The sequence below is a fragment of the Plantimonas leprariae genome, assembly GCF_008802405.1.
GTDB classification, from domain to species: Bacteria; Pseudomonadota; Alphaproteobacteria; order Rhizobiales; family Rhizobiaceae; genus Plantimonas; species Plantimonas leprariae.
Genome location: NZ_VZDO01000013.1, coordinates 1 through 57671, shown reverse-complemented (window position 1 = coordinate 57671; position 57671 = coordinate 1). Strand labels below are relative to the sequence as shown.

The window sequence follows — 57671 nt, the reverse complement described above, 5'->3', positions numbered from 1 at the left end:
CCGACGGTCGTCCGCCTCGTCGCGAAGCTCGGCTTCGAGGGGTTCGCCGACTTCCAGGCGAGGCTGCTCGCCGAGGTCGAATCGCGCCTCCAGTCGCCGCTGACGATGCTGGCGGCCAAGCGTCGCGAGCTCGGCGGCGAGACCGGCGTGGCGCGCTACCTGCATTCCGTCGGCGCGGCGCTGGAGCGGACCGAAAGTCTCGTACCGCTGCAGCTTTACGACCGCGCCTGCAAACTCCTGCTGGAGGCGAAGGGCGAAGTCCTGGTGCTGGGCGGCCGGTTCAGTCGCAACGTCGCCGGCATGCTCGCCAGCTACCTCGTGCAGTTGCGGCCGCGCGTCGTCGATCTCGGCCGCCTCTCCCCGGACGAGTTCGATCGCCTGATCGATCTCGACCGTCGCGATCTCCTGATCGTCTTCGACTACCGCCGTTACCAGTCCGACGTCGTCGCCTTCGCCCGGCAGGCCAACGCCCGGAAGGTGCCGGTGATCCTCTTCACCGATCCCTGGCGCTCGCCGATCGCGGAGTTCGCGGACGTCGCGCTGATCGCGGAGGGCGAGGCCGGCTCGCCCTTCGACACGCTGGCGCCCGCCGTCGCGCAGATGGAGGCGCTTGTCGCGCACGCGCTCGGCCGGACGCGCGGGCAGGAGCGGCGACGCATGGAAGCGCTGGAGCGGGTGCGCGGCTCGAACGGCGTGACGATCGGCGCCGGGCCGCAGAACGAAGGAGCGGAAACGGGCGATGACGGCTGAGACCATGCGGCGCGACGCGCCTTTCGGCCGGGGCGCGACGGCGCTCCTCCTCGTCGACATGCAGCGGATCTAGCTGGAGCCGGGCCTCGACCCCGACCATGCCGACTGGGGGCCGGACCATTACTTTTACCGCGAAACGCGCGAGCGCGCCGTGCCGAACGCGAAGCGCCTCCTGAATGCCGCCCGCGCGAGCGGCGTCGAGGTGCTGCACACGATCATCCGCAGCCTGACGCAGGACGGCCGCGACCGCTCGCTCGACCACAAGCTGACGCCGATCCACCTGTCTCCCGGTGCGCCGGAAGCGCTGCCGGTCGCGGAACTGGCGCCGCGGGGCGACGAGATCCTGCTGCCGAAGACGTCCTCCGGCGTCTTCAACTCGACCAACATCGACTACCTCTTGAAGAACCTCGGCATCCGCCAGCTGGTGATCGCCGGCATTCTCACCGACCAGTGCGTCGACATGGCGGTGCGCGACGGCGCAGACCGGGGCTACCTCGTGACCTGCGTCGCCGACGCCTGCGCCGCGCCGACGCCCGAGCGCCACGACGGCGCGCTGCGCGCTTTCGGCGGCTATTGCTGGCGGGCTTCCACGGACGAGGTCGAGCGGCGCTTCCTCGAACTCGCCGGGGCGGCTGCATGACCGGCGTTCCGCATCTTCCGACCCTCGTCACCACCGATCTCGCGGCGATCACGCGCGGGCGGCCGTTCCCGGAGGAGCGGCTGCGGTCCGGCGGCACGAGCGGCATCGGCTGGGTGCCGGCCAATCTCTGCCTCACCGCCTTCAACACCATCGCGGATCCGAACCCCTTCGGCTCGGTCGGCGACCTGCGCATCCTGCCGGACCCGTCCGCCCGATTCACCACCGGCGGGACGCTGAAGGAAACGCCTTTCGACCTCGTGATGGGCGACATCGTCACGCTCGACGGCGCGCCCTGGGATTGCTGCCCGCGGCATTTCCTGCGCGAGGCGCTGGCGATGCTCAAGGCGGAAACCGGCCTGTCAATCCTCGCCGCCTTCGAGCACGAGTTCCAACTCGCCGGCGCGGGTCCGGCCGGCCACGCCTTCTCCTTCGAGGCGCTGCGTCAGGCGGACCCGTTCGTGCCGCGCCTCCTCGCCTGCCTGGAGGAAGCCGGCGCCGAGCCTGAACTCGCCTTCGCTGAATACGGCGCGAACCAGTTCGAGGCGACGCTCGCGCCCGCGGACGGGCTCGCCGCGGCGGATCGGGCGGTGGCCCTGCGCGAGATCGTGCGCGAACTTGCCAAGGGTCTCGGCTGGCGCGCCAGCTTCGCGCCGAAGCCCTCGCTGGAAGGCGTCGGCAACGGCGTCCATATCCACCTCAGCCTCGTCGCCGAGGACGGCGCGCCGGCGACCTACGATGCGGCCGGCCCGGGCCGGCTGTCGGCGAGGGCGGGCAGCTTCTTCGCGGGGATCCTTCGCCATATGCAGGCGCTGACCGCTGTGGCCGCGCCGGCCGCGCCGTCCTACTTCCGCCTGAAGCCGCACAACTGGAGCGCCTCCTATACCTGGCTCGGCGACCGCGACCGGGAGGCGAGCCTGCGCATCTGCCCCACCGTCTCAATCGGCGGGCGGGATCCCGCCGCGCAGTTCAACGTCGAGTACCGGGCGGCCGACGCGCTCGCCAATCCCCATCTCGCGCTCGGCGTGCTCGTGCGGGCGGGACTGGAAGGCCTGCGTGCAGGCCTCGCCGCCCCGCCGATCGTTTCCGGCGATCCCGGCACGATGAGCGAGGCGGAGCGTGCGGAGCTGGGCCTTCGCCGCCTGCCCGAAAGCTGCGAGGCGGCGCTCGCCGCGCTGGAAGGCGACGAGGTCGCGCGCGGCTGGTTCCCGCCCGACCTTTTCGCGAGCTTCCTGGCCGTCCGGCGGACGGAACTCGCCGCCGTGACCGGAAGGGAACCGGCGGAGGTCTGCGAGATCTACCGGATGCTCTACTGATGCCCGAGGCCGCATCCGTCGAGGTCGAACCCTCGCCGGTCGAGGTCGCGAACGAAGGCGGCCGAAGCGAGGTCGTGCTCGTTTGCGAGCATGCGGCGAACCGGCTGCCGGCCTCCTACGGCGGACTCGGCCTGCCGCCCGCCGACCTCGCGCGCCACATCGCCTACGACATCGGCGCGGCGGCGCTGACGCGACGACTGTCGACACGCCTCGACGCGCCCGCCTTCTTCGGCACCCTGTCCCGCCTGCTGGTCGACCTCAACCGTCCGTTCGGCGTACCCTCCTCGATGCCGGTCCTGTCGGAGGCGACGGAAATCCCCGGCAACCGCGACCTCTCGGAGGGCGAGCGCGAGCGGCGGAGGCGCATCGTCTTCGAGCCCTTCCACGCGACCCTCGCCGACTTCCTCGACCGGCGGGACGCCGCCGGCCGCCCGACGCGGCTCGTCGCCGTCCACTCGTTCACGCCCGTGTTCCTGGGGAAGGCTCGTCCCTGGCACGCCGGCATCCTGTTCGAGCCGCCCGAGGCCTACGGCCGCGCGGTTCTCCAGGCCCTTCGGGCGGAAGGCGGCCTCGAGGTCGGCGAGAACGAGCCCTACCGGATCGACCGGACGGAGGATTACGCCGTTCCCGTCCACGGCACCGACCGCGGCTATCCTGCCGTGCTGGTCGAGGTGCGCAACGATCTCCTCGGCACGCCCGCCGAGGTCGAGCGCTGGGCCGACCGCCTCGCTCGGGCTCTCACCGCTCCCCTGCCAGCCGACGAGGTGATCCATGTCCATGCCTGAAGTTTCCCCCGACGTCCTCGCCGCGGTGATCGCCGAGATCGACCGGGAGCCGGACTTCGTCACCGGCCTGACCGCCGATCTCGTCCGCATCCCAACGGTGAAGCCGAAGCTTCAGCCCGACCCCGCGATCAATCGCGAGGCCGACCTTCAGGCGCATCTCGCCGGCGTGCTCAAGGCGGAGGGCTTCGCGACGGCGCGCTCCGAGGCCCTGCCCGGCCGTCCGAACCTCTCCGGCGACTGGAGCGGCTCGGAGAACCGCAGCCTGATCCTCATGAAGGGCGAGCTCGCGGCCTGCGTCGCCGCTTCGCGCCATTCGCCGGGCGGGCGTCCGGCTGGAGGGCAGCCTGTCGATCCATGCCGTGGTGGACGAGGAGGCCAGCGGTTTCGGCGCGATGATGTCGCGCGTCTGCCGCAAGGTGGCGGCGAGGACATAGGGCATCTCCGCATCTGCCATGTTCTCGATCTCGAAGTTGGTCAGCTCGCATAGCCGGTCAGCGTGAAATGCACGTCCGGGTCGCCGAGAAGGCGCTCGACGGCGCTCGTGACGTTGCCTGCCGACTGATCCTTGACGTCGCCGACCGCGAGCTCGAACGTGTTGCCGTCAAGCCCGCCAGCCTTGTTCATCTCGTCGATGGCGAGCTGCGCGCCCCGCTGGAATTCCTGCCCGTCGGCGCTGGCCGGCCCCGTGAGCGGTGCGAGCAGCCCGATCTTCACGACCGCCGCGGTCGCGGGGAACGCCATGGCGGCGAGGTTGGAAGTCGTGGCGAGCAGGCTGGTGGCGAAGCGAGGCATGACGATCTCTTCTCCTTCGGGATGGAACGCCGCGCTTCGTCGGCTTATCGACAGGATAGACCTATCGAGCGATATCTGAAAAGATCATTTCACGATCATGCCTGCGGAACCGGCAGCGATCCCGGCAACCGCGGCGAAGGAGTGCCAGGTGAACGGGATCCGGATGCTGGACACGAGCCACGGTTCCCTGGCCGTGCGCGACACGGGACCCGGCGGCTTTCCCGTCCTGATGATCCACGGCAACTCGTCCTCCGGGGCGATCTTCCGCAATCAGATGTCGGGAGCCCTCGGACGGAAGTTCCGTCTCGTCGCCGTCGATCTGCCCGGGCATGGCGATTCCGCGAACGCGCTGGTCCCGGAGCGCAGCTACCGCATGGAAGGCTATGCCGAGGCGATGACCGAGGCTTTGGGCCTCCTCGGGATCGAGCGAGCCGGCGTCTTCGGCTGGTCGCTCGGCGGCCATATCGGGCTGGAGATGATTTCCCGCTACGAGGGCCTCGCCGGCCTGATGATCACCGGGACGCCGCCGGTGAACGGCGGGACGGTCGGCGAAGGCTTCGTTCCGAGCCCGCACATGGCTCTTGCGGGAAAGGAGACCTGCACTCCCGAAGAAATCGAGAGCTATGCCCGCCACACCTGCGGCGAGCCGTTCGAGCCGTTTCTGCGCGACGTCGTCGCCCGCACCGACGGCCGCGCGCGGCGCCTGATGTTCGAAGCCTTTGTCGCGGGAACGGGCGACGATCAAGAGGCGATCGTCGCCCGTTCACGCGTTCCCCTCGCCGTCGTCAACGGAGCGGACGAGCCCTTCGTGAACCTCGCCCATGTGAGGCGTCTCCCCTACGCCAACCTTTGGGAGGGGCGGTCGATCGAGATTGCCGGGTCCGGTCACGCGCCGTTCTGGGATGCGCCATCCGCCTTCGATCCGATCTTCGAGCGGTTCTTCTCGGGATTGGCGCCGGAACGAGAAGGCGAAGGGAAGTCGGCCGCAGCCTGAGCGGCGCGCGCCTGCCGCGCTGTCCGGCGCTATCCGCCCGACAACATGCGCGCGCCCGCTTCGGCCAGTTCAGCGACGGCAGCGATCGGCGTCGCACGCGGTCATATCAGAACTTCACGGCCCGCCACCCGCAGGCAGGCGTCCAGGGCCAGTACCTCCGCAGGGGCCGCGCGCGAGCCGTTCGTCTTCCGGTTGCCGGCCAACAGCTTCCCGCGCGTTGCGGTCACCAGCAGCAGAAGCCGCCGTCGACAAGGAGGTCGACGCCGGTCACGAAGGAAGCGGCATCCGAAAGCAGGAAGATCGCCGGGCCGACCATCTCGTCGACGGTTCCCATCCGCCCCATCGGCGTCTGCTCCTCGAACAGCTTCGTCTGGTGCACCATCTCGGGCCGGGTGTTCATCGGCGTCGCGGTATAGCCCGGGCTGATCGTGTTGACGCGGATGCCGCGGCCGACCCACTCCATCGCCATCGACTTCGACATGTGGATGACGCCCGCCTTGGAGGCGTTGTAATGGCATTGCGACAGGCCACGGTTGACGATCGCGCCGGACATCGAGGCGATGTTGACGATCGAGCCGCGCCCATGCCGCAGCATCGCGCGCGCCTCGGCCTGGGCCGACAGGAAGACGCCCTTCAGGTTGACGTCCAGCATGGTCTGGAACTGGCTTTCCTCCATTTCCTCCGCCGGATTGGCGTTGGCGATGCCCGCCGCGTTGACGGCGAAGTGGAGGGCCCCGAGTTCGTTTTCCGTCCGCTCGACGGCGTCGGCCAGCGCTTCGGCGCTGGTGACGTCGGCGGCGATCGGGATGCTTCGCCGTCCGAGGGCCGCGATGGCGGCGGCCGTCTTCGCCAACCCGTCGTCCGAACGGCGGTCGAGAAGGGCGACGTCGGCGCCGGCCTCGCCGAGCCCCACCGCGATGCGCTGGCCGATGCCGCTGCCGGCGCCGGTCACGAGCGCGACGCTGCCGGAAAGATCGAAGAGTTTCATGGTGCTTCCGTTCCGCGAAGGGTCGATCAGGTGGTTGCGCGTTCCATGATGGCGACGTGTGTCGCGTCCCCGCGCGCGAGGATGCCGCGGTTCCGCCCGCGCGACAGCACCATCACGCGGTGCGACAGGCCGATCACCTCGTCGAGGTCCGACGAGACGACGATCACGGCCATGCCGGATTTCGCGAGGCTGGCGATCGCTTCGTAGATCTGGGCCCTGGCGCCGACGTCGACGCCGCGCGTCGGCTCGTCCATGATGAAGAGCTTCGGGTCGCGGGCCAGCCACTTGGCGATCACCACCTTCTGCTGGTTGCCGCCCGACAGGCGCCCGGCAAGCTGCTCCGGCCGGCCCTTGACGCCCATGGAGGCGATCGCTTTCTCCGCGAAGGCCCGCTTGTCTTTCGGACGGATCCACGAACCTCGGCCGATCAGGTCGAAGTTGCCGACGGCGATGTTGTTCTCGATCGTCTGCTTCAAGAGCAGCCCCTGCGCCTTCCGGTCCTCGGGAACGAGAACGATGCCGGCGTTCATCGCGTCCTGCGGCTGCGTCAGTTTCAACGGACGGCCGTCGAGGCTCACCTCGCCGGACGACAGGGCATCCACCCCGGCGATGATCCGCGCGGCCGGCGGCAAGGCGGCAAGCTTCGTCGCCGACGTGACCGACAAGGCGCAGGTCGCAGCCCTCTACGAGGCGACCGAACGTGAATTCGGCGCGGTCGACGTCTCGATCCAGAACGCCGGCGTCATCACCATCGCCAAGGTCGAGGATCTGACGGCCGAGGAGTGGCGCAAGGTGCTCGAAGTCAACACGACAGGCGTGTTCCTGTGCTGCCAGGAGGCGATCCGGCGAATGCGCGGACACGGACGCGGCGGTCGCCTGATCAACACGGCGTCCGGCCAGGCTCGCCAGGGGTTCATCTTCACGCCGCACTACGCGGCCTCGAAGTTCGGCGTCGTCGGCATCACGCAGAGCCTCGCCAAGGAGGTCGCCAAGGAGGGCATCACGGTCAACGCCTTCTGTCCCGGCATCATCGAGACCGACATGTGGGCCTACAACGACGAGGCTTGGGGCAAGCTGCTCGGCGACTACAAGCCGGGCGAGCTGATGGCCGAATGGGTACGGAACATCCCGATGGCCCGCGCCGGAAGCGGCGAGGACGTGGCCGGGCTCGTCACGTTCCTAGCGTCCGACGACGCCGCCTACATCACCGGCCAGACGATCAACGTCGATGGCGGCTTGATCATGTCGTGAGCCGCGACGAGGACGACGGATGCGCTGGCGTCCGTCGTCGGTTGCCGCTCGACATTCCATCGGAAGGTCCGCCTCCGGACGACCGACTGTCCGTCGCTGAGCGTTCGCGTTCAGACGTCGAGATGAGCCCGCCGATCGTCCGATACGGGCGCAGATCGGACCTGCAGGCCAAGCCTCCTCAACGAGCGACGTATCGTTCGGCCAATCGATCTGCGGCCGGGCTAACCATCCACGCCGCTGAAAATCACGTCCGAAGCGGTGGCCCGACTGTTTCAGGCAGGGTGCAGTTGCAAACTCCAGTCCAGGCCTTCATCGCCTTGACAAGGGCGAGCATGGCCTCGACGCGCGGGATCGCGGCGCGGCTATCCTCGTTCGACAGGTGGTTCGGACCGTCACCAGAGGGCACGTCGCCGAGCACGGCGGTGAGGCCCCCGTATCGAGTAGCTGCGCTCCGTCATCGATCGCGTTGAAGTCGACGACCCGCCGCCCGCATCGTCGGCGACACCGCAGTTCTCGAACAGGTTATCGCCGAGCAGGCCAACGCCGCAACGGGCGACCCGGCAGGCGCCCTCTATATTCGCCAATCTGGATCGAAATGGCGCGCCGGTCAGAACAAAACTGCGAACACGTATACTATTGAGATTATTCGCTAATTTCCAACGCTCCACATGTGGGTTGCGTTCGCCAATCCTGTCTACGTGCTTGAGCGGTGGCCACGTTCTCGGTCTATATCGGTCGAAGCAGTTTCACAGCGGTATGGGCCATTCACGCCAGCAGCGTTGATATGTACGTCACTGTGGCGTACATTGTGTCTGGTGTAGGTCCGACAGGAGGCTCCCGTGCGAGCATTCCACGATGAAACGCAGGACATTGCCGAGCGCAGCACGGAGCGGATGAACTTTCGCACCAAGCCGCGCATCAAGGAGACGATCCAGCGCGCGGCAGCTCTGTCGGGCGTTGACGACTCGGTCTTCACGATGAGCGCAGCGTATCGCTCCGCCTTGGAAACAATCGCTGCTCACGAACGCACCGTGTTGCAGTCAGTGGACCATGCCGCCTTTTTCGAGGCCATCGACAATCCACCGGAGCCGACCGACAAGCTACGTGCAGCCTTCGCGCGTCATCGCGAGGCAGTTCAGTCCAAGTGAGTCCACCGAACGTTATCGAGCCGCTCGATCCAGACAAGCATGATCGGGCGGCTTTCGCGTGCGGCGTCGCCCAGGTCGACAACTTCTTTCGCAACACTGCGAACAAGCTCACCAAGGCGGACAATCTCCGCACCTGGGTGATGACCGATCCGGATGGTATGGTCGTCGGCTTCTATGCGATGAACGCCCACGCCGTCGACTACGCGGATCTGCCAAAGAAGTTCGCTCGCAGCCGCCCCGGCCACGGCAACATTCCTGCCGCCTACATCTCGATGATCGGGGTGTCAAACGGCGTTGGATCGGGACCCCTGTGGAGGACCGAAGTGCCGGGGAAGAAGCGGTCGGCATAGCGCTGGTGGACTAGGAGGAACCCGACCTCGTCGCGGACGCCTGCGCTGCCGCCGAGCATGGCGCGCTCCGCTTGCCGCAGCGCCGCCCGCGACAGAAAGGTGAGGCCGAAGGAAGACAAGCGTCCGCCTAGGTCCTATGAACACCGTATTCCAATGAAGGTCGCCGCCAATCTCGCGCCTGCCCGATCGCCTTCACCCCAGTGTCACCCCGTTCCAGTGGTTTCCAAGGCAATCTCATTGAGAGGTCGTCCCGAATCAAGCGGCGCGTTGCTTCGTGTTCTATTTGAGGCGTCCGGTTTGCAACAGTCAGATATGCCGCGCCTCTTCAGTCATGGCTACTCGTCCAGCCGGCTTGGGGGAGCAGAGCGACCCTCGTCGCGCCGTCGGATGATGAGGGCGGCAGCGGCGGCCTGAAGGAGCGCTTCCTGCATCGGCCGGTGACCGCCGCCGGTCGACGCACGTAAAGCCGCCCTGCATTGCGACTTGCCAAATGGCATAGAAAGAATATATTGCGGCCACAAGGGAACTTAATATGACCGTTGCTGTTCTGCTCGACACCCAGCCTCGTGACTTTGTGCCCGAGCCAATTAGTGCCGACGAGGCTGCGGCGATGTTCCGCGCCGGGGTCAACCTGTTTAGGCGCTGGGAGCTGACCGACGATCAGGCGGCAATGCTGCTCGACCTGCCGATCCGCACCTATGCCCGCTGGAAGGCGGGCGAGCAGGGCCGCATCGATCGGGACACCCGGGCTCGACTGTCCAACATCATGGGTATCCACAAGGCGCTCCGGATCATCTTCACTGAGGCTGAGCGCGGCTTTCGCTGGATAAGGGCAGCCAACGACAGCTTCGGCGGTCGATCGGCGCTCGACGTTATGCTGGGCGGCGAACTGACCGATCTCATGCGCGTGCGGCGCCTGCTCGACGCTGAGCGCGGCGGCTGGTGATCGACCGTGCAGCGATCCCCGCTACGCCGGTTGCATGGACTGGAGCTCGGCGGATTATCCGCAGCCTCTATCCGCCGATCGATTTGTTCGAGGACATCGCCGCCCCCGAAGATTGGCCACTGCTTATCTCGGCCGAGCAAAAAACGAACCCGCGACTGATGGAGACGATCGGCAACCTCGACCTCGTTCCAGCTGCGCGCCGCGTGGGCGGAGCCGGCGCGAGTTATCTGATGGCACCGTTCACGCACGTCAGCCCCGACCGTCCAAGCCGCTTCACCAACGGCGGCTACGGCGTGCTCTACGCGGCGGACCGCTTGGAGACAGCGCTCGCCGAGACCATTCACCACCACGAGCGCTTCATGGCCCGCACGGCCGAGCCGGAGGGCTGGACATCGCAGTTCCGTGAGATCGTCCTCGACGTGAATTTGTGGGCGCACGATCTGCGCGGCGATCCGGCTCGCTTCGGCGAGGCGCTCACGCCGGACAGTTACGTTGAAAGCCAAGCCGTGGCAGCTGACCTACACGCGGCTGGTTCGGACGGCATCGCCTATCCAAGTTGCCGACAGCCGGACGGCGAATGCGTAGCGCTCTTCTACCCCGACTTGGCGGCGAACCCCGTTCAGGGGCGGCACCTCGACTATCATTGGAACGGCGCGCGGGTCGATCTCTACCGCGAGCCGGGTAGCGGCGCCGTGTACCGCATCAAGGTTATAGCATGAGAGATGCGCTCCGCCTCGTGCTGCGAGAGAGCGCGCTGAAGCACGCTCCGGAACGCCGTGTTGCGCGTCCAAATGGTTGCAGTGTGGTTGCAGTAGCAGCTCGGTACGCTCCCCTTGAGAGACGCCAACTTGCTAAGCCCATGTTTTCACTTGGGGAAGTTGGCGCGCCGGTCAGAACAAAACTGCGAACACGTATGCCATTGAGATTGCCCGCTAATTACGGACGCTCTACCCGCTGGTTGTGCTCGCAAATCGTGTTCATGTGTTCAAGCGGTGGTCGCGTTCTCCGCAGTTATTGGCCGACGCAGTTTCACAGCGACATGGGTCACTCATTCCCACAACGTTGATATGTACGTCACTGTGGCGTACATTGCGTTTGGTGCAGATCCGACAGGAGGCTCTATTGCGAGCGTTCCATGATGAAACGCAGGACATTGCCGAGCGCAGCACGGAGCGGATGAACTTTCGCACCAAGCCGCGCATCAAGGAGACGATCCAGCGCGCGGCAGCTCTGTCGGGCGTCGACGATTCGGTCTTCACGATGAGCGCAGCGTATCGCTCCGCCTTGGAAACGATCGCTGTCCACGAGCGCACCGTGTTGCAGACGGTGGACCATGCAGCCTTTTTCGAGGCCATCGACAATCCGCCGGAGCCGACCGACAGGCTGCGTGCAGCCTTCGCGCGTCATCGCGAGACAGTTCAGTCCAAGTGAGTCCGCCAAACGTTATCGAACTGCTCGATCCAGACAAGCATGATCGTGCGGCTTTCGCGTGCGGCGTTGCCCAGGTCGACAACTTCTTTCGCAACACTGCGAACAAGCTCACCAAGGCGGACAATCTCCGCACCTGGGTGATGACCGATCCGGATGGTATGGTCATCGGTTTCTATGCGATGAACGCCCACGCCGTGGACTATACGGATCTACCGAAGAAGTTCGCCCGCACCCGTCCTGGCCACGGCAGCATTCCTGCCGCCTATATCTCGATGATTGGGGTGCACAAAAATCTGCAGGGCAAAGGGTACGGCGGCGACCTGCTTGCAGATTGTTTGAAACGCATCACGCGGGCGGCTGACCAGATTGGGATCGCGGTCGTCATGCTCGACGTGCTCGACTGCGGTGATCCCGCCTCGGTAGCACGCCGCCAGCGTGCCTACGCGAGCTACGGCTTCGAGCCTTTGCCCTCAGATCCCCTACGCATGTTTCTGCCGTTGGCTACGGTCCGCAACCTGCTTGCTCAGGACACTTGAACTGCAACATCTTCCGAGTGAGCGGACCACCGCGTAGGGTGCGGTCGTACATCCACCGTGTAGATCGCACGCCCGGGCAAGAGTTTTCGCCCCAGTGATCGTCAATCCGGCGCAACCAGAAAATTATCAATCGCCAGCATCGCCGCGCCCAACTGCGCTCGTAGACTCACCAATTGGTCGACGATGATAAGATCATGCTGTGTCAGCAACAGGAAGACGCGATATACACGATCGGAATGACGCGCCAGCGCAACGAGATGTTCTCCACTTGGACCGTGCGTGCCGGCGAACCAGTTCTTGACAGTCCGGTCGCTGGCTTCAGTCCATGTCATTACGGTCTTCACCGCGTGCGGCTCAGACGCGAAATGTTCGTGCAAAGCTTCAGCGACCAAGCTCGCCAACCGTGCCGACCCACCATCGCCAGTTTCGCCGGGTGGAAACAAACTTCCCTTTTTTGGAAATCTCTTTCCCTTCTTCGTTCGCATCGTTGTGCGCTCCGCATGGTAGTAGCCCGATGCGGAAGACGTAAAGTTTGGGAGCCGAACCTTCTCGGACCTCAAGCAAAGACGCACCGACCTTCGCTGCCGCAGGCGACGGCCGATCGGAACACGTGTCGTGTTGGACGGAAGCGGTAGATCGGATGAAGAACGATCGCGACCTGATTTGGTGCGTGCGGCTGAGTACGTGCGCATGTCGACCGAGCATCAGCGGTACTCGACCGAGAACCAGGCGGATGTCATCCGGATCTATGCGGAGACCCGCGGCTTCACAGTCGTGCGCACCTATGCCGACGCTGGAAAGAGCGGCCTTCGCATCGATGGCCGCGAGGCGCTGAAAGCGCTGATCAGCGACGTCCAAAGCGGGACAGCCGACTTCGAGGCGATCCTTGTCTACGACGTCAGCCGTTGGGGACGCTTCCAGGACGCCGACGAGAGCGCCTTCTACGAGCACACCTGCAAGCGCGCCGGCATCTCCGTTCACTACTGCGCCGAAGAGTTCGACAACGACGGCAGTCCCGTTTCCACGATCATCAAAAGCGTCAAACGCGCTATGGCCGGCGAGTACAGCCGTGAGCTGTCAGCGAAGGTGTTCAAGGGCCAGTGCCGCCTGATCGAACTCGGCTTCCGACAAGGCGGCGCCCCAGGCTTCGGGCTCCGCCGCCTGCTTCTTGATGGGGCCGGCAACAGCAAGGGTGAGCTGGCGCGGGGTGAGCAGAAGAGCCTCCAAACCGACCGCGTGGTGCTGACGCTCGGCCCAGATCACGAGATCGAAACCGTGCGGCGCATCTATCGCGCCTTCGTGGTCGACGGGCGCTCGGAGACCGAGATCGCCGCCACGCTGAACATGGAAGGATGCCGCACCGACTTCGACCGTCCGTGGACGCGCGGCACCGTCCACCAAGTGCTGATCAACGAGAAGTACGCCGGTGACAACGTTTGGAACCGCACGTCCTTCAAGTTGAAGAAGCAACACGTCCGCAATAGTCCGGAAACCTGGGTACGGGCCAACGATGCGTTTCCCGCCATCGTCGAGCGCGCGATGGCCGAAGCAGCCCAGACGATCATTTCCGCTCGGTCCTTCCGGTTGTCGGATGACGAGATGCTGGTCGCATTGCGGACTCTCCTACAGCAGGAAGGTGCGCTTTCCGGGATTGTCATCGACGAAGCCGACGGTTTGCCGTCGAGCAGCGCCTATCGCTCGCGTTTCGGTAGCCTGCTGCGCGCCTACAAGCTCGTCGGTTACACGCCGCGCCGCGACTACGCCTATGTCGAAGTCAACCGCGCCCTGCGCGCGATGCACCCGGAAGTGGTCAGCGAAGTGCTGGCTGGTCTGCGAGCAACCGGCTGTCACGTAATCCAAGATCCTGACACCGAGCTCGTATCCATCAACGGCGAGTTCACGGTCTCGGTCGTCATTGCGCGCTGTCGAAAGACCGCCGCGGGTTCGCTGCGCTGGCAACTTCGTTTCGATACCGGTTTGCTTGCTGACATCACCGTCGCTGTTCGAATGGACTCGGCCAACCGAGTGCCGCTCGACTACTACCTCCTGCCGGCGATCGATCTCGCGTCTTCCAAACTGCGGCTTGCCGAGGAAAACGGCTTCGCGCTCGATGCTTATCGCTTCGAAACACTCGACCTTCTTTACGACATCGCAGAGCCCATTCACGTTGCGGAGGCTGCATGATGACAAAGAGGCAAGGTCACCGGATCGCGATGATTCCGATCGCGCGCATCACCGTCCTGAACACCCGGGCGCGCAACAAGCGCCAGCACAAGGAGATCGTCGACAACATCGAGGCGATTGGACTGAAGCGCCCGATCAAGGTCAGTCGCTACATCGAGGACGGCGTCGAGCGCTATGGTTTGATCTGCGGCGAGGGACGGCTGGATGCACTGCGCATGTTGGGGGAAACGGAGGCACCAGCCTTCGTCGTCAATTCATCGGAAACCGAATGTCTGGTGATGAGCCTCGTCGAGAACATTGCACGGCGCCAACATCGACCGATCGATCTGATGGGGGAGATCGGGAGCCTCCACAAGCGGGGCTACACCGACGTCGAGATCGGCCGCAAGATCGGCGTTTCGGCGAGTTGGGTCAACATGATCACCGTGTTGCTCGATCGTGGCGAGGAAAAGCTGGTGGCGGCCGTCGAAACCGGCCTCATCCCGGTGAGCTTTGCGATCGATATCGCGCGGGCTGAGTCATCGGAAGCGCAGGACATCCTGACGGAGGCCTGTGCCGCCGGTAAGATCAAGGGCAAGAAGGTCGGCATTCTCCGACGTCTGCTCGATCGTCGGATGCGAACGACGGCTGTACGCGACAACCGACTCGGAGGGAAACGGGGCAAGTCGCGCCGCCTGACGATCACCGACCTCATGCAGATCTACCAACGCGAAGCTGATAAGCAGCGCCTCATCGCCAAGAAGTCCGACTTCACGCACGCTAAGCTCCTGTTCCTCGTCGAGGCGCTGAAGGACGTTCTGTCGGACGAAGGTTTCGTCACGCTGCTGCGAGCCGAGCACCTGGAGACGATGCCGCGGGCTTTGGCCAAACGCATCGCGGGAGAAGCAGCATGAGCCGTGATAATAACGGAGACGAGCCAGACAGCGATGACGACAGTGGTGTTCGGCTCGGGTTCGAACGCGAAACGATCATCGTTCCTCTCGATAACTTGGTGCCGTTGCGGACCTTCCGTGTGGGCATGAAGGAAAGCCGCAAGTATGCACAGATCCTCGCCTCCGTGAGGCTGATCGGCCTCGTCGAACCGCCAGCGGTCTCCCCCGATCCTGGTCGTCCTGGTACATACTTCCTGCTCGATGGCCACGTTCGCATCGAAGCACTGAAAGATCTCGGTCAGACGGAAGTCGAGTGCCTCGTATCGACCGACGACGAGGCCTACACCTACAACAAGCGGATCAATCGCCTCGCGGCCGTCCAGGAACACAACATGATCGCGCTCGCGGTCGAGCGCGGCGTGCCGGACGAAGTGATAGCCGAAGCGCTGGACATTGAGGTCGGATCCGTTCGTCGCAAGTTCCGCATGCTGAACGGCATCTGCGCGTCTGCCATCGAGCTGTTGAAGGATTCGGTCTGTCCCGGTGCAGTGTTCGACCAACTCCGGCGAATGGTGCCGGCCCGTCAGATCGAGGCGGCCGAACTGATGATCGGGCAGAACAACTTCAGTGTGGTGTTCGCGAAGGCGCTTTTGGTTGCAACACCGGAACGGCAACTTGTCCAGCTTCGCAAGCCAAAGCTGGGCGGCACATCCGCAGTCGCTGTCGGGCAAATTGCGCGGATGGAGCGGGAACTGGCCAGCCTGCAAATGCAGGTGAAGTCGGTCGAGGAAACCTACAGCGTCGACAACCTGCACCTGACCGTCGCCAAAGGCTACGTCGCGAAGCTACTCAGCAACGCTCGGATCGTTCGGTGGCTGAGCACTCATCGCCAGGAGTACTTGGGCGAGCTTCAGTCCATTGCGGAGATCAGCTCGCTCGCGATCCTGCCGATCGCGGCGGAGTAAGTGATGCGCATGAAGGGGACCCGGACCCGATAAGCGCGGGGACCGCGGGAGACGCCGCACGCTGGGGCGGATCGATCGCGGCGGTGGGGATGGCGGCGACCCCGTCCGGAGCCCACAAGGTCGGTTGAGGTTTCGCCGACCGCGCGGATTAGCGAGTGCGCTATCCGTGAGCTACCAAGGACGTGCCGGTCGAGCGCTCAAAGCGATCCCGGCACGTCCAGCTTACCCCCTTGCATTAATGTAACGGTTCGCAGTTTTGTACTAGAGTGGTGTGATTTTAGCGCGCCGGTCAGAACAAAACTGGGAGCACGTATGTCATTGCAATGGAAAGATAATTGCGAAGGCCTGAGACGCTGATTTGCCGGCTTTCCCGCTATCATTCGGCGATCGAAGGCATTCTGGATTTCCCATTTTGAATTAGGCCGAGGCTCATCCGCCGCCGCTAGCGGAAGCTTCAACCCCGGACGACGCGAGCAATTTGATGAGATGCTGGGGCGGTGGCCCATAACTGACGACAGCGATGTCGAGGTCACGGTCGCCCATGATCCGCACGGCGCGCATCAGTGCGCCATCGATCCATTCATCATCGTTGCCAAAGGCTCCGCCGCCAAGCCGGGTGAGCAGTACGCGGCTGGAAGTCCCATGATCGGCATTCAGCAGTCCAGCGAGTAATGTCGCCTCGTAGGCAGCCTCGAGCACCAGGCGCGCGAACGGCGCCCAGTCGGCTTTCCGCTGGCGCGAGTAGGCAACCGGCAGGGCGGAGCAGAAGATCTGGCTGACAAGTTGTCCCGCGTCTGGATCGTCCGTCACGCCGACATCGCTATGCAGGCCGAACCGTAGCAGACCGCGCAGGTCGTCCCAGGCGTCCGCATCCGCTGCGTCGAGGTAGGTCGCGATGGCGGCCAAGCCGTCGCTGGAGGCGAGCGCGTAGCCGTTGCGCATCGTCCACAACGCCTCCGGCCGAGTGCCGAGACGCCGCGCCAATTCCGCACCGAGATCAGCCAGCCCGTCGAGCTGCCGATCCGCCGTCTGCCCGATCCCGCCAGCCACCGGGACGAGATAGTTGCGGTAGATCGTGGCCGCACCGGCCGCCATCGCGCAGGCCGGTCCCTGCGTTCGATCGTACTGGTAGCCGGCGATCCCATCCTCAGGCGTAACGTCCGGTCCGACCATCTCCAGCATGTTGAACTGCGAGGCGACTTGGAACAGCGCCCCACGGTTTTCCAGCTGCCGGTGCATGGCGCGGACGTCGCCCTCCGCGATTGATAACCGCGACCGTCCGGACCGCTTTGTGCCGGCAGCCTGCGTTCGCAACTCCGCGAGCGAGGGAAGCGTCAGCTCTCCGACCGCAAAGCGGCGATCCGCGCCCCGGCATTGGAGCCGACCGTCGACAACGCTCAGTCGACTTTGCGTTTCCGCGTATGACGTCTCCCGAAACCCGGTCAGCCGTTCGAACCAGTCCATCTCGCCTCGCCAAGACCGTCTTCGCTTCGCCGGGCGCGGCCGCCGCGCCGCGGCGTTTGAGCTCCCACTTAGCCATCGATGGTACGACGGCGACCGCGGCGCAACCGTGGCGAGCGGGAAACGGTCTCAGTTTCTACGTGTGCGTTGTCAATTCACACAGGGAAGTCGCGAGCAGGCTCTTTGACGATGCGGCGCAGTTCCTCGGGGATTGGCGCTGAGCATCCATGCCACAGACGCACTCACATACTAGGATGTCCGCCCCAGAAGAAATCCATCTTGACATTGTCATGATTCATATACTTCCATGCTGACATGGAGTTCGCACCATGAGCGATGGCCCCCATAGAAGTCTTCCGCTACGTCCTCATTGGAGGACGCTGGCGCGCCGCGCTGCAAAAGCAGCCCACTCGCCAGCCGAGGTCAGTGAGGCGCTTCCGGTCGCCCTGAAGCGCGACATCCTCGGCGCCCCCATCAAAGCGATCCGCGCGATTATGGGCTCAGACACGCTTTTTCCCTCGCTACGCGTCGAACAGCTGGAAGCATTGCGTGGGAAGCACCCTGGTTCGGCGCCCGCAAACCTGGCCATCGATTGCGCCGTGGCCACGGTCGCAAGCGGCGTAACGGGCGACGCTGGCACGCACATGGCACTCAGCGCGGCGTTCGCTGACACCATGCACAGCGCTCTGCGCAGCATCGAAGAGCATTATCAGCGCGAGGCGAGTCCGCGCAGCAGCAGCTATGTCCGTCAGCGCCTCGATGCAGCGCGCCACGACGTTAATTGCGGCGCCCTTGCCCGCGAGGTGCTGACCGGCGGGACCCCACCGAGGCGGAACACCGTCAGCCTTCCAGCACGCAGCGGCGTCGACGAGGGGCCGCCGCTATGAAGGCACGTGCTTACAGTCCAAGGGTTATTGAACACCTCATCGATGTCGTCGAGGCCGGCGGGCGGGCGCGCAAAGGGCGCACGGTATTCGACTTGGGCCGCGATCTGAAATTCTCGACCGCCGCGCTGGAGTCCTACGCTTTCGCGCGATGGAAGCCACTCATCTACGACGCGATGATGCTCGCTGCGGCGATCGAGTATGCTGACCGCGTGACGAAGCGACCCGCGCTCGGGTGGACGCGCATCCTCAGTCTCCGCCTGCCCGTTCATGCACCGCAAAGATGGGCAGCGCCTGACGTCGCCCACAGCCTCCACGACGCCCTACGATTCCTGACCGGCGACGAGTGGACGATCGATTTCGTCCAGCGCCGCAGCGATGCGCTGTCTCCGACCCAGGAGTTCCTGCAACTGCCTGTGAAGACCCAGGCGGTCATCGCGTACAGCGAGGGCATGGATTCTCTCGCGGTCGCCGGACTGGTGGCGGCGGCTCTGGGCGAGCAGCTGGTGCGTGTCAGGGTCGGTCCGAAGGCGGCTGGCCTGCCGGGCAGGAGGGAGCGCGAGCCGTTCGCGACTGTTCCCTACACCGTCTCGGCGCGGGGTGAGGCGAGCGCCCGAAGCCGCGGGTTCAAGTTCGCTTTAATCAGCGGCCTTGCTGCGTATCTAACTGAAGCCGGCGAGATCGTCGTTCCGGAAAGCGGTCAGGGCGCCTTCGGACCGGCGCTGGTTACGGCTGCGCACGCCTATCCCGACTACCGCAATCACCCGCTCTTCACGCGGCGCATGGAGAAGTTTCTGTGTGCCTTATTCGGACGGCCCTTCAAATTCACATTTCCCGTCTGTGGCACACCAAAGGCGAGACGCTGCGTGCCTATTTGGCACTTCCCGGCAGCGAGACCTGGAGTGGTACGAAGTCATGCTGGCGCGGCGCGCGATGGAGCGCGCTGAACGGCAAGCTGATGCAGTGTGGCATATGCGCGGCCTGCCTGCTTCGCCGGATGAGCGTTCACGCGGCTGGCTTGGAGGAGCCAGACGGCGCGTATATCTGCGACGACCTCACCGCAAGCACCATCGAGGCCGCGGTGAGTAAGGAATTCCGGCGGATGAGCCGCGCGTTCCGAGAGTATGCGATCGCCGGCACGCTGCATCTTGATCACCTCGCCGATATGGCTGCCCCCTGCAATCGCGGCGGCGTCGAGCGGCATGCGACCGTAACTGCGCCTTCCCTCAATATGGCGCCCGGCGAAGTCGCGGCTCGGCTCGGGGGCGTTCTCGAACGGCATGCCTCGGAGTGGAGCGCATTCATTCAACAAAGAGGGACGCGTTCCTTCATGCGGCAATGGACGCGGGCAGATCGATGAGCGGCATCACTGATCGCCTGAGCGACTCGGAGATCGGCGAGCGGCTTCGTCTTGCGCGCGAGGCATCGAAGCTCACCCAGGCGCAGGCCGCCGACGTCATCGGAGCCGCGCGCACGACGATCGTTGCGGTCGAGCAGGGCAAACGGCGCGTTCAGACGGATGAGTTGCAGAAGCTGGCGACGGCCTACCGTACGTCGGCCAACGCGATCTTGCGGCGGGAGGCGATCCACCTCGACATGGTGCCGCGATTCCGCAAGCTGGAAGACAGTAAGGACGACGATGTGGAACGCGCGACGCGTCTCCTCAACACGCTTGTGCGCGCCGAAGTCGAACTGGAAAACGCGCTTGGCGTCTCGCGCGCAAGGAATTATCCGCCGGAGCGTCCCTTGCTGCCGGGCGATGTCCGGTCGCAGGCTGAGCAGGACGCTGACGAGCTGCGCGGCTGGCTCGGACTCGGCTCCGGTCCGGTTACCGATATCGTGTCCCTGCTGGACTTGCAGCTGGGCATCCGGGTCTACATCCGGCCGCTCGAAGGCAAGGTATCGGGCCTGTTTGCTTATGATGAGTCCGTTGGGGCGTGCATTCTCCTGAACGCCAATCATCCTCGCGAGAGGATCACCCAGACCGGTATCCACGAGCTTGCGCACGTAGTCTCGACCCGAAGACAGCCTGAGGTGTTGACGGAGGACGAACGGTTCGCATCGCGTGAGGAGCGCTACGCAAACGTCTTCCAGCGTGCCTTCATCACGCCCGGCCGGGCGGTGCGCCAGCGCTTTGCAGAAATCACCGCCGGCCAGTCCCATCTGACGCGTCGCCACATCATCCTGCTCGCGCATGTTTTCGGTGTTTCCCGCGAGGCCATGGTGCGCCGGCTGGAGGAGCTGAAGCTGACTCGTGAAGGAACCTGGGACTGGTTTCAAGAGCACGGCGGAATTACTGACGCGCAGGTGCGCGAAGTGCTCGGCGAATTGACGGGCCGGCCTGACAACTCGGTCTTCGCCAGAGGACACGTGCCGCCGCGCCTCGCCCTGCTTGCCCGTGAAGCCTGGAAAAAGGAGCTCTACAGCGAAGGACAACTGGCGAGGCTGCTGGACCTCGATCGGCATAGCATCAGGGCGCTGCTGGACGGGACGGAACGTGAAGAAAGCGAGGCTGATGAACGGATCAAGATTCTTCGCTAGTTCCCCGTCTCTTCTGATTGCCGATGCCAGCATAATCATCAATCTGAACGCCTCAGAGCGCGCGGCCGATATCGTGAAGGCGCTCCCCCATCGCTTCGCGGTGACGGGAAACGCTGTTGTCGAACTCGAAGCCGGAGAGGGCAACGGCCATGACGACGCCCGGCAACTCCAGAGGCTGATCCGGGCCGGACTTGTGGAACGCGTCGAAATCGGCGCTGCCGGAGCGCCCATTTACGAAACGCTGATCGACGGCTCGGCCCGATCGACCCTCGATGACGGCGAAGCGGCGACGATCGCCTGTGCGGTGGAACAGGGTGGATTTGCACTGCTCGATGAGCGTAAGGCCCGCAGCCTCTGCGCCGCCTCGTTCGCCGCCTTGCCAATGGCCTGCACAGCCGAACTCCTGATGCACCCAGCTGTTGCAGACATCCTCGGTCCCGAACACATCACTGCCGTCGTCCGCGCCCTGCAGATCGGCCGCATGCGTGTCCCGTCGGAGTTCCTGGCCGCGGTCACCAGACTTCTTGGACCGGATCACACGGCGGCCTGCAGCAGTTTGCCGAAGGCCGTCCGGCAGACTGCATAGAAGCCGCATTCCGGCGCACGCTCAGGGTGGCTGTCAAGAGATCTTCTGCATATCGGCGCGGGGTCTCCACGCGGATCGGCGTGACAAGCCGTTGAAAGTCTCTACTAAGATTAGCGTCAACACCCGCCGCTGAACGACATCCATGACGATCGAGGCGTTGCTGGTGTCCTGCGTGGTCCGCACGATCGCGAAGAGGCGGCGCTGACCAGAACCGCGGTCGATGAGGTCGCCGACGAAGACGAGATGCCAATCCCAGGGTGGCGACCATGCCGGAGTGCTTACGGTCGCCGAGCTTGGCGAGCAAAGTTTCCAATTCGGCGGCCCGACCGTGCACGTCTCCGACGACGTCGTCGTTCATTCAGCAGCGAGGCGGAAGTAGGTTCCCGCCGACTTCTCGTCCGGCGTCTCCTCGACGGTCATGGCACCCGGCTCTTCGTAGTCGCTGATGACGACTTGGCTGCCCATCGCATCCGCCGCGAGCCGAGAGAGCTTCTTCTTGCGATCTGTGATGAAGCCTTCGAAGTCGTCGGATCGCAGCAGGGACGGCTCGATCATGTGCGTTCGCAGGATGGCGTCGAGCGTTTCCGAACCAATTTTCTCCTGCTCTTCGATCCGCTTAAGGTAGACCGAAGGGGCGTCGCCGCGCGCGATATACCGGTTCGTGTTGGCGGAAAGCGGCGTCAGATTGAGAATGCAGTCGAAGTCATCCTTCGGTTTGCCGTTCTTGCCGCACCAGGATTGCGGGAAGACGTGATGAAGATCGATCGCGTCCTGCCAGATCGTGGCGGTGTCGAACGGTTTGCCTGTGACGAAGTCCTGGCATCCAAAAGCCATCAGGAGGGCGTGAAAGCCCTTATAGGCCGCGGAACGCCGCGTCCTCAGCGAATGCAGCCTTTCCGGATTGAAGGCCAGCATCGACAACATCGACGGTAGCGGATCGCCTTCTGCGAGCCATGCGACGAGCTGCGGTACGTCTCGCGCGATCTTCGTTTCGGTCGCGCTTCCATAGTGCTCGCAGATGACGCCGGTCCAATACCAGTGCGACAAGTTCTTCCGCCGCTCCGCGTTGTCCAGCTTGTTGCCGAGGATCGCGAAAACGCACGCGAGCGCGACGCTCTGGGGCGGGTAGGGAAGCTCGCGGGCGAGCACGATGCCCTGGGAAGTCAGGAATTTAGAAGTCTCGATGAAGCCATGCTCTATCGACGGAGCGTGTCTTTCGTAAGCCGCCAACGGCAATGAAAGCATGGCTTCCCGCCGGCAGGTGACCTGCGGCCGTTGATTCTCCGGCACTCCGCCGCTCGCCAACCGCTTTTCGCGCGTCTCCAGAAGGGTGCAGGCTTGCAGAAAATCCGTGCTGGCGATCTTTCCCGACACGTTGTCGAACTTGGTCCCAGCTTCGATCCTGCCCTTTCGACCGGTCGATGCCTTCGATCCGCTCCAGTCCTCGCGAAGGTCGAAGCCGGCGCGCTCCCCGGCGAAGACGGCCGTCAACAGTTCGAACGCGTCGAGTTTGACACCTCCGACGTTGACCTTCTCGAAGACGGTACAGACGGCTTCCCGACTGTTCTCCTTGGTCAGCCCGATGATCGGCATCTCGTAGGAGGTGATGACGTTGAGCGCGCCGAGCTCAAAATTCATGACGTTGTCGGTAACGTCTTCACGATCCTCCCAGTGTTTGCGGTAGGCCCACAACCACTTCGTTTTTTCCGGCCGGAACGCGAGGCGCAGCGGGAACATATGACTCTCGTATTCCTGCGGCGCGGAGGATAGGTCGAGGTCGATGTTCTGTCCGAAATTCACGGTTCGGATTCTGTTCTCCGGAACGGCGACGATCCAGTCCTCGACGTTCTGGTTCTCGCTACTGATCCGTGAAAGGTCGAGGTAGTAATAGCGTCCGGCCACCTTGTTCGGCGCGATCTTGACCAAGGAAGCCGTACTCGAACAAAGGACCTTGTAAAGCGAGGTGACCCTCTGCTGTCCGTCGAGCAGGAAATTGTCCGGAGTTGTTTCGGCTTTCAGTTCGATGCCTTCGAGCGGACGAGCCTTGAAGTTGATGTCGCCCCCGGTTTCAAGCGTGAGGAGCGCTCCCACAGGAAACCCCCTCAAGACGCTCGCGATGAGCGATATGACGGCGTCCTCGTCCCAGACGTAGCTCCGCTGAAAATCCGGGAGCTGAAGCTTACCCCTCTCGGCCTGCTCCAAGAGCTTCGGCAACTGGATCTTCGTGCTGTCGAACATCGGTTCTCCTGTTAAGGTCAGATTTCCATTCCGCATCAGGCGTCGCTCTCGCCTGCATCAGGGCGCTCGCCACCTTGTCGAGGCGGACGGCGTCGAGCACTCGCGTCGACCCACATGTCAAGCGACCTTGCCGTCAACTAGCCGCGCTCCGAATGCGAGCGTCCGCGTGACCTTCCCACGCACGAGGGCTGTCAGCTATTTGCGAGTTGAACGATACCACAGCCGCTTGAAACTGGACAACTTTAAGGAGAGATTTGCTCTTGGCTTGCGATGAGGCCGGCCTGGGAGCTATCTTCAAAAATGATGAGGCTGGAGGAGTACGAGGCGCTCATCGAGGGGGCGCGGAACGACGCGAAGGAGCTCAATCGACTCGTCGGGGTGCTGCAGGCTTCGAGCGAGCCGGGGCTGAACCGCTTGCACTTACGCGCAAAAAGCCTCCTGTTCATGTTAAGACGCACCGCCGCGCAACCCGCCGTTCCGACGCTCGCTGCTCCAGCTTCTTTACGACCGCATTGGCTCTCTGAGCTTGGTATCGTCGAGTTGGACGGGCGACCGTTGTACAGATACCACCTGTCCGACGATGCCTTCCGCCGTCTTCAGATAGGACTGCGCCAGAGCGCTCCGGCTTTCCTCGGCGAGCCGGAGCCCAAGCTCGCCGCGAAGTTTGCCCTGTGGGCCGCCGAGTGGTTCCGACGCTGCTACGACGGGTCGGGGCGCCGCTGGCAAGCCTTAGCCGAGCCGCTCGGCCTCGATCCGGACGCTGTCGGGTGGACGGAATGGGCCGACAAAGGGCTCCGGTGGTGGAACATCCGCCCCCTGATCATCAACCGCACGCATCACCGGCTTGCCGCCCTCGCGCGGCAGGGCGGCTTTCCGATCGCGGCGCTCGAGGGACAGGGCAGCGGTTGGGCGCCGCGCTTCCTCGAACGCCTGGTCGGAACGCTCCTGTCCCGCCCCGCAGAGGACGGTGACGCCGCGATGCAGGCCGCGAACGACGTCGCGGACGAACTCATGGACAGCTTGGTTCCATCGACTTGGCGGCACACGGAAATCCGTGTTCTCGCCGCGGATTTGGCGCTTGCGGTCCTGCGATGGAGACGCGTCGCCGAGCAGAACGGCGTTCCGGCTGGATCGCTGGTTTCGATTTGGCTCGACGAGCACCATCCAAAATGGCGCGACGACATGCCGATCCGCGTCGGCACGGAGGCGGGAAAGGCCCTCATCGACGGGCTCGTGAAAACGACGGAGCGGACACCTGTCGGGTCCGTCGCGAAAATCGAGCGCCAGCTTTTTGTCTCAACGGATAACTGGTGGGAAGGCATCGAGTTGAAGCTCGAAGGCTTGCTGAGGGACGCCAGAGGCCGCGCGGTCGCGTCCGGTGCGAGCAGCGAATGGAACCGCCTGCGCTTGTTCCCGTCCGGTGAATTTGCCCGCTATGTGTCCGGCGAACTGGCTGTTGCCGATCCTGATGACGACGGAATGTGGATCGCGCGGCAGACAACCCTGCACCCAGCGTTGAATCTCACGTCGGCAGTCCCGGTTTCGGTCGAGCTGCGCGGCGGCGCGCAGCGCGTCGCCGGTCCCTTCATCGTCCATGGCGGCGATGCGGTTTCGGCGAGCGTCCGCGTCTTCGAGCCGATCAGTGGCGAGGATCCGCCGCAAGCGTTCCGCCTGATTGGAACGGGCAGCCGGGGTTACGGTCCCGACACCGTCTACGTCGATCTGCCGCACCGTTGGACCTGCGAGCCCCGGTCTCCCGCTTCGCGCATCGAATGTGTGGCGCAAAGCGAGAAATTGGGCCGCCGGCTGTGGCGCGTTCAAGGGGAGGCGTCGATCCGGGCGCCGGACGGGGACGTTTATCTCGTCCGGACCGGTCAGAAGGGCGAGGAGCGCGACTGCCTCGAATTCGTTGGGCAGCTTGTGCCGGGCATGACGAACCTGGATGTCGACGTGCCGGTCTTCCTCGGCCCGCCGAAGCTCGAATTGCGCAAGGGAAGCCGCAGATCGGCTCCCCTTTCCGGAGAGATCCGGTGGCGGCCGCGCGGCCAGAGCGCGTGGCTGCCTTTCGCCGGCAGTATGAAGCCCGGCCCGTGCGAGTTTTCCTGGCGCGACGCGAAAACCGGCCACGTCCGCGACCGCCGCGACGCCGTCGTTCTGCCTGACAGGTTCCGCATCGAGCGCAAGCCGCAAAACGGCGCCATCGACATCGTCGTTTCCGGGTGGCCGGGCGGCGTCAGAAGCGACGGGAGCGAGCAGGTCGCTCCGCACTGCGTGCGCTTCCCACTACAGGGAAGCACGCGGACGTCCTGTTCCCTTGAACTGCTGGACGGCTCGCCCACGCCCGTCGTCTTGTCCGTGCCGCTGCCCCATCATGCCTGGATCGTGGACTGGTCCGGCGCGGCGGTTCCCCGCGACGGCCGGGTCGCGCTGTCGACGATCAACCGCTACGTCGCTCGCACGGACGGGCGTTGCGAGCTGACGGCGCAACTCCTGGACCGCGACCGGAGGCCGGTGCCCCATTGCTTTGTGACCTGGTGCGTGGAAGAGGAGCTTCCGCTTTCGACGATCCGCGACGACCTCGTCGCGCTGTTGCGCCCGCACGGCGACATCCACGCTTCGGTCAAGCTCGATTTCCACGATGGGCGCAACAACTTCTGGTACGTCCAGGAGTTCGACACGCCTCTCGTCGTGCAGTCTGACCGCTGGCGGTTCGACGGAGCTATGTCGGACGACGCGCCCCGCGTCGTCGGACGGCTGGCCTCCGAGCCCGCCCGCGAGCACGATCTCGGCCCCTTCGACTCCTCGGCCAGGCAGGACGGTCTGGAGCCGCCGGAACTGACCGGGGACTGGCTGGTCTACCTGCGCGCCCGGGAAAGGGTCCTCAGCGCACCGAGACTAGTGCGTGGCGCGCCGGGTTCTGCAGCTCCGGAAGCGGCGCTGGCGCGTGCCGCCGGTATCGCCGACCACGCCGCGCGCAACGCGTCGCTCGGTGCCGCGTGCGCCTCGGTCCTCGCGGCGCCTGACTCGCCCGAAAGCCGCGCGTTTGTTCGGGACCTGATTCAGCTCGCCCTGTCGCTGGACGGCCTGCCGCCCTCCACCTTCGACGTGTTCCTGCACCTGTCGCGTCAGCCGCGATTGGCGGCGACCATGTTGTTCGAGGCGGCGGAGAAGGACGTTGAGGCGCTCTTGCGCCTGTCCCAGGGACTTCCTTTCGACTGGTCGCTGGTTCCAGCCGAAGACTGGAGCGAGGCCGCGGCAACCCGGTTCCGCTTCCTGATCGAGCGCTTTCCGGATGAGGTTGAGGTCGTGGCCGAATTGATCGGAAGCCGCCGGAAGACGATCTGCGAAGCCAACCCGGAATTGGCACCACACTTGGAGCCGCGGAAGGTGCAAAAGGATTTGCACACGGCTGCGAACGAGTTCCTGAACCGTTCGCAGGACCGCATCCCTGAGACCGCCAGCCCGTTCCGCCCCGAGCGCGCGGGGGTGCTGCCTGGCTGGAGGGTCGGCGAGCATTTCTGGCGGCCGCTCGATGCACCGGTCGTCGCCGCCCGCGCGGCGCGGGGGCGCGTCACGCTGCATGCCTATGAGATCGCCTGCATCAAGGATATCGGCCGACGTCATCCCCGCTGGTTCCGCGAAGCCTACGCCATCGCCTTGGGAGAGACGTGATTGGGCATCGATCTGCAACTCGGAGCCGACGGCAGCCTGTCGCCGCTCGCCATCGACCGCCGGCTTCGGGAGCGCGTCACGGAGGCAGTGATCGCGCAAGGGGGACTGCGCCACGCCGAACTCAACGCGTTCCTGCGCGAACGGCTCGCGGGAGACGACGTCGGCAAGGGCGCCCTGTTCGCCGAACCTGCGCTCGAAGGCGCGGCGGGCTTCGTGTCTTCCGGCAGGACGCCGGCCGATCTGGCGGGGAGCCTCCTGCATCATCGGCTCGTTTCGGCGCTGACCCATGGCGAGCCCGGCGAGGCCTACCGCTTCGACTATCCCGTCTACGCCCATCAGCTGGAGGCTTGGGAGCATCTTCTCGCGCCGGACCGGCGTTCCGTCCTGGTCTCGAGCGGAACCGGCTCCGGCAAGACCGAGTGCTTCCTGGTGCCGATGCTGGACGATCTGGCGCGCGAGGCGGAGCGGAGCGGGCGGCTTTCGGGCGTCTACGCGCTGATGCTCTACCCTCTGAACGCCCTGATTGCCAGCCAGGAGGAGCGCCTGCGCCGCTGGATCGCGCCCTTCGACGGCGACATCCGCTTCGGGCTGTTCAACGGTCTGATGCTCGACCGGCGCAAGCGCGACCGGGATCGAGACGAGGCGAAGTCGCCCGAGCAGGTGTTTTACCGCACCACGTTGCGCAGCGATCCGCCGCCGGTGCTCGTGACCAACAACACGATGCTGGAATACATGACGATCCGCAAAGAGGATCAGCCGATCATCGAAGCGTCGCGCGGCAAGCTGCGCTGGATCGTGATCGACGAGGCGCACTCTTATGTCGGCTCGGCGGCGGCGGAAGTCTCGCTGCTCCTGCGCCGGGTGCTGCAGGCTTTCGGCGTCGAGGCGAAGGACGTGCGCTTCGTCGCGACGTCGGCCACCATCGGCGGCAGGGACGAGGCGGCGAAGTCCGACCTGCAACGCTACCTCGCCGATCTCGCGGGCGTCCCCTCGAGCCAGGTGCGCGTCGTCCTCGGCGCGCGCGAGGACGTGACGCTGCCGCCGCCCTCCCGGTCGACGGCGCTGAGCGCCGCGGACTTCGGGACCCGGGCGTTCGCCGCGAACCCGGTCGTCCAGCGTCTCGTCCGGGAAGCGGAAGCCGGACCCGTCCCGCTCGCTCGCGCCGCCGAGCTTGCCGCCGTCGCCGGGATCGATGTCCGCTCCCTGGTGGAAGCGGTTGCCGGTTCGTCGTCCCGGGCGGGCGGCGGGCCGCTGCTGCCGCTGCGGGTGCACAAGTTCGTCCGCGCCGTGCCCGGCCTCTGGTCCTGTCTCGACCCGGCATGCACCGGAGCCAAAACTGTTGACTGGCCATTCGGCGGGCTCGCCTTCGAGCGGAGCGATGCCTGCCCGGCCTGCCAGGGCCCGCTGTTCGAGATCGTCGGCTGCCGGGAATGCGGCGAGCCCTGGCTCGACGCCTTCGACCACGGCGACCGCCTGCGCCCTGCGGCCCTCGCTCCCGACGCGGACGAGTTCGCCGCGGCGAGCGCGCGGGAAACCGACGAAGCGAGCGAGGAGGACGAGGAGCCTCGGCCACCGGCTCCCGGCCGCGCGAAGGCAGCCCGGCGGCTGATCGCCACCCGGGCGCTCCCGGGATTGTCCGAACGCATCGTCGATCCCCGAACCGGCGTGCTGCCCGAGCGCAAGGCGGAAGGCGCCAAGGTCTGGATGAGCCGCGTGCTCAGCGAGGAACGTTGCCCGCACTGCAACGCTAAGCCGTCGCGGGCGGAAGGGCGGATGCTCTGGCCTTTCCGTTTCGGCGCGCCGTTCCTGATCCAGAACGCCGCTCCGACGATGCTGGACGGGGTGAAGCCGAGCGAGCGCCGCAACGTCGAGCTGCCGGCGGAAGGCCGCCAGCTCCTGTCGTTCACCGACAGCCGGCAGGGCACAGCCCGCTTCGCGGCCAACGTGGAAACGCTTTCCGAGCGCAGCTTCGTGCGCGCCTTCGTCTACCATCTCGTGCAGAAGGCGGCCAAGGACGTGGGGCTGACGGACGAGAGACGGACCGAGCTCCATGACAGACGGGCCAAGTTCGCCCGCTACGCCGATGATTTCGCCGACGAGATCCAGCGCATTGACGATGAACTCGCCGGCGCGAGCGAGCCGAAACCCGTTCGTTGGACGGATGCCGTCAAGGCTCTCGCCAGCGAGCCCATGGTCAAGCAGTGGATCGGCAGCGTCTGGGATGCGGACCGCGACGAACGCTTCCGCGACGCCGAGAAGCTCGCGAACTTCCTTCTCCTGCGGGAACTGAACCGCCGCCCCCGCCGCGCCAACGCGATCGAGACGCTGGGCATGGCCAAGCTCGGCGCACCGGAATTGGAGAAGCTCGGGCCCGCCAGCCTTCCCGCCGAACTCCGAAACCGAGGCTTCTCGATCGGCAACTGGCGCGACTTCCTCTACTTCCTCCTCGACGGCGTCGTCCGGAACAATTTCGTGCTGAGCGTCAATAGCGACGATGCGCGCTGGTTCCTGCCTCGCAAGTCGTTCCTGCGCAGCATCGTCGGACCCGATCGGGAGAAGCGGACCGATTCGGACGTGACCTGGCCGAAAGCGAGCGCCCGGGCCGGTTCCAAGCCGAACGCCGTTCTCGTGCTGGAACGCGTTCTCGCGATGGACGCCGAGGATGGAGAAGGCCGTGCCGTGATCAACGATCTCCTGCGCGCCGCCTGGACGCGGATCGAACCGTTGCTGTCCGGAAGCGGGTCGACATTCGCGCTGAACTTCGAGCGGATCGAGATCGCGCCGGTCTCGACCGGCTGGCTCTGCCCCGTCACGCACCGGGTCCTGCCGCGCCTCCTTTTCGGCCGCACGCCCTATGGCGTTCGCGGCAACCCGCCCGGCGCCGCGCAGGCGCCCGAGCCGCTGCGGTTCCCCCGCCTGCCGACCGCGTTTCCGCGCAACCCGTCGGAGCGCGCCGAACTTGCCGCCTTCGTCCAGGACGACCCGACAGTCGCATCGCTGCGGGCGACCGGCGTGTGGACCAATCTGCACGACAGGGCGGCCACCCTCGCGCCGTACATCCGCGCGGAGGAACACTCCGCGCAGCAGCCGCCGCACCGGCTGCGCGAATTCGAGGCGCAGTTCAAGGAAGGCGAGATCAACCTTCTGGCCTGCTCCACCACGATGGAGATGGGCGTCGACATCGGCTCGGTGGAAGCGGTGCTCAACACCAACGTCCCGCCGTCAATCGCCAACTACCGCCAGCGCGTCGGGCGGGCCGGACGCCGCCGGCAGAGCTTCGCCTCGTCCCTGACATTCGCGCGGGACACGCCGCTCGACCGCGAGGCCTTCCGCGATCCCGTGCGCTATCTCGGCCGGCAGATCAGGGCGCCGCAGGTCCGGCTCGATTCCCGCCGCATCGTCCAGCGCCACGTCAACGCGCTGCTGCTGGCGGGCTGGTTCAGGCAAGCGAAAGGGGAACTCGACAAGGTCAAAGTCGGGACGTTCTTCGGCTTCCCCGAAAACCTGTCCGCGGAGCCCGACGCAGATCCGCCGGTGCAGCGCTTCGGCGCGTGGCTGCGGCAGCCCAGCACCGCTGCCGCCTGCCGTGAACCGCTCGACCGGCTCACGGCCGGCACTGCGCTCGCCGGCAGCGGGCAGTTGGCATCGCGGGCGGCGGAGATGTTCGCGCTCGCGGCGGATGCGTTCGGCAGCCAGTGGTCGACCTTGGCGGCCCAGGCGCAGTCGCTGGCGCCCGATGCGCGCCGCGGCCTGGAACTCCAGCTTCGCCGCATGTGCCGCGAGCCCCTCCTCAAGGAGCTTTCGGCGCGCTCGCTTCTGCCGGGTCACGGCTTCCCCAACGCGGTCGTGCCCTTCATCAACGACTGCAAGGACAACGAGGAGCGGCAGCGGCGCCGCGAGGACGAGGGGGAAACCTCGCGCAACAGGCGCTACGACTATCCCAGCCGCAACGCGGACGTGGCCATCCGGGAATACGCGCCCGGCGCGGAGGTCGTCATCGACGGCCTCGTCTGGACGTCGGCCGGCGTGACGCTGAACTGGGAGCGGCCCGCGCACGAAGCCAAGGCCCGCGAAATCCAGAGCATCCGCTGGTCGTGGGTTTGCCGAGCCTGCGGCGAAACCGGCGGCGCGCATTCCAAGCCGGAAGACTGCCCGGCCTGCGGCGCGGACGAGCTGAGCCCACAGCAGTTCCTCGAGCCGGCCGGCTTCCGGGTGGACTGGCGCTCCAGGCCGCACAACGAGACGGACACGACCCTGTTCATCGAGCCGCAGCCGGCGCGCATCTCGGCTCGCGGGGCGCGCTGGGAACCGCTGCTCGATCCTGCGCTTGGGCGCGCCCGGGCCAGCGCCGACGGCCGGGTCTTCCACTGTTCCCTGGGCGCCGCGAGGCAAGGATATCGCGTGTGCCTCGACTGCGGCCGTGCCGAGGAGGAATCCGACGCCGCACTGCGGGATCATGACGCGTTGATGCCGGTCAAGGGCAACCTCGGGCGTTGTCCCGGGAACGACCGGAAATTCGCCCGCACGGCGCCGTTGGCGCTCGGCTGCGAGGTGCTGACGGACGTCGCCGAGATGCAGCCGGCGGCCCTTGCGGAGGAAGGAACCGCCTGGGCTTTCGCGTCGGCATTGCGCGAGGCGCTCGCGCGCGGGCTCGGCATCGAAACGCGCGAGATCGGGTTGGGCGTCGAGCGCAAGCGGAACCTCCTGGGCGCGCCCGCCTGCTCCGTCTTCCTTTTCGACGCCACGGCCGGCGGCGCCGGCTACGCGCCGCGCCTCATCGACGATCCGGTGTCCGCGCTGAAGTCGGCGCGCGACATCCTCGATTGCCCGGCGCAGTGCCTGAAGGGATGTTCCGCCTGCGTTCTCGTCCCCGACCTCCACGCGCGCCAGGAAATCGTCGATCGCCGCGCCGCGCTCGCCTTCGTCGAGAGCCTGCTCGGCGATCTGGCCGATCCGCCGCCGGACGACGTGGCTGTCCCCGGAGCCGAGCTCTGCCCTCCCGTCGCGGACGCGCTCGTCCGGCGCCTAGCCGAAGGCGGCACGGTGACGATATGGGCGCATGAGGAGATCGACATCGCCGCGCTGGCGCAGCCGCCTTTGTCGACGCTGCTCGGAGCGGCGGGGCGTTCGGGCGCCGCGTTCCGGGTCGTGCTCGCGCCCGACCGGCTCGCCGCCCTCGACGACGCCGCGCGCGCGGGCCTGCGCGATGCTTCGCACCGCCACCGCTTCACCCTCGTCAGCGGCGAACCTCCGGTGGCCCGGAACGGTGCGCTGCTTCTTGCGGCGCACGAAAGCGCTACCACCACCAAGGGCTTCTTCTCGCGCGACCGTGGCGCCGCCGTTCTCGGCGCCTCGTGGGGAAGCGGCAGCCTCCATCCGGCCGTCGCCGCCACACTGACCTCGCTTCCCTCGACGAGTCCGGTCGACGCGTCGGTGCTGGAACGGAGCGTTCGGCCGGGGGATCGCGTACGGGTTATCGCGCAGGATCCCGAGCGGTCGGCGCGTCTCTTCGGCACGAGTTTCCTGCAGCGACTCCTGCGGCCGGAGCTCGAGGCCGCCGGGCTTTGGAAGCCCGGCCGGCTGGCGTCGATCGGCTATTCCGACCGGTACCTTAAAGCGCCGCTGCCGGTGCTGCTGCTGCTGCGCGTCGCCGCGGCGCTGAAAAGCGAGCTCGGCGCGAAGACGACGGCCATCCCTTTGACGCTCGTGACGGAGCCTCTCAGGGACGACCGCTTGGGTCTTTCGTCCCGGCGACTCTTCCACGACTGGCAGAAGGAAGCGGACAGGTCGGCGACGATCCGGGCCCTGGCGCGCGACCTCGGTTTCGATTGCCGCTACGCAGACGGGGGCGCCTCGCACGGGCGCAAACTGACGATCGGCTACAGCGACGGCTCGGCCGCGATCGTGCTGTTCGACCAGGGCTTCGGCTACTGGCGTTCGACCCGGCAGGACGATCATCCGTTCCGCGCCAGCCCGGCAGAGCAGGCCAGGTCGCTGATCAATTCGAGCGTTCTCGTCGGCGGGAACGGCGACAGCTACTTCGCCGTCACGCGGGCCGAAGGTCCGACGTGATCGACGACCTCAAGACGAGAAGTCGCTGCGGGAGAAGCCGAGGGTCGCGGCGTTGGCGCTGACGTCGTCGCAAAGGCGCTCGTCGAAGCCGGCTTCGGTTTCGGCGTGCACTTCGAGAACGATCCTGAACCGCGCGCCCGCCGCCCGGTCGAGCTCAGCGACGATGCTCTCGAAGATCTGCGAGGCCTTGATCCCGCCGCGCACCGCGTCGAGCTCGAACACGCCGTTGTAGCGTTTGGGGATCGGTTTCGTCGCGGCCGACTGGTCGCCGCCGCGGCCGACCGGGGCGCCGCTCGCGCCTCCCGCGGGTGAGCCGATCACGACCGAGGCCGACGGCGTCTCCCCGGCCGCGGGAAGCTCGCTGCGGCGCACCAGCAAGAGCCCCGCGCCGAAGCGCACTTGGACCGCGCGGGCGAACTGCAGGTTCTCGTAGCCCGCCTCGGACCGGCCCGAGGCAAGCGCGAACGGCGAGCGCCCAGTGTCCATGTCGGCGATCGAGGCGGCGACGGCGTTCGCTAAGGTCACCTCGTCCTGCAGCCGTTCCATGTGGAGGAACTCGAAGTACCAGTCGCGGACCTGGTCGACCGGCAGGTGCGCTTGGCCCGCCGGCCAGAGTTCGAGGATCCGGTCCGCGAACACGGCGGCGCCCAGCGCTTTCGCGACGTCGCCCTCCTCGACGACGCGATCCCAGGCGGCTTCGGAGGGCGTCTTCTGCCCCGTCGGCCGCAATAGCTTTGGGTCGAGCACGATCTCGGCGCCGCCCCCTGGCGTCTGCGATGGGACGAGGATGTGCTGCCAGCACTTGCGGATCGATTCCAGCGCGACCCGCGCCGCCTGGTCGCGCCGACTTTCAGCGTCGCGCCGCTGGCTGGCGACGAGCTCCAGCGCCGCGTCGGCAGCGATGCTCTCCCAGGCAAGCTTGCGCTTCACGGCCCGCCGGCAGTCGTCGAGAAGCCTCGCGTCGGGCGCGAGGAACACCAGGGCGTTGCGGTACTTGCGCTGCCCGCCGGCGCGGCGCTGCACGGCGTTCTGCGCCTCGATCTCGGCGGGCGACGAGCCGCCGCTCGCATAGGGCGTCGCAGGTCGGAGGATCACGAGGCGCGAGGTCGGCGTGTCCTCCACGTCCGTCGCACTCGCCGGGCAGGGGTGAACGCCTCCCCAGCCGCCGCTCCTGCGCTCGGCGGCAAGCAGGCGGACGATCTCCTCGTTCGCGCGGTCGTCGTCGATGTCGAGCTGGCGGTTCTCGGCGAGCTTATTCAAGGTCGGCTTCGGGCCGAACCAGTAGCGGCCGTCCGCCTCGTAGAGGTGGGCGGAGCGCTCGGCGAGCTCGCGCAAGGCGTCGCCGAAGATCGAGATCTGCTCGTTCGGCCGGACGCAGGCGAGGCGCAGCTCTGGCGCGGTGATCGCGCCGCGCTCGCTCGCCATCGGCGCGGAGGCCATGAACACCGCGCGCGCCGCGCGTCGCGCTACCTGATCGTTGCGGTAGCGCGGCCGGCGCGCTTCCATGTCGGCCGGCAGCGAGCCGTCGCCGTCGACCTCGCTCTCGACGATCGTCCCCCAGGTTGGGCCTTCCAAGGGCTCGATCAGGCCGCCGCGCACCTGCGGGTCGCCCATCTGCAGCGAGCTCGGTAGGATGAGCGGCTCGTTGCTCGCCTCGCGGTAGCTCGCGTAGATCGTGCGGGCAAGAAGCGACAGCACACCGCGCGTGCGCTGGAACTTCTCGAGGATGCCCCAGTCGTTCGACAGCTTGTCGAACAGCATCGGGTGCACCGGATAGGCCTCGGTCATCTTGTCGGCGTAGTCCGCGTCGCCGGCGCCGACCGGGAAGTCGGACTTGTTCTCGCGGTAGAGCTTGCGGAACCGCTCGACGGTCTTGCGGCGCTCGCGCTCGCCGGTCTCGTCGAGCTCCTGGAACAGGCGGCGGCGCACGACGGAATAGGTCTCGGCCCCCTGCGCCGGCTGCCAGGCCGACTGGGTGCGGCCGAACAGCTTCTCTAAGGCGCGCAGCGTGTCTTTGCCCTTCTCCGTGCCGCCGGCCTCAAGGTCGCTTTCCGGCAGCGAGCCGACGATCAGCGCGTTCGGCACTTGCGCGGCGGCCTCGGTCAGCGACTGGAGGAAGGAGATGTGGCTGTCGTAGCGCTCGCCGGAAAGCTGGCGGACGAAGACGACGAGCTCGTCGAGGAGGATCAGGGACGGGCGGCCGGTCAGCCGCAGCACCCGGCCAAACGCCTCGGCCCCTGGGCTCTCGCCGCTCAGTTCAGAGCGCTCGACGAGTTGCATCCCTTCGCGGCCGGCGATGCGCCAGGCGAGGTAGCCCCAGAGCGTGCGGACGGCCGCCCCATCGGCCACCGCGAGCGGCTCGCTCGGGCCCTTGTCGCTGCCGGAGAACACTGCCGCGTTCACCTCCCCTAAGCTGGAACGGCCGATCCGCGCCGCGACCGAGCCGAGGTTGTCGACGCGCGACCAATCGGCGAGCCGCGCCATGTGGAGGAGCGACATCAGCGTGTGGGTCTTGCCGCCGCCGAAGTTCGTCTGCAGGCCGACCGTCGACGGCCCGCCCTGGCCGGACAGGCGCCGGGCGGCGTTCTCCAGGGTCAGCGCCAGTCCAGCGGTGAGGTGCGTCGCCTTGAAGAACGAGTCGCCGTTGGCATAGGTGTCGCCGCCTTCGCCGCGGTCGGCGGCGGCGAGGTTCGCGGCGAAGCGATCCTTGTCGAGCCGGCCCTCCAACACGTCGTCCTGCGGCGGCGAGACGATGCGCCAGGGCCGCAGGCCCTCGACGTCGCCGCCGGCGAAGAAGTCGTCCTGGGTCGGCTTTTCCGGGGGAGCCTTCGGGGCGGTGAGGATCAGGCCCGACGGTTTTGGCAGGATGCCGGCCCGCACGGCGGCGGCCCGATCGCCCGTCGCGCCCGCGGCCGTGCCGCCGGCCTCCGGTGCGGTGGGCTTCGGTTGCGGCGGCGCCATGCGGCCCATCAGGGCGACGAGATGGGCCTGGACCCCGTCGGCCTCGCCCTTGGCACCGATGGCGCGCAGGAAGTCGACGCCGCCCGATAAGGCGCGCAGCGCCAGCATGTCGTCGATGGCGCCGGCGGAATGGCTGTAGGTGTTGCGCCCAGCGAACACGGCGGAGGCCGCGTCGCGCGCTTCCGGCTTGAGCGTCGCGGCGAAGACCTCGCGCCAGTTGTGGATCACAGCGTAGAGCACTGCGTGGGGGTCGAGCTCGGACACGGGCGACAGCGTGTTCGGCAGGCGCGCCGTGGCACGCCAGTTCGCGCCGAGCGAACCCTTCAGCGCCATCTCGACGTAAGGGCGGCCGACGCGCTCGACCCGCTCCAGAAGGTCGCCGATCGCCTCGCGGTTGCTCATTGTTTCCCCATCAGTTTCCGGCCGTTCGGCCCGGTCTATCGCAGCTTGCGCCTGCCGGCCAAGGATTCAGAGCATCGCGGGTTGCACCGGCGGCGGCGCGACGCCCGCGGCTTCGGCGCGGTCGGCGGCGCGCTCGATCTCGGGCCAGGCGGTCTGGAGCTGGTTCCAGACGAGCGCCTCGTCGGGTTCCTTGGCGGCGGTCAGTTCATACAGGCGCTCGGCGAGGAGGAGGACGTCCGGGGCCGCGCCGCGGCGCTCGGCGAGGAGCCGGCCGGCGGCGTCCGTGCCGCCCTCGGTGGAGAGAAAGGCGCGGGCGAGGTGCTGGGCCATCTCCCAGACGGTCGGCGAGCCGTCGCGCGACGGGCGCCACTTCGGGTCGGCCGCCAGCATCTCGTCGCGCGTTAAAAGCTTGGCGTCGCCGCCGCGGGCGCGGAAGATGCCGGACGCGTTGATCCGAGCTTCGGAGAGGTTGAAGCCTTGCAGCATCGCGATCGCCGAGCCGGCGCCGCCGGCGACGGGGCGGGTGCGGTGCAGGTCGTACCAATCGAGGGCGAAGCGGGTTTCCGGGTCAAAGGCTTCGGTGCCCTCGGCGAGGATCCCGTCGATCTCGCGGTTAACGAGAGCGAGCGCCGTCGCGACCCGCATCTCTGATCCATCGGTCTCGCGTACGAGCGAGTATTTCGAGAAGATGCCGATGCCGGGGCCGATCGCCGCCTGCCGTCGGTCGGGCAGCGGCACGCCGGCGGTCTGGTGGTCGAGGATCGCCTGCCGCATGGCGGGCCGCAGCTCGCGCAGGAATTCGCGCCGCGTCGAGGCCGGCGCGTCGTCGGGCCGCGACCGGCAGACGAGCACGACGGATGAGGCAAGGGCGTTGGTGCCCTGGCCGATTGATCGCGACGAATGCTCTGTCCGGACCGGCCAAGTTGCATCAAACTGGAGGTTGCTACCAATCAAAGATGAAAGGAACGAGGCCCATCCTGGCGATAACAATCCTCCTTCCTGAACTTCAGATTGCTTGAAAGCATAGTAGATAGTGATAGGCATATCAGCTGTTCTATCTTTCAGTATATAAAATGACTTTGCAATCCCATCGATGAAAAAACGTTCTGCAGCTGACTTGGAGCCGTGCCTATAGGGTGTGGCAACCAACTCTTCACCCTTGGGCGTTACAAGCCGCCGGAATAAATCCGAATGAAGGGATTTTAGGGATCTGCGCAACCAAACATAGAAAAAATCTGATAGATCAGCATATCCTATATTATCATAGTATGGTGGATCGGTAACAATTGCTACGTTGAATATTTTTTCGCCGTCGTCCTGTGCTGCTTCCTGGCGAACGTTTCCGGGCAGTTCACTACCCCATCGTTCGAGGGCCATTGCAGGATACTTGAATGCCGCATCCCATGAGCCAGTAGATGAGGAAAAAAGATTGCCTTCCGCGTAGTCCCAGCGCATCGGAATGTTGTGCTGATCGAAAGTTGGCTGAATCTTCTGACCCTGGGCGAACCAGCGATTCAACGACGTTTGACATTGCACCAACCTATCGACGCATAGAGCTAGATACGTCGCAACAGCGTCCGCGTAAGCCGCCGGGCCGGTGCCGGCGTCGGCGAGGCGACGGTCGGGGTCGGGGTGGCCGGTGAAGGCCCTCGACGCCCGCGCATCCTCCAGAGCCCGATCCCGCGCCGTTTCCACGAGATCGGAAAACGTCGTCAGCGCGGTGAGCTGGCGGGGTGTGAAGAGATCGGCCCACCGGCTAAGACCGTATTGCACGGTCCAAAAGTTCCTCGGATCGTCCGGCAGCGGTTGCTCGAGCTCCGGGACGACTGGACGCGCCACGTCGGCAGATTGTTCATGCTGCGACGTAGGCGATAGATAACTGCGACCGCGTTTGCCTTCGGCGACGACAGCCATCAAGCGCTGGCTTACGCGGCCGGCCTGGCCTTCGCTCTTAACGTGATCTCCGGTTATGGGGCTTCCCGATAGAACGCATTGAAAGTTGGAACCGCGAGCTGTTTTCGTCCCCTTCGTCGCCTCCCCCAACTCTTCCGCTGTCACCCCCTCCGCCTTCACCTCGAATCGCCAGCCGCCGGGCGCCGAGAGATCGAGAACCGGCTTGACGATCGCCTCCCGGCCGGCCTTCGACGACAGGACGAAAGATGAGGCGAGGGGCACGTGCGCGCCCCGCTGTGCCGGGTCGGGCGAGCTGACGGTGCGGGCCCAGAGCCAGGCGATGACGACCGCCTCGCTCCCGTCGTTCCCCCCCGCGTCCCTGGCGCTTCCCGCCGCTCGGCCGTTCGGTAGCCTCGCCTTTGGGTAGAGGTGACCGATCCGCTTCTCGGCTTCGTCGCGCATCCATTGCCCGTAGCGCCGCACGTCCTCGGCGAGCCCTTCGGCGCCCCGCCATTCGCGTCCCGCGAGGTCCTTCGCGACGCCCGGATGGACCGGCGGGCGGCCGGCGAACTTCGGCGGGAACTCGATCAGCGCCTTGGTGATTAGGACCGCCACCGGGTTGAGGTCCGATCCGTAGGCGCGCAGCCCCAGCCGCTGCGCTTCCAGCGGGATTGAGCCGCCACCGCAGAACGGGTCGTAGACTGGCGGCGCCTTCGCCTGCAGGTAGGCGACGACGTCCTTCGCGCGCGCCGGCGGCGCCTCGCCGAGCCCCCAGGCTACCGAGCGGGCGATCTCGACCCGCGCCGCCTCGATCGCCAAGTCGAAGCGCTTGCGGTCAGCCGGCGTCGACTTCGGCCATTCGACCATGTCCTCGATGATTTTATGAAGACGGCGACGTTCCTTCTGTTGTTCTTCCGGCGTTGGGAACCTATCTGGCCATGCTGAAGGATCGTCAACATACTGAGCGTAAATTACTGCTCTATTGGAAGCAAGAGGCCGTGGCGCAAACCACTGATGTATGGAAGTATGCTTCCCTACCTTGATTTGTTTCTCTTCTTCGCAGGCGGCGTTGATCGCCTCGAGCGGGATCGAGTGCTCGATGAGCTTCAGGCGTCGGGTCATGCGGGGACAAGGTTCTCTGTTTGGGGTTGCGGCTGGCCGAGGGCGACGATCTCGCGGACCGACAGGATCGTGCCGCGCTCGGCGAAGCGCGGCTCGTTCCAAAGGTGGCGGGCAGGATCCGTGACATAGATCGGGGCGTGGGCAAAGCCGGCCTCGATCGGGACGTAGACGAGGTTGTAGCGCGCCCCGGCGTTGAGGCCGCGCAGCATCTCGTTCTTGGTGACGATGATCGCCTCGCCGCCCGCCGCCCGGCCCTTCACCTCAAGGAAGATCAGCTCGCCCTTAAGGGTCAGGCTCTCGATGTCCCAGCCGCGGTTGTGCCGCGACACGTCGGTCGGGGTGCGCCCGGCGGCGCGCTCGGCCGCCATCACGGCGTCCATGGCGAGTTGTTCCGAGACCGTCGTGTCCTCGGCGAACATGTTCGGGGTCGGATCGTCCCGGCGCTGCAGCGCGTCGAGCATCGCGGCCGGGACGACGAGCGCACCGGCGACGATCGTCGGCGGCGCGGCGACGATGTCGCGCTCGGCCTTGAGCTCCGCGAGCCGCACCTCCAGCCGGTCGGCGAGCCCGTTCGCCCGCTCCTCGGCGCGGGAAAGCGCCAGCCGCTCATCCTTGCCCGCCTTGACGTTCAACCGGTGCTGCTCGGCGCGCCGCGACCAGTAGGCAATCTCCTTGCGCAAGCGCAGTCGCACCTCGTCTTCCACCTTGCGGATGTGGGCGAGCCGCCGGTCCCGCACCTCCCGCAGGTGGCCGCCCGCCAGGTGCTCGGCGGCATAGCTCCGCGCCTTCTCCCGCCAGTCGCCCTTGAGCCATTCGGCCGCGAGGACGGGTTCCAGCAGGGCGCGCTCGGCGGCCGTGGCGGGGCGCAGGTCGTGGTAGGGCGCGGCGCCGTCGTCGCGGCCGGCGCCATCCTCGTCGAGGCTGACGAACTGCAGGCGCTTCGAGATCGTGCGCGGCCGCCCGTCCGGGCCCAGAACGCCGTCGCGCACCTCGTGGTCGGCCATGAACAGCAGGCGTGGCACCGCATCCTTCCAGGTGTCGGACACGAGGATTGCGCCGCGGCGCAGCGTCGAGCCGTAAGTCTCGATCGTCAGGTCGATCACCGCGCGGAGCAGCGGGTGGCCGGGCGCGATCAGCGCTGCCGCCGGCTCTCCCGCCGCGCCGCGCACGTGCGCCTTTTCGAACGCGACGCGGTTGTAGCGCTCCAGCACCGGGTCGCCGCCGCCCCCGGCGAGGTGGTCGCGGTTGCGCACCAGGGCGGGCACGCGCGCGATCTCGAAGCGCCCCAGCTCGCGCGAGCTCGCCAGGCCGCCGAGCCGCGCGAAGGCTTCCAGAAAGAAACCCTGGACGTAATGGGGCTGGAGCCGGCGGGCGTGAGCCCGCTCCATCTCGCGCTTCAGCTCGGCGACGTCGGCGGCCGTCATCGTTTCGCGGGCGAGCTGGGCGCGCGCCGTCAGCGCCGCGAGGTGTTCGCGGTCGACCGCGCCGTCGACCCTGCGGTCGAGCCGCTCCTTCACCTCCGGCCGCTCGCCGTAGCGCACCGCCTCCATCAGGAGGTTGCGGAGGCTCGTTCCCTCGAACGCCTCGCCGAGCACGTCGTAGACCTTGCCGCCGAGCGCGCGGCGCGCTTCCTCCAGCTTCTCCAGCAACCGCTGATAAACGGCGCCCTCGCGCGTTTCGCCGGCGACGAGGTTCCACAGGTGGCAGACCTCGGTCTGGCCGATGCGGTGGATGCGCCCGAAGCGCTGCTCCAGCCGGTTCGGATTCCAGGGCAGGTCGTAGTTGACCATGAGGTGGGCGCCGCGCTGCAGGTTGACGCCTTCGCCCGCCGCGTCGTTGGCGACGAGGACGCGCACTGCCGGGTCGTCGTTGAAGGCGGCGACCGCCGCCCGCCGCTGCTCGCGCGGCACGCCGCCGTGGATGACGCGCACGGCGTCCGGGTCGCCGAGCCGGGTGGCGATGCGCTCGGCCAGGTAGTCGAGCGTGTCGCGCGGCTCGGTGAAGATCAGGATCTTGCGCCCCCGCCCGGTCGCTGGGTCCCACACGGGCGGTCCGTCGAGGATGGCGGCGAGTTGGCGCCACTTGGCATCCTCGCCCGAGCCCCGGAGCGCGTCGGCCATGGCTTCGAGGCGTGAGAGGCTCTCGATCTCGGTGGCGAGCTCGGCTAACGTGCGCGCCGACGAGGCCGTGTCGATCGCCTCGTTCTCCAAGGCTTCCAGCTCGGCTTCCGCCATCTCGTCGAGGTCGTCGTCGTCCGGGACGGTCATCCGCCCGGCGGCGGCAGGCGCCTGCACGCCGGACCCGGTGGCGAGCCGCTCCTCCTCCAGCCGCCGCTGCAGCCGCTCGCGGCGCCGCGACAGGGAGCGCCAGATGGCGCGCGGCGAGGACGCCAGGCGCCGCTGCAGCGACTGGAGCGCGAAGCCGACCGAGGTCCGCTTCCGGCCGTCGGCGGCGGCGAAGCGCTCCGCGCGGTTCATCTCCTCGCGCACGTAGTCCGTCACCGCGGCGTAGAGCTCGGCCTCGGCGGCCGAGAGCATGTAGCTCGCCGTGTAGGCGCGGCGTTCGGGAAAGAGCGGTCGGCCGTCGAACCAGTAAAGCTCCTCTTTGATCAGCCTTCGCATGAGATCTGAGGCGTTCGCCGTACGGACGCCGTCGCGGTGACCGCCCTCGAAGCGGTCGCCGTCGAGCAGCGACAGGAAGAGCTGGAAGTCGTCGTCGTGGCCGTTGTGCGGTGTTGCGGTCATCAGCAGGAAATGCCGCGCCCGCCGCGCCAAGCGGCGGCCGAACTGGAACCGGCGGGTGTATTTCACCTCGCCGCCGGCGTGAGTCGCCGACATGCGGTGCGCCTCGTCGCAGATCACGAGGTCGAAGTCCTTGGCGACGTCGATGCGCTCCTGCATCTCCTCGGAACGCGACCCCATGTCGAGGCGCAGGATCAGCCGGTCGTGCTCGGCGAACGGGTTGCCGCGGTAGCCGGCGCGCAGCATGTCGCGCGTGACGATCCGGAACTCCAGCGCAAACTTCTCCTGCAGCTCGTCCTGCCACTGCTCGACGAGCGAGCCCGGCGCGACGATGAGGCAGCGCTTCAGGTCGCCGCGCAGGATCAGCTCCTTGATCAGGAGGCCGGCCATGATCGTCTTGCCTGCGCCCGGATCGTCGGCGAGCAGGAACCGCAGCGGCTGGCGCGGCAGCATCTCGCCGTAGACCGCGGTGATCTGGTGCGGCAGCGGCTCGATCTCGGCGTTTGTCAGCGCGAGGTACGGATCGAACAGATGCGCGAGCGCGATCCGGTGCGCCTCGGCCGCCAGCCGGAAATCCTCGCCGTCGCCGTCGAACGCGAACGGGCGGACGGGCATGGTGGGGCGAAGCCCGTCCTCGTCGATCCGCTGCAGGACGCGCTCGTCGAGGCCCCGCGGCGTGCGGAACGTCACCGAGACCTGGTCCGTCCCCAGCCAGTCGATCGCGACGATCTCCGCTGTTCCCGCCGGCGACAATCCATCCACTAATGCGGATCGCATGAGTTCTTCTAGACGCATCAAACGTTTATTTCACAAAACAATTCAGAATCTTCCGTGCCGGACGTTGTGTGACCGCGGAGAGAAGACGTGCCCGTCAAGCGGGTATGATTTTGAACCGCCCGTTGTCAGTCGTCCATCTCAAGCTATTGATGACCGACCTCGTTGGCTACAAGTGTCACACGAACCTAGAACTCATGTCAGCGGACTGATGCCACGGACCACCACGGCTAGGTGCACAGGTGTGAGCTCTTCAAAACCGTTCATCCTGTTGCGTTCTGTTTCGTCATGCTTTGAAGCGGAATGCAGTGGATCGAAGCGGCTCGGAGCGTCAGGACGGGTTCGGTCGACGAATCGGGTATGCTGGAGGGTAGTGATCGACGGAACGGCGGGAGGGTGACTTGCGAGATCGGGAACTGGTCGAGGGGGCTCGGGCGATCGCGTCGGACATGCAGCTGCCGAGCGGACGGCAGGCGAAGTTGGCGCGGATTATCGGTCGTCATCTGGCTTGGTTCGAGGCCGCCCGGGCGCGGGGGCTCGGGTGGGACGACGTCATCGAGATGCTGTTCGTCGCCGGAGTGAGGCGGGACAACGGCCAGCGGCTGACGCGTGGTCACCTGTCCTCGCTCGTCTGGCGGAAGCTACAGGAGAGACCGGCTCCGGCGGAACCACATCCCGTCGCGACGACCCGCCGGTCGCGAGCCGGCAGCGCCGATGCCGGCCCCAACGCGCGGACAAGGCGTCACGCGCATGACGGCGACGGGTCGTCCGAAGCCGCCGCGGTGAAGCGCCGAACGGAGCAGCCTCCCGGACGTTCGGCAGTGCCGTCGTTGCCGCCTATGACCTCGCAATCGACGCGTCGCGTCGCACACGACGATTTCGGCGCCTTGCACGGCGGCCCGCACGCGAACCGGCCCGTTGCCGCCGTTCCCGATCCCGCCGCGTCCGGCAAGGCCGACGGGGTTCTCGCGTTTATGCGGCGTTCGGCGGCCGTTCGCAGGAAGGCGGCCGAGAGCTGATCGACCCTGGTCAACAGAGAACACACGGGACGCCCCGCCCGGGTGGTCCCGGACGGGGCGTCCGCTGGCCGGCTCAGTCGCTGCGGCGGCCGTTCGGGCGCGACCAGATGAGGGGGTGGGTGCCGGTGCACTCGTCGTCGAAGAAATTGGCGTAGATAGGCTGGGTGAAGCTTGGATTGTCGAGCTTGAGGCCGAGGTAGTCCCGGCCTTCGTTCGAGCGCTTCTGCCAAGCGGCCCCGATCTCGGCGCGGCCGACGAAGACGCGGTGGGAGGGGGCGTTGTCATTCGCCGGGTCCTCGACGGGGACGATGCGGACCTTCTTGGCCTGCACTGAGAGGGTGACGATCTCGCCGGTGAACTCGTTGCCGGACTTCGTGAAGGTGCCGATGGTCGCCATGATGATCTTCCTTTCGCTGTCTCGAGCCCGCGCCCATCGCGGCCTCAATGGCGATCGTAAGACTGGGGCGAGCGACGACGCACTTGGCTTGCCAAGCCGCAGCGGAGCGGAGGACGCGTGACTTTCTTGGCTTCCGCGAGGAATGGTGGCTCGCCGCCAAGGGAAGAAAGTTGCCGGCCGCCGTTGGGGCCAGGCGATCGAGGGCGTGTCAGCCCAACCTCGGCCAGATCAAGCCAGGGAGAGGCCGCAGTGGGCTGGGATGGACAGTCCGGGAAGGGATGCTTGGTGTGCCCCGGTGTTACCCGATCGAAAGCCGGGAATGCTCCATCACCTGAGAAAGCGGAGGCAAAACACACAGCCGAGCTGTAGGTTTGACTCCGACTGCACTCCGTCGGCGCCGAACGACGTGTTTCTCCAGCGTCGCTTATAACCGTCCTTCAGCAATGCCGAAAAAAGGCGGACCCGACTCCGTGAATACTTTCGAGCTGCACGCGACACGTCGTTAACCAAGAAGCCTGGAAGCTCTTGCACTCCGTCACCTGGTTGCGCTATCCAACCGCACCTGCTGATCCTGGCTGCGCCGGGATGGCCCTTCGAGGCTGACGGTTCGAGCGACAGCGTCCTCGCAGGTTTCCCTGTCCTTATCTCGTCCGGTGCAAACCACCGGCTCGGTGCTTGAAGCCACAGTGTGGTCTTAAGCAGGGATAAGGACGCGGCCAGCCTTTCCTTTCCGAGTTGTTATAAGCTTCGGTCGCAAGGGAAATGGCTATGGAAAAAAACGACATTCCGCGAAAGCTCCGCCACACGTTCTCGCCGGCCGAGATGCAGAGCATCGTCGGCGGCGCGCTGGGGAACGACCTCCGCACCACTCATCTCGCGGACTGCCTGCGCCCGCAGCTCGAGGACAACCAGTCGGTCCTGTCGATCATCATCAGGCGGAACCGCCTCAGCGTCGACGCCCGGGCGCTCTTGCAGAAGCTTGAGGCGCTCGAGCCGCAGGAGCTGATCGTGCTGCAGCGCACGGTCGAAAACGCGGTGGCGTCGCTCGAAGACGAGCCGGACGGCGTCTTCGGCGTCAGGGGGGTGCCCTGCATCAACGTTCTGCGCGCTGCCGGTCTCGTCGTGCCGAGCGGCACGGCGGCTTGGGGCTTCTTCATCGTGGTGTTGGACGGCTGGGCGCACGTCGAGGAAATCGTTCTGCACCACCGTCCCATCGGTCGGATCCTGCCGACATTGTCGGTCAAGGAGCACGCCGAGCGGTTGGTCGAGATCCTGCGCACGCTCATGAAGAACTCCCTCGTCGCCTCGCAGCAAGCGCTGTTCCGGGAATGCTACGCGTTGGCGGTCGCCAGCGGGTTCCGGCTCGCGCGAGTGCACGCCAACGGGGCTGACGTGAGCGTCGTCGAGATCCCGATCCGCGACCTGCAGAGCGATATGCGCGACGGCGGCTTGGGCAATCTGGTGATCGAGGGCGTGAACGCTCCGATGGCGATGGGATAACTGTTCCCGTTCGAGAACGCCTTACAGCAGGTACACACGTACCAGCGGGTGCTGACGCTTGAAATTGTGGCGCGGCACCTGCGGAGGTTCACGTGAAGACCATGTCTGAACAAGCATAGCCGACAGTCACCATGGGCCGAAGTCGCTGCGCTTGGCTCGCTGTCAGACGGGTCTCAGGCCTTCCCTTAACTCATCACGCCTTGAATGGATGCGCTCTAATTCCATGATTGACGACACTCGACCGACGCTTCAGGACTGCCTCGACGGCTTGGAGGTTCTCGCCCGCCGCGACAGGCCCTTCGTGATCTGCGACTGGGACGGGGGAGCGGAGGGATTCGCCAACGCGGAAGCTTTGATGCGCTCGCAGCCCGCCAACGGTGTTGGAATTGGCATCATCGCGGTGCCGGCCGAGTACGTACCGCAAATGTCGAACTTTCTTGCGGTCGGGACCGTCCAGGCTGCTTTCGAAGAAGGCCGACCCCTCCTGTGCTATGCGATCAAGCGAACGGAGATGATGCCGAACTCGAGCAGCCGACCCGTCGACACTTCGCTTGTCTCCGACGCCAAATCGGCGCTGGAGATTTCGGCCTTCACGCTTGCGGCCCGGCAACAGGCGGTCGAGCTTTCGCGCAACACCCGGAACCGGTCCGTCACGAACAGGGAGGCACGTGATCGGGCGGAGCTTAAGATAGCAGCAGCGATTTGGCAGGGAGGCGTTGACCAGGACGAGACGGCGAAGGTCAGTCGCTTTCGCGGACTGCTGGATCGCGGCCGGCGCAGGGTCGCTCAGTTCTTCGGCTTTGCGCAGGCCCGCGACCTGGCGAAGAGGGAAGCTGCGAGTGTGCTGGCGCGGCTGGCGGATGGAAAAACCGCTGATGACGTGGAGAACGACATCCTGCGCCGTGCGGAGACGTTTGCCCGTGACGAGAGCCGTACGCTGTCGCACGAGCGGGCGATGTACCGATGGAACCGGAACGCCGACGTCGGCCGACCGATCGACGCGGCCGACCTGATCGACATCGTCAACGGGCTGCCGGACCGGCAGAAATCGTACGATTTGATGCGGCTCGCCATCAATGCCGACCGCAATCCGGCCGACGTGCACCGCAACCTCGAAAACTTTCGGGCGGAATTTGATCTCGGGCGACGGATCGGCCGGCTGATGCGCGGCGAAGAGATCGGCGTCTCGCCGGACGATGCCCGGCTTCTTGCCTACGCCTTGCATGCAGCGAGGCAATCCGCTGTCGAAAACAAGCTTCCTGAAACCGAGGCCGACGCGTGCAATCTCTATCTAGCCGACGCCATGCTGGAGGCCTGTGCGGAGTCCGGCTGGTGGCTAGCCCTGATCAACCGAACCCTCACGAGCGGTGTCGGCGCGCGAGTCTCTCCGGCCGACTTTCCGGAAATCTGAGTTAATCCCAAACTTTTGGGTTTCCGGTCGTGTCACGACCCTCCCGTTGAGCCGACACCCGTCGGCTCCAGACAGGAGGGTGCCACGATGACGCGCACGAAACGCGACATGATGAGCAGGAAGGCGCGGAAGCTCGCGCTCAAGCTCATCATCGTCGCCAGCAACAAGGGCGGACAGGGCAAGAGCCTTGTCAGCCAACTCACCGCCGACCACGCGTTCCTGCACGGCACGCCGCTCGGCGTGGCGCAGATCGACAACCAGGCCCGTCTCGCCCGCTCGCTCGGGCGTCAGGTCCTGACGATCGACTCTCTGCCGGGCAGCGCTCGGCGCGATCCCGGCGCCGAGGCGCGCGCGTTCACGCCGCTCTACGCGATGATCGAGAAGGCGGCGCAGAGGCAGGCGAACGTCCTCATCGACGTTGGGGCCAACCAGGCCGGCCGCTTCATCGCGTGGGCCGGTCTTGTCGACCTCCCCGAGGATCTCGCGACCTGGGGCTTCGAGGCGATCGCGATGACGCCGTTTGTCGCCGAAGCCGAAGGCATCCGCCAGGGCGGCCGCACGGCCGCGGCGATGCTCGAATGCTTCCCCGACGCGCGGCTCGTCCTCATCGAGAACGAGCGCGACGGGCTCGTCGCCGACCTGCACCCCGCCTCCGACGCCGCCGCGGCGTACCGGGAGGTGATCGAGCCGCTGAAGAACCGCGCATCGGTGTTGCGCATGCCGGCGGTGGAAGCCGGTTCGTGGCGTCTCTTCGAAGGGGCACACTGCCGCCCCGTGCAGGTTGCCGGCATGGCGATCGAGAAGGTGATGTCGATCACCGGCCTGCCGCGCCCGGAAGCCAAGATCGCGCGGGGTGATGTCGCGGCTTTCGCCGGCATTGTCTTCGCCGAACTCGATCGCGTCCTGCTCTGGCAGAACCGGGAGGACGGCGATGTTTGACCGCCGCGACCGGTACGAAGAGACCGCCCAGCAAGCGCGCGCGGACCGAGAGGGGGCGGAACAGGACATCGCCCGCGCGATGGCCGACGAGATCCGCGACGACATCGCGGGTTTCGACCCCAAGCGGCTGCGCGGTCTCGGTCCCGCCGGACTGCGGACGCTCGTCGCAGCGCTGGGGATCTCGAACGAACACCCGGATTCCGGACGCCCGGACGCCGGCGAGACGGAGGCGGACGAACGCACCGTCCCGCCGGGCTGGGCGCACTTGCGCGTTGCCGAGCCCAGCCCGTGGCTCACCAGCGTCGCGTTCGGAGCGCTCATCGGCGCGCTGATCGTCATCCTCGGCGGTCTCGCTCGTCTCCTCGTCAGCTGACCAACAACCTCCAATTAAGGAAATCCCGTCATGACCGATAACCCCTTCGTCGAGACCAAGCCCGTCGCATCCGCCGTCCTCGGCGCTACGCTCGTCGGGTCGTTCATCTTCGCCCTCGGCCTCGTGCTCCTCTTCCACGTCCGACCGCCGATGCTCCCGCGCTCCTACGGCGCGGTCCCGTTCGACCTGTCCGATCTGGCTCGCTTCGGCCGCCGTTTCCTCATGGGCGCCGAGTGCAACGCCGGACTGACGAAGCTGATTGGCATCGACTGCCGCCTGTCCGTTCTGTCCCGGTTGATCGCGGTCTTGGGAAGCTCCGCCAGCGCGCTCATGTCCGCTTTGTTGCTGCTGACGGCGCCGGTCGTGTCCGCGGCGATGACCTACTGTGCGATCTACGAACAAACACCGAAGCGCGAGAACGTCAGGACCTTGCGCGGGCGGCGTCCGCTCTTCGACGCCGACGCACGGGCTTCGCTGCGGCGGCGCATCGCAGAGACCGGCCGAGCGCTGGCGCGCGGGCTGTGGCTCGCCCCGCACGTGCAGCTGACGCCCGCCGTCGAAGGCTACAACGTTTTGGCGATCGGAACGCAAGGATCCGGCAAGACGTCGACGTTCCGCGCGCTGATCGAGCAGGTCGTCGAGCGCGGCGACCACCTGCTGATCCACGACGTCAAAGGCGACAGGACGGCTGGAGCACCGGTCGATCGCGCGATCCTCATCGCGCCGCACGACGCGCGTTCCTGGGCCTACGACATCGCGGACGACATCCAAAACCTCGAGCACGCTCGGGAGTTTGCGGCGCACTGCGTGCCACGATCGGACCACGACTCGCTTTGGGGCGACGGCACGCGGGGCGTCTGGGCCGATCTCGTGATGGCACTTTCCTTCGAGACGAACCGCCGCTGGTCCTGGCCGGACCTCGCCGACGCGCTTCTGTCGCCCGGCCTTGAGATCAAGGAGCGGTTGGATCGCCACGGCTCTGGCAGCGCCAGCAGGCTGGTGTTCGGAAGCGCGGATCCGGAGGAGAACCGGACGACGATGTCGATCCTGATCACGCTCTGGGTGGCAGCCCTGACCGTGGTCTTGCCGCTCGCGCATGCCTGGGGCGACATCCCGGCGACGGGGCGGTTCAGCCTTCGCCGCTGGATCGACGGCGACGGCAAGCTGCCGCGGGTCATCATCCTGCAGAAGTCCAGCGAGTACCCGACGCTCTCGACGGCGGTCGGTGCGTTCATCGTCGATCGCCTCGCGGGTCTTGCGATGCGGCCGGGACGCGAGCGCAACCCGGCCACGCGGTTGACGCTCTGTCTCGACGAACTGCCGGAATGCGGCAAGCTCCACCGGCTGCCGAACCTTCTGAATGTCGGCCGCGAACTGGGTGTGGTGACGATCGCGGCCGTTCAGGACATCGCGAGCCTGATCGAACTGTATGGTGAGAACACAACAGGAACATTGCTCGCTCGCTTCCGCATCAAGCTGGTCCATCAGCTGAATGCTGGCAACACGGCCGAGCGCGTCGTCAAGCTCCTCGGCGAGCGGACGGTGGAGTATCCGGGATCGAAGGAGCATGACGCGCGAACCGGCCGCATGATCCGCAAGCCGGTCCGCGAGATGGTCCCGGTCTTCCCGATGGATCGCTTGGAAGATGAACTCGGCGTCCGGGTTGAAGGCGACAAGACCATCGCGCGGGTGCTGATCATGGGGCTCGGCAACCCGGCGATCCTCGATATGCCGGTGACGGGCTGGCCGGACCGTCGTCCGGGCCACGTGCCCGCGACGTGGCTCGGTGGGGACGAAGCGATCTGATCCGTCGCTTTGACCGAAGTGCAAGCGACCCTGCCCTTGCGGCGGGGTTCGTTTTTGTCCGACGATCTGAGTTAATCCCAAACATCGGTGTCGCGCACGCGCGTAGTTGGAAGGCCTCCCAACCGGAGGCCTTCTTTCTTGGTCGCCAGCTTCGCCTTGATCCGCTCCAGCGCGTACTACACGCGAGAAAGCTCGGCCGTCCGCTACTACGAGGTCGGCGCCGAAGCGTCCGGCATCTGGCTGCGCGGGCACGAGCGACTCGGCGTCACGGCCGGGACGGCGGTGCGCGCCCCGGACTTCGACCGTGCGTGCCAGGGTCTCGACCGCATGGGCCGACTGCTCGTCCGGCACGCGGGTGCCGGCAAACGGACGCTCGGCGTCGACCTGACGCTGAGCTCGCCGAAGTCCGTCTCGGTTGCCTGGGCGCTCGGCGACGCGGCCATGCGCGAGACGATCGAGGCGGCCGAGCGCGAGGCAGTCGAAGCCATCATCCGGCTCGTCGAGGCCGAGATCCCGCTCGCCCGGCGCGGCCGCGCCGGCAGCCGGCGGGAGCGCGCAGCGTTCGCCGTTGCCGCGTTCACCCATTCGGAGGCACGGCCCGAGCGGCATGCCGACGGAACGGTGATGCCGAGTCCTCAACGACATCACCATCTTTGCTGGCCCAACATCGGAGAACGTGCGGACGGCACCTGGGGGGCGCTCGACACGGTGGCGCTGCGGTCATGGCGCAACGCCATCGGCTCGCAGTACCGCCTTGCCGTCGCCACCGCGCTGCAGCAGCGTGGCCTCGCGATCGAGGTGCCGGATAACGACTGGCGCTGGAGCGTTCGCGGCGTGCCGGAGGCGCTCTGTCGCTTCTTCAGCGCCCGCCGCGCCTCGATCGAAGAGGAACTCGCCGAGGCCGGCGTCACGTCCGGTGCGGCGCCCGCGCTCGCCGCCGCCGTGACGCTCGCCGGCCGCCGCGACAAGCAGGCGGTCGCCGGCCCCGATCTGATTTGGCAGTGGAAGGACGCCGCTGCGGCGCTCGGGCATCCGGCGGAGGCAGTTCTCGCTGACGTCCGCGCGGCCGGACGGGCGGCGGCGGCCGAGTTGACGACGGAGCGGTGCGAGGCGCTCGCGACGGAACGCGTCGCGTCGGTACCGGCGGCGCTGACCGGGCACAGCGCCACCTTCGAGCGGCGGCACCTGATCGAGGCGGTCGCCAACGCCCTCGTCGGATCGCGTTCCGACCCCGCCCGCACGATCGAGATGGCGGACGCGCTCGTCGCCGACGGGCGTGTCGCAACCCTCGGGGAAGCCCGTTGCGAGTTGGTCTATTCGACGCCGGCGATGATCGCGACCGAGCGGCGGCTGGTCGAGGTCGCCCGGCGTCTCGCGGGCGAGCGCGTCGCCGCACCCGATCCGGCGCTTGTCACCCGGCTCGTCGCGGAACAGAACCTCAACGCCGAGCAGGCGGCGGTCGCCCGCGCTGCGACCTCCGGGGCGCGCCTGACCCTGGTGCAGGGCGCCGCCGGAACGGGCAAGTCGACGACACTATCGGCGATCACTCGTGCCTGGCAGTCGGAAGGCTACACCGTCGTCGGCGCGGCGATCGCCTGGCGCGCCGCGCACGGGCTCCGGGACGATCTCGGCGTCGCGTCGCGGGCGATCGACTCCTGGCTCGCCCGCGATGGCGGCGAGAGGCCGATCTTCGGGCCGAAAACCTGCCTGCTCGTCGAGGAGGGCGGCCTGCAGGCGAGCCCGCAGGCGCTGCAGCTGCTGCGGCAAGTCGAGCGAACCGGTGGCGTCGCAGTGATCGTCGGCGACGAGAACCAGCTCCGCCCGATCGGTCCCGGCCACGCGATGCGGCTAATCCGGGAAGTCGTGGGCGCGAGCGAAATCGCAACTGTCGTGCGCCAGCGCGAGGCCTGGGCCCGCGAAGCACCGCAGGCCTTCGCCCGCGGCGGCGCGGCCGCCGCGTTGGCAACCTTCGACGAGCGCGGTCTCGTCCACTTCCACGACGGGCCGCGCGCGACGGTCGAGGCGGTCGCCGCCGAATGGCAGCGCCAGCGCGACGCCGCGCCGGAGCGAAGCGTCCTCGTCACGGCGAAGACCAATGCTGAAGTGAGGGCGGTATCGACGGCGATCCGTCGACACCTGCGCGAGCGTGATATGCTGCGCGGGCCGGACGTCATTGCGGCGGCCGCCGATGCCTCCGGCAATGGATACCAGCTGCGTCTCGCCGAAGGCGACCGCGTCCGCTTTCTCGTCCGCCAGGATGCGCTCGGCGTCATCAACGGCACGGAAGCGGAAATCGCCGCGATCCGCGAGGCCGCGGACGGCTCGGTGCGGATCGCCGCCCGGGTCGGCGAGCGCACGGTCGAGTTCGCGCCCGCCGATGTCGCGGACGACCAAGGACGGGCGAAGCTTGCCCATGCCTACGCGGCGACGATCTTCCAGGCGCAAGGGATCACGGTTGACGCGACGCTCGTCCTTCTGTCCGCCCGTTTCGACCGGCACGACGCCTATGTCGCGGCAAGCCGGGCGCGGGGCGACACGGTCCTCTTCGTCGACAGTCGCACGCTCGACCGAGAGATGGCGGCGGACACGCTCGAGTTGGTCCAGGCCGGCGACCGCGACGCGCGCCTCGGCTTCCTCGCCGAGCGCTTGGCGCGCGCCAGCGCGAAGACCACGACGCTCGATCTCCTCGCGGCCGAGCTGAAGACGGCGGCGACGGAATGGGACCGCTCGCGCGCCCGCGAACGCCGCCGCGAGCTCGGCCATGAGCTCTGAACCGCCCGATCACGGCTCGCCATCGCGCGGCGGCCGTCGCGGCGAACGCCGCCGGCAGGGCCCCGCGAACGCCGGGCCGCCGATCGGGGTTCGACGTCGTCGATTGCGGACACCGGCACAAAAAGCCGTCCCGCGCGCTCAGAGCGAGATCGAGCGGCGTATGATCGTCGAGCTGCCCGATCCGTTGCCGGTGACGGCGTGCGAACTCGACGTCTTGGAGCGATACCTCGGCCGGCTCATCGACGGCATTCTCAATGCCTGACGCCGCGGTGCGCCGGAGGGTCGAGTTCTCCACAGCGATCTCGACGGATCAAGCAATCGTCGTTGCAGGCGATTCGGCGGGCTGCAAGACTCGTGGTCGTCCTTTCCTTCACGTTCTTACCGTCTGGACCCGTGACGCAGAGAACTCGACAGGGACCGCTCACGACGCGTCGTTGGAGTTTGCGCCATGTCCTTCGCCAAGCCGCTCCCGAAAATGCCGGTGATCGCCGCCCCGGGGAAAGTGCGCCGAGCGGCGCTCTACCTGCGCGTCTCGACCGGCAGGCAGGCGGAGGGCGACGTGTCGCTTCCCTCGCAGCGCCGCCTCACCCGCGGCCACTGCGAGCGCGAGGGCTGGATCGTCGCCGACGAGTACGTCGAGCCGGGCGTCAGCGCCACCGACGACCGCCGTCCCGCCTTCCAGGCACTGATGGACCGCGCCTGCGACGTCGACCGGCCCTACGATGTGATCGTGGTCCACGCCTTCTCGCGCTTCTACCGCAACGGCGCCGAGATGGAACTCGCCATCCGCAAGCTGGGCCGACACGGCGTCGAGGTGGTCTCGATCACCCAACCTACCGGTACCGACCCGTCCGCCGAGATGATGCGCCAGATCATCGGCATCTTCGACGAGTACACTTCGAAGGAGAACGGCAAGCAGGTAACGCGCGCGATGCGCGAGAACGCCCGGCAGGGCTTCTGGAACGGTGCCTCGCCGCCGCTCGGCTACCAAATCATCGAGGCTGAGCGGCGCGGCGCGAAGATCAAGAAGCGCCTTGCGGTCGATCCGGTCGAGGCCGAGACCGTCCGGCTGATCTTCCGCCTCTACCTCGACGGCGATCCGGCGACCGGCACGCCGCCGCTCGGCATCAAGGAGGCCGTCAAATGGCTGAACGGCCGGGGCTTCGCGACGAAGCGCGGCGGCACGTTCGGCGTCGGTGCGCTGCACCACATCCTCACCAACACCGTCTATGTCGGCCGCTGGCGCTACAACGTGCGCAACAAAGCGACCGGCGAGAAGCGCGGCGAGGACGAGATTGTCACGATCGCCGTGCCGCGCATCGTTGAGGACGCGGCCTTCGAGGCGGTGCAGGCCAAGCTCGCCGCCAACAACCCGCGCGTCAGCCCGGTGCGCATCGCGAGCGGTCCGATCCTGCTGACGGGTCTCGCCACCTGCTCCCATTGCGGCGGCGGGATGACGCAGCGCACAGGCACGTCGCGCTCGGGACGGGTCTATGCCTACTACAACTGCGCTTCGCGCGCCCAGCGCGGCCCGACCGCCTGTCGTGGCAACTCGATTCCGATGGCCCATCTCGATGATCTGGTGCTCAAGGCGCTGGAGGAGCGGCTGTTCGCGCCCGAGCGTCTAGCCGAGGTCCTGTCCGCGCTCGTCGCCCGACGTGCCGCGCGGGCGGAGGCGGTCGACGGTCGCCTCCTCCAGTTGCAGACCGAGGTCGCGGCCGCCGAGGACAAGCTGCGCCGTCTCTACAAGCTCGTCGAGGACGGGCTGGCGGAGCTGGACGACATCCTGAGGGAGCGCATCGCGGTGCTGAAGGCCGACCGGGAGAAGGCGCAAGGAGCGTTCGAGCGGGCGCGAGCGCAAAGCGGCGGGAACGTTAAGATTAATCCGGAGAAGGTCGCCGCCTTCGCCAAGCTCATGCGCGAGGTGCTGGCTGCAGGCGACACGCCGGCGCGCAAAGCGTATCTGCGCGCCATCTTGAGTGCCGTTGAGGTCGACGCGGCGACGGTCCGCATTGTCGGCAGCCGCGATGTCTTGCACGCCGCGGTCGCCGGCACGCCGGCGGCAGGCGAGGTGGTTCAGTTTACTGGACCGAAATGGCGCACCCGACAGGATTCGAACCTGTGACCTCTGCCTTCGGAGGGCAGCACTCTATCCAGCTGAGCTACGGGTGCCTGCCACACCCTTAAGGCCCAAGGCGCCTCGTGGTCAACATGATCGAAGAGCCCACGCGCATAAAGGTCGGCTGCCCCTCCCCGGCCGACAAGGAAAGGTGCAGGCGATTTGCGCCGGGATGCTCCTTCCCGGCGCGTTCAGGCAGCGGCGACGCAGGAGCCGAGGGGTGTGGTCATGACGGCGTCCGGGCGGGTATCGACCTTGGCCTCGCCCTGGATGATGTGGGCGCGCCGGAACGGGCCCTCGGCCCGCGGCAGGGCGTGGCTCATTGCAGCCGCCCCACCACCGCCTCGATGGTCTTCTGCAGCACCGGAACCGAGATCGGCTTCACCAGGAAGTTGTTCACCCCCAGCTGCGCCGCCTTCTGCACCAGCTCCTTGTTGCCCCGCCCCGACAGGATGATGAACGGCACCTTCTTGGTCGGCGGATACGAGCGGATCGCCTGCAACAGCTGCAGCCCATCCAGCTTCGGCATGTTGAAGTCCGAAATCACGATGTGGCACGGCGAGGCCATCATCTGCTTCAACGCCTGCTCGCCGTCCTCCGCCGTCACGATGTTCTGGATCCCCAGCTGATCCAACGCATCCCGGATCAGCATCCGGCTCGTCCGCTGGTCGTCAACAATCAACACCTTCAATTGCGACTTCAGGCTCATCCTACGTCGTCCTTCGCCAACACCTGCGCATCTTCGGTCTCAAGGGAAACCCGCCGCGCCACCTCTGACCATCTTTTCCGAATGAAATCCGCACTTCGAATGTCCGGATCCGCGCGAACCGCGGCTCAGGCTTCCTGGGCGGCACCTTCCTCCTCGTCCGCCACGAATGTCGACGGCGTTTCCGACTGGATCCGGCTGAGAAGCTCGGCGAAGGTCGCGTCGATCGACGCGTCCGGCATGCCTTCGTCCGCCTCCTCCTCGGCCATCTCCTCGACGATTCGCTCGACGCCGAGCTCGCAGTCCCAGTCCACGAACTCGAACACTTCCCGGACGGCGCCCTCGTCGGCGACGGCCGTCAGGTCGATCGTCCAGGTGAGGTAGGCGCCTTCCGGATCGAGCGTCTCGAAAGAGGGCAGGCCGCCGGTGTCGCAGGTCACCGTGCCGTGCCCGAGCGCCAGACAATCGCGGATCAGCCGCGCCGCTTCGTTGGCGTTGCGATAGAGTTCCGGCTGCGGCCGGAAAACGACCCGGAAGCGCGACTCGAAGGCGCCGCCGAACATTTCCGAAAGATCGATCGAGACCGGGATGAACTCCAGCCCTTCCATGCCGTCGTCGGGCTCGGCCCCGGCGGCAGCGGCGGCGGCGATCGCAGCGCCCTTCGCGCCGGCAAGCGGCTGCAGCTCTTCCATCATGGCGCGCCGGCGCTCGTCGTGTCCGGCGGCCCCGTCGCGGGCTTCCGCCACGAGGTCGGCAAGCAGCGCGCTGGCGCGGCGGGCGAGCGCGACAACCTCCGGCGAGGTCGCCAGGCGGCCGGCGCGCATCTCGTCCAGCACCGCCTCGAACATGTGGGCGTAGGTGGAAAGCGCCGTCAGGCTGAAGGAGGCCGCGCCGCCCTTGATCGAATGCACCGCCCGAAATGCCGTATTGACGGTTTCGTAATCCGTCGCCCCGTTTTCGATGTGGAGGAGGCCTTGTTCGAGTTCGGCGAGGCCGTCGGCGCATTCCTCGAAGAAGGTCTGCCGGATTTCTGCCATGGCGTCCATGACGTGTTGCCCCTTCGGCTGCGCTGGTGTCGGTCGCGCGGGTGACTGTCGGCTCGGGGCACAAGCGCCCTGGCGTGGCGGGTGACTGAATGGATGGACGGCGGTGCGGCCGGCGAACGGCGCGCCGCAGCAGTTGCGAGGCGTCAGGCGGCGACGCGGTTGATCGCGTCCACCAGCTTCACCGGGTCGAACGGCTTGACGATCCAGCCGGTGGCCCCGGCGCGCCTGGCCCGCGCCTTCTTCTCCGCGTCGCTCTCGGTGGTCAGAACCAGGATCGGGATGGCGCGGCGC

Annotated in this window: 44 protein-coding genes, 1 tRNA gene and 1 pseudogene (1 of these 46 running past the window's edge); 31 read left to right on the top strand and 15 right to left on the bottom strand. The window is 66.7% G+C overall.

Annotation, left to right across the window (positions count from 1 at the left end; translation table 11 throughout):
- The 5 genes from F6X38_RS15690 to F6X38_RS23935 all read left to right on the top strand — a co-directional run.
- On the top strand, nucleotides 1-750 hold the 3' portion of the coding sequence (locus tag F6X38_RS15690) for a MurR/RpiR family transcriptional regulator (RefSeq protein WP_246191378.1). The gene continues 138 nt to the left of window position 1, outside the view; 750 of the gene's 888 nt are visible here — the last part of the coding sequence; its start codon lies beyond the left edge, outside the window; the stop codon is at nucleotides 748-750.
- 73 nt (nucleotides 751-823) lie between these two features.
- A complete protein-coding gene (locus tag F6X38_RS15685; protein WP_343033239.1) occupies nucleotides 824-1390 on the top strand; it encodes a cysteine hydrolase family protein in 567 nt (188 codons plus the stop codon).
- On the top strand, nucleotides 1387-2703 hold the full coding sequence (locus F6X38_RS15680; RefSeq protein ID WP_150971218.1) for a type I glutamate--ammonia ligase: 1317 nt from the start codon (nucleotides 1387-1389) through the stop codon (nucleotides 2701-2703). The genes F6X38_RS15685 and F6X38_RS15680 overlap by 4 nt, the downstream gene beginning before the upstream one ends.
- Nucleotides 2703-3488, top strand: a complete 786-nt coding sequence (locus F6X38_RS15675; protein WP_150971216.1) for an N-formylglutamate amidohydrolase — start codon at nucleotides 2703-2705, stop codon at nucleotides 3486-3488. The genes F6X38_RS15680 and F6X38_RS15675 overlap by 1 nt, the downstream gene beginning before the upstream one ends.
- Complete coding sequence (locus F6X38_RS23935; protein ID WP_246191377.1) at nucleotides 3475-3975, top strand: hypothetical protein; 501 nt, start codon at nucleotides 3475-3477, stop codon at nucleotides 3973-3975. The genes F6X38_RS15675 and F6X38_RS23935 overlap by 14 nt, the downstream gene beginning before the upstream one ends.
- On the opposite strand, the gene F6X38_RS15670 is transcribed toward F6X38_RS23935, so the two are convergent.
- The gene (locus F6X38_RS15670; RefSeq protein ID WP_246191376.1) at nucleotides 3963-4280 is read right to left on the bottom strand and encodes an ABC transporter substrate-binding protein; all 318 of its coding nucleotides are present in this window, start codon (nucleotides 4278-4280) and stop codon (nucleotides 3963-3965) included. The two genes, F6X38_RS23935 and F6X38_RS15670, sit on opposite strands and share 13 nt — an antisense overlap.
- Before the next feature lie 148 nt (nucleotides 4281-4428).
- Between F6X38_RS15670 and F6X38_RS15665 the strand changes: the two genes are divergently transcribed.
- Nucleotides 4429-5274, top strand: a complete 846-nt coding sequence (locus F6X38_RS15665; RefSeq protein WP_343033237.1) for an alpha/beta fold hydrolase — start codon at nucleotides 4429-4431, stop codon at nucleotides 5272-5274.
- 223 nt (nucleotides 5275-5497) lie between these two features.
- Here F6X38_RS15665 and F6X38_RS15660 read toward each other — a convergent pair whose 3' ends face one another.
- Nucleotides 5498-6262: an SDR family oxidoreductase gene (locus F6X38_RS15660; RefSeq protein WP_150971212.1), complete on the bottom strand. Its 765-nt coding sequence runs from the start codon at nucleotides 6260-6262 to the stop codon at nucleotides 5498-5500.
- Nucleotides 6263-6288: 26 nt separating this feature from the next.
- On the bottom strand, nucleotides 6289-6840 hold the full coding sequence (locus F6X38_RS15655; protein ID WP_246191384.1) for an ATP-binding cassette domain-containing protein: 552 nt from the start codon (nucleotides 6838-6840) through the stop codon (nucleotides 6289-6291).
- A 34-nt stretch (nucleotides 6841-6874) separates the two neighbouring features.
- On the opposite strand from F6X38_RS15655, the pseudogene F6X38_RS15650 reads away from it, so the two are divergent.
- The 7 genes and pseudogenes from F6X38_RS15650 to F6X38_RS15615 all read left to right on the top strand — a co-directional run.
- Nucleotides 6875-7513: pseudogene (locus tag F6X38_RS15650) on the top strand (SDR family oxidoreductase); the annotation flags it as partial.
- A gap of 839 nt (nucleotides 7514-8352) precedes the next feature.
- The gene (locus F6X38_RS15645; RefSeq protein ID WP_161992780.1) at nucleotides 8353-8661 is read left to right on the top strand and encodes a type II toxin-antitoxin system TacA family antitoxin; all 309 of its coding nucleotides are present in this window, start codon (nucleotides 8353-8355) and stop codon (nucleotides 8659-8661) included.
- A complete protein-coding gene (locus F6X38_RS15640) occupies nucleotides 8658-9011 on the top strand; it encodes a hypothetical protein (RefSeq protein ID WP_246191375.1) in 354 nt (117 codons plus the stop codon). The genes F6X38_RS15645 and F6X38_RS15640 overlap by 4 nt, the downstream gene beginning before the upstream one ends.
- A 532-nt stretch (nucleotides 9012-9543) precedes the next feature.
- On the top strand, nucleotides 9544-9957 hold the full coding sequence (locus tag F6X38_RS15630; RefSeq protein WP_150971205.1) for an MbcA/ParS/Xre antitoxin family protein: 414 nt from the start codon (nucleotides 9544-9546) through the stop codon (nucleotides 9955-9957).
- Nucleotides 9954-10676: an RES family NAD+ phosphorylase gene (locus F6X38_RS15625; RefSeq protein ID WP_150971203.1), complete on the top strand. Its 723-nt coding sequence runs from the start codon at nucleotides 9954-9956 to the stop codon at nucleotides 10674-10676. Before F6X38_RS15630 ends, F6X38_RS15625 begins: the two co-directional genes overlap by 4 nt.
- A gap of 403 nt (nucleotides 10677-11079) precedes the next feature.
- Nucleotides 11080-11388, top strand: a complete 309-nt coding sequence (locus F6X38_RS15620; RefSeq protein ID WP_161992779.1) for a type II toxin-antitoxin system TacA family antitoxin — start codon at nucleotides 11080-11082, stop codon at nucleotides 11386-11388.
- Nucleotides 11385-11924 carry a GNAT family N-acetyltransferase gene (locus F6X38_RS15615; RefSeq protein WP_150971201.1) on the top strand — a complete coding sequence of 180 codons (540 nt, stop codon included), beginning with the start codon at nucleotides 11385-11387 and terminating at the stop codon, nucleotides 11922-11924. The genes F6X38_RS15620 and F6X38_RS15615 overlap by 4 nt, the downstream gene beginning before the upstream one ends.
- Before the next feature lie 101 nt (nucleotides 11925-12025).
- Here the strand turns inward: F6X38_RS15615 and F6X38_RS15610 are convergent, their stop codons facing one another.
- Nucleotides 12026-12409 carry a hypothetical protein gene (locus F6X38_RS15610; protein ID WP_150971199.1) on the bottom strand — a complete coding sequence of 128 codons (384 nt, stop codon included), beginning with the start codon at nucleotides 12407-12409 and terminating at the stop codon, nucleotides 12026-12028.
- Between the two features lie 130 nt (nucleotides 12410-12539).
- Here F6X38_RS15610 and F6X38_RS15605 point away from each other — a divergent pair, with 130 nt between their 5' ends.
- Genes F6X38_RS15605 through F6X38_RS15595 form a run of 3 tightly spaced genes read left to right on the top strand, consistent with a single transcriptional unit; the run spans nucleotide 12540 to nucleotide 15945 of the window.
- Nucleotides 12540-14108: a recombinase family protein gene (locus F6X38_RS15605; protein ID WP_425482869.1), complete on the top strand. Its 1569-nt coding sequence runs from the start codon at nucleotides 12540-12542 to the stop codon at nucleotides 14106-14108.
- Nucleotides 14108-15001, top strand: coding sequence for a ParB/RepB/Spo0J family partition protein (locus F6X38_RS15600; RefSeq protein ID WP_150971194.1), 894 nt, complete (start codon nucleotides 14108-14110; stop codon nucleotides 14999-15001). Before F6X38_RS15605 ends, F6X38_RS15600 begins: the two co-directional genes overlap by 1 nt.
- A complete protein-coding gene (locus F6X38_RS15595; protein WP_150971193.1) occupies nucleotides 14998-15945 on the top strand; it encodes a plasmid partitioning protein RepB C-terminal domain-containing protein in 948 nt (315 codons plus the stop codon). Before F6X38_RS15600 ends, F6X38_RS15595 begins: the two co-directional genes overlap by 4 nt.
- 429 nt (nucleotides 15946-16374) lie before the next feature.
- Here the strand turns inward: F6X38_RS15595 and F6X38_RS15590 are convergent, their stop codons facing one another.
- Complete coding sequence (locus F6X38_RS15590; RefSeq protein WP_150971191.1) at nucleotides 16375-17409, bottom strand: hypothetical protein; 1035 nt, start codon at nucleotides 17407-17409, stop codon at nucleotides 16375-16377.
- 326 nt (nucleotides 17410-17735) lie between these two features.
- On the opposite strand from F6X38_RS15590, the gene F6X38_RS15585 reads away from it, so the two are divergent.
- The 5 genes from F6X38_RS15585 to F6X38_RS15570 are packed head-to-tail and all read left to right on the top strand — an operon-like array spanning nucleotide 17736 to nucleotide 21417.
- Nucleotides 17736-18293 (top strand): hypothetical protein, encoded by a 558-nt coding sequence (locus F6X38_RS15585; RefSeq protein ID WP_150971189.1) that lies wholly within the window; start codon nucleotides 17736-17738, stop codon nucleotides 18291-18293.
- Nucleotides 18290-19237 (top strand): hypothetical protein, encoded by a 948-nt coding sequence (locus tag F6X38_RS15580; RefSeq protein WP_202617993.1) that lies wholly within the window; start codon nucleotides 18290-18292, stop codon nucleotides 19235-19237. The genes F6X38_RS15585 and F6X38_RS15580 overlap by 4 nt, the downstream gene beginning before the upstream one ends.
- 50 nt (nucleotides 19238-19287) lie before the next feature.
- Nucleotides 19288-19650: a hypothetical protein gene (locus F6X38_RS23710; RefSeq protein WP_202617992.1), complete on the top strand. Its 363-nt coding sequence runs from the start codon at nucleotides 19288-19290 to the stop codon at nucleotides 19648-19650.
- Nucleotides 19647-20831: an XRE family transcriptional regulator gene (locus F6X38_RS15575; protein WP_202617991.1), complete on the top strand. Its 1185-nt coding sequence runs from the start codon at nucleotides 19647-19649 to the stop codon at nucleotides 20829-20831. Before F6X38_RS23710 ends, F6X38_RS15575 begins: the two co-directional genes overlap by 4 nt.
- Nucleotides 20806-21417 (top strand): PIN domain-containing protein, encoded by a 612-nt coding sequence (locus F6X38_RS15570; RefSeq protein WP_150971185.1) that lies wholly within the window; start codon nucleotides 20806-20808, stop codon nucleotides 21415-21417. Before F6X38_RS15575 ends, F6X38_RS15570 begins: the two co-directional genes overlap by 26 nt.
- Nucleotides 21418-21771: 354 nt before the next feature.
- On the opposite strand, the gene F6X38_RS15565 is transcribed toward F6X38_RS15570, so the two are convergent.
- A complete protein-coding gene (locus tag F6X38_RS15565) occupies nucleotides 21772-23655 on the bottom strand; it encodes a GmrSD restriction endonuclease domain-containing protein (RefSeq protein ID WP_161992778.1) in 1884 nt (627 codons plus the stop codon).
- 300 nt (nucleotides 23656-23955) lie between these two features.
- On the opposite strand from F6X38_RS15565, the gene F6X38_RS15560 reads away from it, so the two are divergent.
- The gene (locus tag F6X38_RS15560) at nucleotides 23956-27327 is read left to right on the top strand and encodes an STY4851/ECs_5259 family protein (protein ID WP_161992777.1); all 3372 of its coding nucleotides are present in this window, start codon (nucleotides 23956-23958) and stop codon (nucleotides 27325-27327) included.
- The gene (locus tag F6X38_RS15555; protein WP_150971180.1) at nucleotides 27328-33399 is read left to right on the top strand and encodes a DEAD/DEAH box helicase; all 6072 of its coding nucleotides are present in this window, start codon (nucleotides 27328-27330) and stop codon (nucleotides 33397-33399) included.
- Nucleotides 33400-33408: 9 nt separating this feature from the next.
- Here the strand turns inward: F6X38_RS15555 and F6X38_RS15550 are convergent, their stop codons facing one another.
- The 4 genes from F6X38_RS15550 to F6X38_RS15535 all read right to left on the bottom strand — a co-directional run bounded on the left by F6X38_RS15550 (nucleotide 33409) and on the right by F6X38_RS15535 (nucleotide 44708).
- On the bottom strand, nucleotides 33409-36762 hold the full coding sequence (locus F6X38_RS15550; RefSeq protein ID WP_150971178.1) for a DUF499 domain-containing protein: 3354 nt from the start codon (nucleotides 36760-36762) through the stop codon (nucleotides 33409-33411).
- A gap of 66 nt (nucleotides 36763-36828) precedes the next feature.
- Entirely contained in the window at nucleotides 36829-39777 is a 2949-nt protein-coding gene (locus F6X38_RS15545; protein ID WP_150971176.1) for a DUF1156 domain-containing protein, read from the bottom strand.
- Nucleotides 39774-43295: a helicase-related protein gene (locus F6X38_RS15540; RefSeq protein WP_246191374.1), complete on the bottom strand. Its 3522-nt coding sequence runs from the start codon at nucleotides 43293-43295 to the stop codon at nucleotides 39774-39776. Before F6X38_RS15540 ends, F6X38_RS15545 begins: the two co-directional genes overlap by 4 nt.
- A gap of 1089 nt (nucleotides 43296-44384) precedes the next feature.
- Complete coding sequence (locus F6X38_RS15535; protein WP_150971172.1) at nucleotides 44385-44708, bottom strand: DUF736 domain-containing protein; 324 nt, start codon at nucleotides 44706-44708, stop codon at nucleotides 44385-44387.
- 768 nt (nucleotides 44709-45476) lie between these two features.
- Between F6X38_RS15535 and F6X38_RS15530 the strand changes: the two genes are divergently transcribed.
- The 8 genes from F6X38_RS15530 to F6X38_RS15495 all read left to right on the top strand — a co-directional run bounded on the left by F6X38_RS15530 (nucleotide 45477) and on the right by F6X38_RS15495 (nucleotide 55634).
- Complete coding sequence (locus tag F6X38_RS15530; RefSeq protein ID WP_150971171.1) at nucleotides 45477-46208, top strand: hypothetical protein; 732 nt, start codon at nucleotides 45477-45479, stop codon at nucleotides 46206-46208.
- A gap of 223 nt (nucleotides 46209-46431) precedes the next feature.
- Complete coding sequence (locus F6X38_RS15525; protein WP_150971169.1) at nucleotides 46432-47619, top strand: hypothetical protein; 1188 nt, start codon at nucleotides 46432-46434, stop codon at nucleotides 47617-47619.
- Between the two features lie 87 nt (nucleotides 47620-47706).
- On the top strand, nucleotides 47707-48558 hold the full coding sequence (locus tag F6X38_RS15520) for a hypothetical protein (RefSeq protein ID WP_150971168.1): 852 nt from the start codon (nucleotides 47707-47709) through the stop codon (nucleotides 48556-48558).
- Nucleotides 48551-48931, top strand: coding sequence for a hypothetical protein (locus F6X38_RS15515; protein ID WP_150971166.1), 381 nt, complete (start codon nucleotides 48551-48553; stop codon nucleotides 48929-48931). The genes F6X38_RS15520 and F6X38_RS15515 overlap by 8 nt, the downstream gene beginning before the upstream one ends.
- 30 nt (nucleotides 48932-48961) lie before the next feature.
- Entirely contained in the window at nucleotides 48962-50737 is a 1776-nt protein-coding gene (locus tag F6X38_RS15510; protein WP_150971164.1) for a type IV secretion system DNA-binding domain-containing protein, read from the top strand.
- A gap of 138 nt (nucleotides 50738-50875) precedes the next feature.
- On the top strand, nucleotides 50876-53509 hold the full coding sequence (mobF, locus tag F6X38_RS15505; protein ID WP_161992776.1) for a MobF family relaxase: 2634 nt from the start codon (nucleotides 50876-50878) through the stop codon (nucleotides 53507-53509).
- Nucleotides 53499-53771: a hypothetical protein gene (locus F6X38_RS15500; protein ID WP_150971160.1), complete on the top strand. Its 273-nt coding sequence runs from the start codon at nucleotides 53499-53501 to the stop codon at nucleotides 53769-53771. Before mobF ends, F6X38_RS15500 begins: the two co-directional genes overlap by 11 nt.
- A gap of 186 nt (nucleotides 53772-53957) precedes the next feature.
- The gene (locus F6X38_RS15495; protein ID WP_246191373.1) at nucleotides 53958-55634 is read left to right on the top strand and encodes a recombinase family protein; all 1677 of its coding nucleotides are present in this window, start codon (nucleotides 53958-53960) and stop codon (nucleotides 55632-55634) included.
- On the opposite strand, the gene F6X38_RS15490 is transcribed toward F6X38_RS15495, so the two are convergent.
- From F6X38_RS15490 to F6X38_RS15475, 5 genes are all read right to left on the bottom strand, one after another.
- Nucleotides 55605-55681 (bottom strand) — tRNA-Arg (locus F6X38_RS15490). The two genes, F6X38_RS15495 and F6X38_RS15490, sit on opposite strands and share 30 nt — an antisense overlap.
- 138 nt (nucleotides 55682-55819) lie before the next feature.
- Nucleotides 55820-55951, bottom strand: coding sequence for a hypothetical protein (locus tag F6X38_RS24130; protein WP_281353073.1), 132 nt, complete (start codon nucleotides 55949-55951; stop codon nucleotides 55820-55822).
- Complete coding sequence (locus F6X38_RS15485) at nucleotides 55948-56337, bottom strand: response regulator (protein WP_150968785.1); 390 nt, start codon at nucleotides 56335-56337, stop codon at nucleotides 55948-55950. The genes F6X38_RS24130 and F6X38_RS15485 overlap by 4 nt, the downstream gene beginning before the upstream one ends.
- A gap of 125 nt (nucleotides 56338-56462) precedes the next feature.
- Nucleotides 56463-57380, bottom strand: a complete 918-nt coding sequence (locus tag F6X38_RS15480) for an Hpt domain-containing protein (RefSeq protein WP_150971158.1) — start codon at nucleotides 57378-57380, stop codon at nucleotides 56463-56465.
- 143 nt (nucleotides 57381-57523) lie between these two features.
- On the bottom strand, nucleotides 57524-57671 hold a 148-nt coding region (locus tag F6X38_RS15475; RefSeq protein WP_150968780.1), incomplete at its 5' end, for a response regulator.

Coding starts and splice junctions, on each gene's coding strand:
- F6X38_RS15675 (WP_150971216.1), top strand. CDS start 2,703: ATGCCCGAGGCCGCATCCGTCGAGGTCGAACCCTCGCCGGTCGAGGTC.
- F6X38_RS15515 (WP_150971166.1), top strand. CDS start 48,551: ATGTTTGACCGCCGCGACCGGTACGAAGAGACCGCCCAGCAAGCGCGC.
- F6X38_RS15580 (WP_202617993.1), top strand. CDS start 18,290: ATGAAGGCACGTGCTTACAGTCCAAGGGTTATTGAACACCTCATCGAT.
- F6X38_RS15535 (WP_150971172.1), bottom strand. CDS start 44,708: ATGGCGACCATCGGCACCTTCACGAAGTCCGGCAACGAGTTCACCGGC.
- F6X38_RS15570 (WP_150971185.1), top strand. CDS start 20,806: ATGAACGGATCAAGATTCTTCGCTAGTTCCCCGTCTCTTCTGATTGCC.
- F6X38_RS15545 (WP_150971176.1), bottom strand. CDS start 39,777: ATGACCCGACGCCTGAAGCTCATCGAGCACTCGATCCCGCTCGAGGCG.
- F6X38_RS15480 (WP_150971158.1), bottom strand. CDS start 57,380: ATGGACGCCATGGCAGAAATCCGGCAGACCTTCTTCGAGGAATGCGCC.
- F6X38_RS15540 (WP_246191374.1), bottom strand. CDS start 43,295: ATGCGATCCGCATTAGTGGATGGATTGTCGCCGGCGGGAACAGCGGAG.
- F6X38_RS15485 (WP_150968785.1), bottom strand. CDS start 56,337: ATGAGCCTGAAGTCGCAATTGAAGGTGTTGATTGTTGACGACCAGCGG.
- F6X38_RS15500 (WP_150971160.1), top strand. CDS start 53,499: ATGAGCTCTGAACCGCCCGATCACGGCTCGCCATCGCGCGGCGGCCGT.
- F6X38_RS23935 (WP_246191377.1), top strand. CDS start 3,475: ATGTCCATGCCTGAAGTTTCCCCCGACGTCCTCGCCGCGGTGATCGCC.
- F6X38_RS15565 (WP_161992778.1), bottom strand. CDS start 23,655: ATGTTCGACAGCACGAAGATCCAGTTGCCGAAGCTCTTGGAGCAGGCC.
- F6X38_RS24130 (WP_281353073.1), bottom strand. CDS start 55,951: ATGAGCCACGCCCTGCCGCGGGCCGAGGGCCCGTTCCGGCGCGCCCAC.
- F6X38_RS15495 (WP_246191373.1), top strand. CDS start 53,958: ATGTCCTTCGCCAAGCCGCTCCCGAAAATGCCGGTGATCGCCGCCCCG.
- F6X38_RS15660 (WP_150971212.1), bottom strand. CDS start 6,262: ATGAAACTCTTCGATCTTTCCGGCAGCGTCGCGCTCGTGACCGGCGCC.
- F6X38_RS15595 (WP_150971193.1), top strand. CDS start 14,998: ATGAGCCGTGATAATAACGGAGACGAGCCAGACAGCGATGACGACAGT.
- F6X38_RS15530 (WP_150971171.1), top strand. CDS start 45,477: ATGGAAAAAAACGACATTCCGCGAAAGCTCCGCCACACGTTCTCGCCG.
- F6X38_RS15610 (WP_150971199.1), bottom strand. CDS start 12,409: ATGCGAACGAAGAAGGGAAAGAGATTTCCAAAAAAGGGAAGTTTGTTT.
- F6X38_RS15575 (WP_202617991.1), top strand. CDS start 19,647: ATGAGCGGCATCACTGATCGCCTGAGCGACTCGGAGATCGGCGAGCGG.
- F6X38_RS15560 (WP_161992777.1), top strand. CDS start 23,956: ATGATGAGGCTGGAGGAGTACGAGGCGCTCATCGAGGGGGCGCGGAAC.
- F6X38_RS15520 (WP_150971168.1), top strand. CDS start 47,707: ATGACGCGCACGAAACGCGACATGATGAGCAGGAAGGCGCGGAAGCTC.
- F6X38_RS15670 (WP_246191376.1), bottom strand. CDS start 4,280: ATGCCTCGCTTCGCCACCAGCCTGCTCGCCACGACTTCCAACCTCGCC.
- F6X38_RS15590 (WP_150971191.1), bottom strand. CDS start 17,409: ATGGACTGGTTCGAACGGCTGACCGGGTTTCGGGAGACGTCATACGCG.
- F6X38_RS15600 (WP_150971194.1), top strand. CDS start 14,108: ATGACAAAGAGGCAAGGTCACCGGATCGCGATGATTCCGATCGCGCGC.
- F6X38_RS15510 (WP_150971164.1), top strand. CDS start 48,962: ATGACCGATAACCCCTTCGTCGAGACCAAGCCCGTCGCATCCGCCGTC.
- F6X38_RS15585 (WP_150971189.1), top strand. CDS start 17,736: ATGAGCGATGGCCCCCATAGAAGTCTTCCGCTACGTCCTCATTGGAGG.
- F6X38_RS23710 (WP_202617992.1), top strand. CDS start 19,288: ATGAGCGTTCACGCGGCTGGCTTGGAGGAGCCAGACGGCGCGTATATC.
- F6X38_RS15550 (WP_150971178.1), bottom strand. CDS start 36,762: ATGAGCAACCGCGAGGCGATCGGCGACCTTCTGGAGCGGGTCGAGCGC.
- F6X38_RS15680 (WP_150971218.1), top strand. CDS start 1,387: ATGACCGGCGTTCCGCATCTTCCGACCCTCGTCACCACCGATCTCGCG.
- F6X38_RS15525 (WP_150971169.1), top strand. CDS start 46,432: ATGATTGACGACACTCGACCGACGCTTCAGGACTGCCTCGACGGCTTG.
- F6X38_RS15630 (WP_150971205.1), top strand. CDS start 9,544: ATGACCGTTGCTGTTCTGCTCGACACCCAGCCTCGTGACTTTGTGCCC.